Source organism: Sphingomonas sp., from assembly GCF_042091075.1.
Lineage (GTDB): Bacteria > Pseudomonadota > Alphaproteobacteria > Sphingomonadales > Sphingomonadaceae > Sphingomonas.
On the sequence record NZ_JBELIE010000002.1, the window covers coordinates 1 to 40,479 of the forward strand.

At 65.1% G+C, this 40,479-nt stretch carries 29 protein-coding genes, 1 tRNA gene and 1 pseudogene; 22 read left to right on the forward strand and 9 right to left on the reverse strand.

Annotation, left to right across the window (positions count from 1 at the left end; genetic code table 11):
* The first annotated feature begins 149 nt into the window (after window positions 1–149).
* From mreC to ACFDSW_RS00280, 7 genes are all read left to right on the forward strand, one after another.
* Entirely contained in the window at window positions 150–1,010 is an 861-nt protein-coding gene (mreC, locus tag ACFDSW_RS00250; RefSeq protein WP_375248263.1) for a rod shape-determining protein MreC, read from the forward strand.
* A complete protein-coding gene (locus ACFDSW_RS00255) occupies window positions 1,007–1,516 on the forward strand; it encodes a rod shape-determining protein MreD (protein ID WP_375248264.1) in 510 nt (169 codons plus the stop codon). The genes mreC and ACFDSW_RS00255 overlap by 4 nt, the downstream gene beginning before the upstream one ends.
* A 22-nt stretch (window positions 1,517–1,538) precedes the next feature.
* Window positions 1,539–3,647: a penicillin-binding protein 2 gene (mrdA, locus tag ACFDSW_RS00260; RefSeq protein WP_375248265.1), complete on the forward strand. Its 2,109-nt coding sequence runs from the start codon at window positions 1,539–1,541 to the stop codon at window positions 3,645–3,647.
* The gene (gene rodA / locus ACFDSW_RS00265; protein WP_375248266.1) at window positions 3,644–4,753 is read left to right on the forward strand and encodes a rod shape-determining protein RodA; all 1,110 of its coding nucleotides are present in this window, start codon (window positions 3,644–3,646) and stop codon (window positions 4,751–4,753) included. The genes mrdA and rodA overlap by 4 nt, the downstream gene beginning before the upstream one ends.
* A gap of 114 nt (window positions 4,754–4,867) precedes the next feature.
* Window positions 4,868–4,943 (forward strand) — tRNA-Lys (locus ACFDSW_RS00270).
* Window positions 4,944–5,330: 387 nt separating this feature from the next.
* Window positions 5,331–5,930, forward strand: a complete 600-nt coding sequence (locus ACFDSW_RS00275; protein WP_375248267.1) for a hypothetical protein — start codon at window positions 5,331–5,333, stop codon at window positions 5,928–5,930.
* Window positions 5,927–6,682, forward strand: coding sequence for a hypothetical protein (locus ACFDSW_RS00280; protein ID WP_375248268.1), 756 nt, complete (start codon window positions 5,927–5,929; stop codon window positions 6,680–6,682). Before ACFDSW_RS00275 ends, ACFDSW_RS00280 begins: the two co-directional genes overlap by 4 nt.
* Here ACFDSW_RS00280 and ACFDSW_RS00285 read toward each other — a convergent pair.
* Window positions 6,660–6,884, reverse strand: a complete 225-nt coding sequence (locus tag ACFDSW_RS00285; RefSeq protein ID WP_375248298.1) for a hypothetical protein — start codon at window positions 6,882–6,884, stop codon at window positions 6,660–6,662. The genes ACFDSW_RS00280 and ACFDSW_RS00285 overlap by 23 nt on opposite strands.
* Window positions 6,885–6,985: 101 nt before the next feature.
* Window positions 6,986–7,318 (reverse strand): Arm DNA-binding domain-containing protein, encoded by a 333-nt coding sequence (locus ACFDSW_RS00290; RefSeq protein ID WP_375248269.1) that lies wholly within the window; start codon window positions 7,316–7,318, stop codon window positions 6,986–6,988.
* 164 nt (window positions 7,319–7,482) lie between these two features.
* Here ACFDSW_RS00290 and ACFDSW_RS00295 point away from each other — a divergent pair, with 164 nt between their 5' ends.
* Window positions 7,483–9,042 (forward strand): globin-coupled sensor protein, encoded by a 1,560-nt coding sequence (locus ACFDSW_RS00295; protein WP_375248270.1) that lies wholly within the window; start codon window positions 7,483–7,485, stop codon window positions 9,040–9,042.
* A gap of 94 nt (window positions 9,043–9,136) precedes the next feature.
* Here the strand turns inward: ACFDSW_RS00295 and ACFDSW_RS00300 are convergent.
* A pseudogene (locus tag ACFDSW_RS00300) lies at window positions 9,137–9,614 on the reverse strand (transposase).
* 80 nt (window positions 9,615–9,694) lie between these two features.
* Window positions 9,695–11,668 carry a hypothetical protein gene (locus ACFDSW_RS00305; protein ID WP_375248271.1) on the reverse strand — a complete coding sequence of 658 codons (1,974 nt, stop codon included), beginning with the start codon at window positions 11,666–11,668 and terminating at the stop codon, window positions 9,695–9,697.
* 49 nt (window positions 11,669–11,717) lie between these two features.
* Here ACFDSW_RS00305 and ACFDSW_RS00310 point away from each other — a divergent pair, with 49 nt between their 5' ends.
* Window positions 11,718–12,161: a TlpA family protein disulfide reductase gene (locus tag ACFDSW_RS00310; RefSeq protein ID WP_375248272.1), complete on the forward strand. Its 444-nt coding sequence runs from the start codon at window positions 11,718–11,720 to the stop codon at window positions 12,159–12,161.
* A 247-nt stretch (window positions 12,162–12,408) separates the two neighbouring features.
* Here ACFDSW_RS00310 and ACFDSW_RS00315 read toward each other — a convergent pair whose 3' ends face one another.
* Window positions 12,409–13,935 carry a CehA/McbA family metallohydrolase gene (locus tag ACFDSW_RS00315; protein WP_375248273.1) on the reverse strand — a complete coding sequence of 509 codons (1,527 nt, stop codon included), beginning with the start codon at window positions 13,933–13,935 and terminating at the stop codon, window positions 12,409–12,411.
* 3 nt (window positions 13,936–13,938) lie between these two features.
* Entirely contained in the window at window positions 13,939–16,407 is a 2,469-nt protein-coding gene (locus ACFDSW_RS00320; RefSeq protein WP_375248274.1) for a TonB-dependent receptor, read from the reverse strand.
* Window positions 16,408–16,674: 267 nt separating this feature from the next.
* On the opposite strand from ACFDSW_RS00320, the gene ACFDSW_RS00325 reads away from it, so the two are divergent.
* From ACFDSW_RS00325 to ACFDSW_RS00335, 3 genes are all read left to right on the forward strand, one after another.
* A complete protein-coding gene (locus ACFDSW_RS00325; protein WP_375248275.1) occupies window positions 16,675–17,250 on the forward strand; it encodes an RNA polymerase sigma factor in 576 nt (191 codons plus the stop codon).
* Complete coding sequence (locus ACFDSW_RS00330; RefSeq protein WP_375248276.1) at window positions 17,217–18,176, forward strand: FecR domain-containing protein; 960 nt, start codon at window positions 17,217–17,219, stop codon at window positions 18,174–18,176. Before ACFDSW_RS00325 ends, ACFDSW_RS00330 begins: the two co-directional genes overlap by 34 nt.
* Window positions 18,177–18,312: 136 nt before the next feature.
* Window positions 18,313–21,045, forward strand: a complete 2,733-nt coding sequence (locus ACFDSW_RS00335) for a TonB-dependent receptor domain-containing protein (protein ID WP_375248277.1) — start codon at window positions 18,313–18,315, stop codon at window positions 21,043–21,045.
* Window positions 21,046–21,282: 237 nt separating this feature from the next.
* Here ACFDSW_RS00335 and ACFDSW_RS00340 read toward each other — a convergent pair whose 3' ends face one another.
* Both ACFDSW_RS00340 and ACFDSW_RS00345 read right to left on the reverse strand, forming a co-directional pair.
* Window positions 21,283–22,671, reverse strand: a complete 1,389-nt coding sequence (locus tag ACFDSW_RS00340) for a sulfatase (RefSeq protein WP_375248278.1) — start codon at window positions 22,669–22,671, stop codon at window positions 21,283–21,285.
* Window positions 22,672–22,775: 104 nt separating this feature from the next.
* Window positions 22,776–25,232 carry a TonB-dependent receptor gene (locus ACFDSW_RS00345; RefSeq protein WP_375248279.1) on the reverse strand — a complete coding sequence of 819 codons (2,457 nt, stop codon included), beginning with the start codon at window positions 25,230–25,232 and terminating at the stop codon, window positions 22,776–22,778.
* Window positions 25,233–25,637: 405 nt separating this feature from the next.
* Here ACFDSW_RS00345 and ACFDSW_RS00350 point away from each other — a divergent pair, with 405 nt between their 5' ends.
* The 3 genes from ACFDSW_RS00350 (at window position 25,638) to ACFDSW_RS00360 (ending at window position 28,089) form a co-directional block, all read left to right on the forward strand.
* Window positions 25,638–26,687 (forward strand): alpha/beta hydrolase, encoded by a 1,050-nt coding sequence (locus ACFDSW_RS00350; protein WP_375248280.1) that lies wholly within the window; start codon window positions 25,638–25,640, stop codon window positions 26,685–26,687.
* 193 nt (window positions 26,688–26,880) lie between these two features.
* Window positions 26,881–27,111 carry a hypothetical protein gene (locus ACFDSW_RS00355; RefSeq protein WP_375248281.1) on the forward strand — a complete coding sequence of 77 codons (231 nt, stop codon included), beginning with the start codon at window positions 26,881–26,883 and terminating at the stop codon, window positions 27,109–27,111.
* Between the two features lie 306 nt (window positions 27,112–27,417).
* Window positions 27,418–28,089, forward strand: a complete 672-nt coding sequence (locus ACFDSW_RS00360; RefSeq protein WP_375248282.1) for a response regulator transcription factor — start codon at window positions 27,418–27,420, stop codon at window positions 28,087–28,089.
* Here the strand turns inward: ACFDSW_RS00360 and ACFDSW_RS00365 are convergent.
* Window positions 28,052–28,474, reverse strand: coding sequence for a hypothetical protein (locus ACFDSW_RS00365; RefSeq protein WP_375248283.1), 423 nt, complete (start codon window positions 28,472–28,474; stop codon window positions 28,052–28,054). The two genes, ACFDSW_RS00360 and ACFDSW_RS00365, sit on opposite strands and share 38 nt — an antisense overlap.
* Here ACFDSW_RS00365 and ACFDSW_RS00370 point away from each other — a divergent pair.
* From ACFDSW_RS00370 to ACFDSW_RS00400, 7 genes are all read left to right on the forward strand, one after another.
* A complete protein-coding gene (locus tag ACFDSW_RS00370) occupies window positions 28,463–29,431 on the forward strand; it encodes a sensor histidine kinase (RefSeq protein WP_375248284.1) in 969 nt (322 codons plus the stop codon). The genes ACFDSW_RS00365 and ACFDSW_RS00370 overlap by 12 nt on opposite strands.
* A gap of 134 nt (window positions 29,432–29,565) precedes the next feature.
* Window positions 29,566–32,787 (forward strand): efflux RND transporter permease subunit, encoded by a 3,222-nt coding sequence (locus tag ACFDSW_RS00375; RefSeq protein WP_375248285.1) that lies wholly within the window; start codon window positions 29,566–29,568, stop codon window positions 32,785–32,787.
* Window positions 32,780–33,955 carry an efflux RND transporter periplasmic adaptor subunit gene (locus tag ACFDSW_RS00380; RefSeq protein WP_375248286.1) on the forward strand — a complete coding sequence of 392 codons (1,176 nt, stop codon included), beginning with the start codon at window positions 32,780–32,782 and terminating at the stop codon, window positions 33,953–33,955. Before ACFDSW_RS00375 ends, ACFDSW_RS00380 begins: the two co-directional genes overlap by 8 nt.
* A 16-nt stretch (window positions 33,956–33,971) precedes the next feature.
* Window positions 33,972–35,396 (forward strand): efflux transporter outer membrane subunit, encoded by a 1,425-nt coding sequence (locus ACFDSW_RS00385; RefSeq protein WP_375248287.1) that lies wholly within the window; start codon window positions 33,972–33,974, stop codon window positions 35,394–35,396.
* Between the two features lie 30 nt (window positions 35,397–35,426).
* Window positions 35,427–35,579, forward strand: coding sequence for a hypothetical protein (locus ACFDSW_RS00390; RefSeq protein WP_375248288.1), 153 nt, complete (start codon window positions 35,427–35,429; stop codon window positions 35,577–35,579).
* Between the two features lie 532 nt (window positions 35,580–36,111).
* Window positions 36,112–37,878 carry a ShlB/FhaC/HecB family hemolysin secretion/activation protein gene (locus tag ACFDSW_RS00395; RefSeq protein WP_375248289.1) on the forward strand — a complete coding sequence of 589 codons (1,767 nt, stop codon included), beginning with the start codon at window positions 36,112–36,114 and terminating at the stop codon, window positions 37,876–37,878.
* A gap of 23 nt (window positions 37,879–37,901) precedes the next feature.
* A partial coding sequence (locus ACFDSW_RS00400; protein WP_375248290.1) for a filamentous hemagglutinin N-terminal domain-containing protein occupies window positions 37,902–40,479 on the forward strand: 2,578 nt, incomplete at its 3' end.

Consider the following 40,479-nt stretch of genomic DNA (forward strand, 5'->3'; position numbering starts at 1 on the left):
TGATCTGCGTCGCGATCGGCACCGGACGCGCGCTGGAGGATCCGATGTTCCGCGCGGTGTTGCAGAACGGCTAACTCCGGGGGGAGAGGGCGGCAATGGCGCCGTCGCGGGATCGGCGCCCGGGATTTTCACGGCGCGCGCAATATGGTTTGTTTTTCACCTACATCCTCGGCATCGCAGGCGCGGTTGTCGGGGCGGTGTTGCTCGCGATCTCGACACTCAATCCCGCCGCTTTCGCGCTGTTCAGCGCGAGCGTGGCCGAGGTGACCGCGCCCGTCTCCACCGCGGCCGGTGCGGTGGTGCGCGCGATCGTGGCGGTCCCGGATACGATCGGCACCTATTTCCACGTCCATGGCGAGAACGAGCAGCTTCGCGCCCGGCTCGCCCGGTCGCGTGGTGCCCTTATTGCCGGGCGGCGCGCGCAGATCGAGAATGCCCGGCTGCGCGCGCTGCTGCAACTGCGGGACCGCCGGCCCGAGGTGGTCGCCACCGCGCGTATCGTCAGCACCAGCGCATCCAGCACGCGGCGTTACGGCCTGCTCAACGCCGGCGCATGGCAGGGCGTCGCCGATGGTCAGCCGGTCAGCGGCCCCGAGGGGCTGATCGGCCGCGTCCTGTATGTCGGGCCGAACACCGCGCGGGTGCTGCTGATCACCGACGCCGAAAGCGTGGTGCCGGTCGTGCGGCTGCGCGACAATCGCGCCGCGCTCGCGGCGGGACGCGGCGACAACATGATCGACATCCGCACGATCGATACCGCCGACGCGAAATTCCGACCCGGCGATGTCTTCGTCACCTCCGGCACCGGGGGGATCTTCATCCCCGGCGTGCCGGTCGCGCGCGTGCTGCGCGCCGGCACCGAGAGCGCACCCGCCCGCCCCTTCGCCCGCGCGGACGTGCTCGACGTGGCGATGGTGCATCGCGCCTTCATGCCCCCGCCGCCCCCTGCCCCCACGCCCCGGCCGACACCGTCACCGACCGCCCGCGCGACCGCCGATCCCGCGACGTGACGCTCCCCCCGCGCCGCCCGTTCGATGACCCGCTGCCCGCCGGCAGCGCGCGTCTGCTGCCATGGACCAGCGTGATGGCGGGATCGCTGGTCACGATCCTGCCATGGGGAGCGACCCTGCCGGTGCTGCCCCCGTTCGGCCTGTTGATGATGCTTTCATGGCGGCTGCTCGCACCGCTGTCGCTACGCAGCTGGGCGCCGTCGATGCTGGGTCTGTTCGACGATCTCGTCTCCGGCCAGCCGATTGGCAGCGCGATGATGCTGTGGACCGCGGTATTCTTCCTTGTCGAGGCCCTCGATGCCCGCTCCGGGGTGCGCGATTTCGTACAGAATTGGGCGATTGCGGCGGTGGCGATCGCCCTGTGTCTCGCGGGTGGCAGGCTGGTGGCAACGCCGCTCGGCGCGCACGTCGATAGCGTGCTATGGCTCCAGATCGTGATTTCCATCCTTCTGTTCCCGGCAACCGCGCGCCTGGTGGCGTGGATCGACCTGAAGCGGGTGGTGTAACGTGCCACGCGCGCCAAAGGTGATGACCCAGGCCTCCCAAGCGTACAGCTTCTCCCGCCGTGCCTGGTTGCTCAGCGCGGCGCAGGCCGGGGTCGGTGGGCTGCTCATCGGGCGGATGGGCTGGCTCGCCATCGCGCAGAACGAGCGGTACAATCTTCTATCCGAGAGCAATCGCGTCAACATGACGATGATCCCGCCGCGCCGTGGCTGGATCGTCGATCGTCATGGCCAGCCGATCGCCAGCAACCGAACCGATTTTCGCGTCGACATCATCCCCGATCGTCTCGACGACAAGGATCGCACGCTGGCGATCCTGCGCCAGTTGCTGTCGCTCGACGATGAGGCGATGGCGCGGATCGAGGCCGATCTGGCGAAGGCGGTCGGCTTCCGTCCGGTGAAGGTCGTCGAGAATATCGACTGGGAACATTTCGCGGCGGTGCAGGTGCGGCAGCCCGAGCTGCCCGGGGTCGCCCCCACCCGCGGCTTCGCGCGCCTCTATCCCGCCGGTGCAGCGGTGGCGCACCTCACCGGCTATGTCGGGGCAGCCACCGCCGAACAATATAAGAAGGATCGTGATCCACTCTACGTCACGCCCGGGTTCAAGCTCGGCAAGGACGGGCTGGAAAAAACGATGGAGCCGCTGCTGCGCGGCGTCGCGGGCGCGCGCCGGGTGGAGGTCACCGCGCGGGGCAGGCTGGTCAAGGAACTGGCCACCCGCCCCGACATACCGGGCCGGACGCTGCGCCTGACCATCGACGCGGGATTGCAGGAATATGCCGCGCGGCGGCTGGGCACCAATTCCGGCTCCGCAGTGGTGTTCGATTGCCTGACTGGGGAAATGCTGGCGATGGTCAGCATGCCGGCCTATGACCCCAACAGCTTTTCCGAAGGGATCAGCCATCTCGAATGGAAGATGCTGAGCGAGGACGATCACGTCCCCCTGATGAACAAGGTCACGCAAGGGCTGTATCCGCCGGGATCGACCGTCAAGCCGATGAACGGCCTTGCGCTGCTGGCCGCGGGGGTGAGCCCTGACGAGCGGGTTTATTGCTCGGGCGCGATGCGCGTCGGTACCGGCGTGTTCCATTGCCACAAACGCAACGGCCATGGCCCGCTCGATCTGAAGAACGCGATCATGCAAAGTTGCGACATCTATTTCTACGAAATGGTGCGTCGCGTCGGTTATGATAAGATCGCGCCGATTGCCCGTGCGCTGGGGCTCGGGCAGAAATTCGATCTGCCGTTCGTCACGCAACGTTACGGCACTGTCCCCGACAGCGCGTGGAAACGCCGCAAATACAATGCCGACTGGAAGGTGGCCGATTCCCTCAACGCCTCGATCGGTCAAGGCTATGTGCTCGCCAACCCCTTGCAATTGGCGGTCATGGCGGCCCGGATCGCCTCGGGCCGATCTCTGCATCCGACGATCATTCGCGATCCGTTCAAGCCGCAGGCGGACCCCCTGCCGATCGCGCCGGAGCATTTCGCGCTGATCCGCGAAGCGATGTATGGTGTGGTCAATACCGGCGGCACTGGCGGCGCGGCGCGGCTGCAGGTGCCCGGCGTCGGGCTCGCGGCGAAAACCGGCACCGCGCAGGTCCGCCGGATCACGATGGCGGAACGACGCATCGGCGTGCTGAAAAACGCGCAATTGCCGTTCAAGCTGCGTGACCACGCCTTGTTCGTGTGCTTTGCGCCCTATGACAATCCACGCTACGCTGCGGCGATCGTGCTGGAGCATAACGGCCATACCGTGCGCAATCTCGATACCCCGCTGATCGGGCGCGATATCATGACCTATCTGTTCGATCGCGATCGTGCGATGGCCAGCCTGGCGGAAGTCGAGCCGACCTGGGGCGGCGATATCCGGACCCGCATGGCGGCTCAGGAGGCCGCCTATCGCGCCGCGCACGCCACCCCACCGCCAGCCACCGGCGAGGATCTGGAAGAACAGGCCGCGACGCGCGCCGATGCGGTGCGCGCCGCCACCGATGCGTCGAATGCCTCTGTCGAGGCGATCGCCAGCGACATCAACAACGGCGCCGGCCCGGCGCGGACCGGATCGCCCGAGCCCGAAACCGATGCCGAGCGCCGCGCCGCGCCGCTCGATCGGGAGGCGCCGCCGCAATGAACGGCTTCGTCGTCCCCGCCCCGTTGGTGAGACTGCCGTGGCGCATGCTGCTGCTGGTGATCGCGATCGGCGGCTTCGGCCTCGTCGTGCTTTACTCCGCCGCCGGGGGCAGCCTGCGCCCGTGGGTGGCGCCACAGGGCATTCGCTTCGGCGTGTTCATCGTCGGCGCAATCGTCTTGTCGCGTGTGCCGCTCGATTGGTGGAAGCGCTACGCCTTCTGGATCTATGGCCTGTTCCTGATCCTGCTGGTGCTGGTGGAGATGCTCGGCGCGGTGCGCGGCGGCAGTCAGCGATGGCTCGGCTTCGGTCCGATCCGCATCCAGCCGTCGGAGATGATGAAGCTGGCGATCGTGCTGGCGGTCGCGCGCTTCTACGACATGCTGCCCGCGGCGGAGACGCGACGGTTTCAGGCGATCTGGCCGGCCTGCGTGCTGATCGGGCTGCCGGCCGCATTGGTCATGCTGCAGCCCGATCTGGGCACCGGACTGATGATCTGCGCCGGCGGGGCGACGGTAATGTTCCTCGCCGGGGTGCCGTTGCGGCTGTTCATCGGCGGCGCGCTGGGGCTTGCGGTCGCGGCCCCGCTGGCGATCAACTATCTGCTGCACGACTACCAGCGCCACCGCATCCTGATCTTCCTCGATCCGGAAAGCGATCCGCTCGGCACGGGCTATCACATCAGCCAGTCGAAGATCGCGATCGGCTCGGGCGGGCTGTTCGGCAAGGGCTTCATGAACGGCACGCAGAGCCACCTCGATTATCTGCCCGAGGGCCATACCGATTTCGTCTTCGCCACGATGGCGGAGGAATGGGGATTGCTCGGCGGCGCGTTCCTGATCGTCGCGTTCCTGCTGGTGATCCGCTGGGGCGTCAACGTCGGCGTCCGCGCCGAGGATCGTTTCGCCAAGCTCGCCGCGGCGGGGCTGGCGACGACGATCTTCTTCTATATGGCGATCAACCTGATGATGGTGATGGGGCTCGCGCCCGTCGTCGGCATCCCGCTGCCGCTGGTCAGCTTCGGCGGGTCGGCGCAGATGACGGTATTGATCTCGCTCGGCGTGTTGATGGGCATCGACCGATCGACCGCCGCCCGCCCCCGCTGGTAACCCGGCGGGACGCAAAAAAAATGCAAAAAGCGGTTGTCACGCCGCCATCACGTTGGTAGTGGCGCGCTTCCCAACGCGGACGGCCTTACCAGCCGCCCCTTCCCACCGGGAATTGGACGCATAGCTCAGTTGGTAGAGCAGCTGACTCTTAATCAGCGGGTCCTTGGTTCGAGCCCAAGTGCGTCCACCATACCTTCCTAGAAAATACAGCAAATTACGCCTTCGGGCGGCCGCTTCAAATGCTGCTTACATTTCCTCATAAGCAAATCGTAAGCAGCTCCACTGGCGTAAGCGGGCAGAGGCGCGCTATGCTCTTCCTGATCGCTGGAGCGCATGTGGGAGCCGGGTCGGGGTAGCAGTCAATCGTCAGGGCACAGTTGGCCCCAGAGCCAGCGTTTTTGCACGCGCGCGAATTTGCTCGATGCGCGGATCGGCAATTGATCCGATTCGACCTCATCTCCTTACGGATTGATAACGGAACTTCTCGACCCGCTTGCGCTTGAAGATGCTTGATTGCATGTTCTTGATCGCAAGCGCGCCAAGGGGCCATCGGCGCGAGGCTTTCTAGGGGGGTGTAGTGACCACGAAGCTTCATATCAACATTTCGCAGGGCATCATTGACGTCGAAGGTGACCCAGATCTCGTTCGCGCGATCTATGACGATTTCAAAGAACATCTACTTGACGCCGTGAAGCGGGTGCCTGCCGCGTCACCTACTTCCGTACCTGCATCAACTCCCACTGAAAATGGCGAAGGCGCTAACGAGGCATCGAACAAATCTAAGCCCAAGCGCCGCACCGTGGCCAAGAAAAAGGTCAATGGAGATGAGAACGCTAGCGGCGTGATTGCGGATTCGCCGAAGCTAGATAAAAACCTAGATACCTCGGGGCTGGGCGCGTTTTATGGCAGGTATGCGCCTAAAAACAATCCAGAGAAAATACTGATATTCCTCAAGTTCATGACCGAAGAACTGAAAATAGAAAGTCCTAATACGGATCAGGTTTACACCTGCTTCAAAGCTACAGGTGACAAAATCCCGAAAGCCTTTGCACAGGCGTTTTATGACACAAGCTCCAAAAACGGGTACATTGACTTCCGCACTCCAACGGAGTTGCCCATCACGATAGCGGGTGACAATCATTTCAATCATTCGTTGAAGAAAAAGGGCGCTGAATGACCACTGTGGTCAACCGCTTCTACAGCTCGATTGAGAACGCGCCCGGGCAGAGCCAAAGTGCGCTCACCGAACTATTCGTCTATTTCTTGACAGTCGAATCTGGGCAGGATACCGCGACGCCCAAACAGGTCGCGGAATGCTTTTCGGCATGCGACCTCGTTGTCCCCGGGAACGTGGGCGCGCGCCTCTCCGAGGGCCTCAAGAGCAAGCCGCCGAAATACATCAAGGCGAACGGAGGCTACAAGCTTCAACGACACATGCGTGAAGCATTGTCGAGAAAGCTAGGTGCGGAAACCGTGACCGCTCAAACAAGCGCCACCCTCCGGGGGCTGGAGCAGAAACTACCTGCTGGCGCTAACAAGGAATTCCTCGAAGAGGCCATCGACTGCTTTGAGATTGGCGCTAATCGTGCCGCCATCGTGATGACATCGATATTGACGATGGATCACTTGTTCGCTCACATCCTCGCGCATAAGCTGACGGATTTCAATGCTTCCTTGCTGAAAGATAAGGGCGTCAAAATTGATGCAGTCACTCAGAGAGATGACTTCACCGAAATGAAGGAGACGAAGTTCATTGAGCTATGTCGCGCGGCAGGCATCATTTCAAATGATGTTCGCAAAATCCTTGATCAGAAGCTCGGCACCCGAAACTCGTGCGCTCACCCGTCCGGAGTTACCGTAAACAGATCAAAGGTCATCGATTTCATTGAAGACCTAGTCGACAATGTCATTCTGAAATTACCGGCTTGAGGTCAGGAATCGTTGATGACAGCCAGAAGATGACGGTGGTAGAGAGGGCGACGGCAGAGAAGAAGGCGGTCAGGCAGCGATCGTAGCGGGTGGCAATGCGCCGCCAGTCCTTGAGGCGGCCGAACATGATCTCGATGCGGCTGCGGTGCCGGTAACTCTGGCGAACGAAGCGGAGTTCGACCGGTGGTTCAATCAGATCCATGTGCCGGAAGTGTCAGGTCTCCCCGGTGTCGCCGCGGTGCGGCGCTTCACCACCGCGGCACAATTGCTACCGCTGACGTGGCTGCGTTTCGGAACGCGGCTCTATATGAGCTCGATGACGTCAACCTCGCACTTCAGCGTGGCGATCCACTGATCGTGATGCTTGCCGTTCTTCCAAGCCTTCCGGCGTTCCTCATGGACCATCTCAGCAACCTTGCGAACGGTCGGAATGACCTGCCAGTCCTGCTTCCGCTCGACGACCGGGTCGATGCCCTGCGCGATCTTCTTACGGATCGAGAGCCCTGCCTCGCGAGCATCAACCAGGGAAACGGCTGTCAGCGTGCCTAGGCCGATGTCCCTGCGCCGCCCCGCCCAGATTGCACTCGGAACAGCCACCGGCCAGCCGCACCGCGGACGCTGGTCGATCCATCGCACGCACTGGCCGCAGCATGGCGATCGTTGGGGGGGGTGCGGCAGCGGCGGTCGCGGTCGGTGACGACTAGCCGGGGTTCTGACGGCGGCGGGAAGTGCCGGAAACTTGCCGTTAATTGTGATGGGATAGATCGGGCGAATAGAGACGGTCGGAGGGGGGTACTGAGGTGGCTATACGGTCGAACGAAGCGCAGTCGAACGACACGCTCGACGCGAAGCTTGCGCTCTTCAACTATTCTCGATCCAGCTATCGCAGCTTTCCGGCCATCAAGCGTGCCATCGAACGTCACGCTCCCGCCGCCCTGAGGCAATTGTACGCGCATATCCGCGCAACGCCGCGCGCCGCCGCCTATTTCTCGTCGCAGGGTGCGATGGCGCAGGCCGAAGACAAGCAGCTCCAACATTGGCGCGAACTGTTCTCGCGTCCCGTCGACGAAGCCTATGTCGTCCGTGCCGAACGGATCGGCACGATTCACGCCCGCATCGGCCTCGACCCCACCTGGTACATCAGCGGCTACGCCCGCGTGCTGGAGATCATCCTGCCGCGCATGCTGTCCTGGTCGATCCTGCGTCCCGGTTCGGCCAGGGCCGCGACCGAGCTGGTCAAGGCGTCGCTGCTCGACATGGACATCGCGCTGGGCACCTATTTCAAGGCCGAGCAGGAACGCCGCAACGCCGTGATCGCGCAAGTCAGCACGGTGTGCGAGCGGATGGCACAGGGCGACTTCACCGCCCGCCTCGACGCGCTGCCCGCCGAATATCAGGCACTGGGCACCAGCATCGAAACGATGCTCGCCCGCATGTCGGGTACGCTCGCCGAGGTTGCCGAGGCGACGCATCAGATCAACAACGGCGCCGACGATATCCGCCGCGCGTCCGACGACCTGTCGCAACGCACCGAACAACAGGCCGCGAGCCTTGAGGAAACCGCCGCCGCGATGGACGAGATCACCTCGACGGTGCGCGAGGCGGCCGCCAATGCGATCGAAGCCAATGGCGTCGTCGAACAGGTTTGCAGCGAAGCGCAGCAGTCGGGCGACGTCGTCTCCCGTGCGGTTGAGGCGATGAGCGGCATCGAACGCGCATCGAACGAGATTTCGGAAATCATCAGCGTCATCGACGGTATCGCCTTCCAGACCAACCTGCTTGCGCTCAACGCCGGGGTCGAGGCGGCACGCGCCGGCGACGCGGGCAAGGGCTTCGCTGTCGTCGCCTCCGAAGTGCGCGCCCTCGCGCAGCGCTCGGCGGAAGCGGCCAAAGACGTCAAGACGCGCATCAACGCCAGTTCCGAACAGGTCGACGTCGGCGTCGAGCTGGTCAGCGAAACGGGTCAGGCGCTGCAGCGGATCATCGGCCGCTTCGCGCAGGTCAGCGATCTCGTGTCGCGCATCGCCCGCTCGTCCGAACAGCAGGCGACCGGGCTGCAGCAGGTCAACGCTGCGGTCAGCGAGATGGACGGCGTAACCCAGCAGAACGCCGCGATGGTTGAACAGGCCACCGCCGCCGCCCGCTCTTTGTCGGCGGAGGCGGACAATCTCGCCCGCCAGGTCGCCCGCTTTACCTTCGATACGGACGCCGCAAGCGGGCACGCCGCACCGGCCGCACCGCCGGCTCCGGTGGTCCACCGCCTTCAGCAGCAGGCGGCCGACGCTGGTCGCCGCATCGCTGCCCAGTCGCGCCGCAAAGGCGGTTCTGCCGTTGCCGTCGACGAATGGTCGGAATTCTAAGCCCGATCGCCGGAGAAACACGTATCCTGTCCACTTCCGCCGTCACCCTCGCGCTTCCCGCCGCACTCGATAACCTGGGGTCAGGTCGCGTCGATCACAGCCAGAAGATGACGGTGGCGGCGAGAGTGAGGGTGGAAAAGAAGGCGGTGGCGCAGCGATTGTAGCGGATGGCAACACCGCGCCAATCCTTGAGGCGACAGAACATGATCTCGATGCGGCTTCGTTGCGGATAACGCCACTTGTCGTATCTGACCGGCTCGTTGGGTGATCGCCGGCCCGGGATGCAAAAGGCTGGATGCCGTGCGGTGCGCCTTCATGCAGGTAGCGTCGGCCATCACCGTTTTCGGCTAGGCACCTGCCGCCGACAGCCCCTCCATCATGCGCGTGAACATGCCTGCCTTACCCCAGCGCTTTCATCGATTGTAGAGCGTCTTGTGCGGACCGCAGGCGCCGGGTGCGTCTCGCCAGCGCAGCCCGTTCTTGCTAACGAACACGATACCGCTCAGCACCCGCCGGTCATTCACACGCGGCTTGGCGCGGCTTTTCGGAAAGAACGGTCGCAGCCGCTCCATCTGCTCGTCCGGCAGCCAGAACAGGGGCTCATTCCGCTATCCTTGGAGCAGCGTCAAGCAGGGCCGATCCGAGACCACGATCAATTATCTTTGGGAATGACGAAACTGGTAGCGCGGCGGTTTGCGCTGCACGCCATCGAACTTCCCGGCCTGAAACTCACGTCATATTGCAGACCCTTGGCTATTCCGGCGGCAGCATCCACGAATATAAGCGGCGGATAGGCAATGGTCGGCCTGACGTTCGTCGTCTTGCCGTCGGTCATTATGTCATATTCCGTCAGCACCCAGCCTTCAAACCCCATTCTCGCTGCATCAGTGGGATAATCAACGCTGCTCACATTCGAGCGCTTGAGCGTTGGGGGAACTCCCAAAAGCCCACACTGCTTATCGGCGAGACCCGTCCGACCGTAATAATCCTGCGCGAGTGCGCTGTTGCCTCTCTCAGCGGCCTTGCCAGCCAGATCGAGCCATGCAAGCTGCCGCAACGGATGATGCGGCGGCAGGCGATCATCCTGCGCGACCTTTTCCAGCAGCAGGGGCGCTTCCTTCAGTTTCGTGGTTCTCCAACCGCGAGCGGCTTGCAGACGGAGTGTATCAGCCGCAAGCGCATCATTCGATATGGCCGGGTCATCGGAAAGCATAACAAGCGCACGAAGGGCGCTGCTTGTACGCTTGCCAACTGTTGAGAATGCCTGCCTTACGATCCGCAACCAATTGACAACCTCCTGCGGCACCCGCGTTTTCGAGGCCAGTGCCAGCGCCTCATCGGCCATCGCCATGCGCTTCTGCCTTGAAACCGGCTCCATATATGCCAGCCAACCCAACACCGCGATCCGGGCGGCATCGTTCGACGGCCTGCTGCTATCATCGATATAGTGGTGGAGCGTTTTGCGCAGGTTCGCATTGCTCATGTCGGGCGTGGCTGTCGAAGGAAGATAAGCCACCGCCCATGACAAGAACCGCTCCCTGAGCGGTCCCGTTACGCCGGGACCGTCACTCAGCACGTTGCTGCATCGCAATTCAACACGGGTAAGAACCCGATAAAAGGGAGGGATCGCAGCGATGTCCTCCGGCTTCCAATACCACTCGCTCACGGCTTTACCAAAGGCGGCGGCGACATCCGGCCCGCCCCGCGAGTAGACAGTCCGGGCGGAAGACACACTCCCATCGTCGGCGATGCCGAACTCCACGACAGCGACATCTTCGGGACGAATCCCCGTCTCCACCCCGCACAGGGGTGGATTCATTGACACCGCTCTTGCGAACGGGGACTTTCCAATGCGGCCCGCGCCGGTATAGGCCAGATACCGTCGGGCATCATCCTTCTTGCCAACCAACATCGCGGCAATTGCAAGGTCACCGCGCAATGCCACTTCGCTCAGCGTTGCTTTATTGGTCAGCCCTCCGCTCAAAGAAAGCGCGGTATTCAGTTCCTTATAGGCCCCCTCCGCATTGCCTTGATTTAGTAGTGTTCGGGCGTGAAGGGTATGAAAAGTGGCCAGGGAGTCCTTGTTCGGCTTTGCAGTCGCCGAGATGATTTTCACGCCTTCATCGGCATAACTTAATGCCTCGGCGTCTTGATCGAACGCGGTCGCCTTGGCCAGTTTGGTCAGGACATTGAGACGATATTCTCCCATCGACCGTGCCAGAGCATTCTTGTAGCTGTTGGTTGCCCCAGCATAATCATATCGCCGGAATGCCTCATCGCCCAGCGCCGTCCAGCCATTGGAAATGTCGATGTCAAAGCTGGCTCCGGCTTTGTCCAATATTTTCAGACCGGCTTGTAATGCAGATTCGTCGGCATCCGCACGCCACAGGCTGATCGCGCAAATGCCCTTGCGAACTGCTATGGCAGCCGCAGGCAACGACCCCGCTTTAACCCTGTTGCTGCGCTCCAAAGCCTCAAATTTCGGTATCGCGCTCTCGCACTTGCCTGCCGAGGCGTCAGAGGAGGCGTCATCGAAATCCTGCTGAATTGTCCGGGGTCCGGATGGCGGGCTATCGGCGACGGCCGACGCCGTAGCGGCAAGCATCAATGTCAGGATCAAATTCACAACCACCCCCGCCTTGCCCTTGATGCGCTCAAAATATTACTATGGCCGCATGTTTCGCCTGTCCATCACCGCAGCGATATTTGCCGCAGCTATTACATCCGGTTCGGGACATGCCGAAACGCAGGCCACTCCCGCGAACAATGGGGCGGCCCATCGTACGATCCTGATGTTCGGCGCCAGCTGGTGCGCCCCATGTATTGCAGAACTGCGTAACATCGTTGCGCTCGCTTCCGGTGCCAGCCCGGATCGAATAATGGTCGTATGGACCGATCGCGGCATCAGACGCTATAAGCTGACACTACCTGGCAACGTCGAAATCGCGTCGGGAGAGGAAGTGCAACAGATAGCACACCAATATGCCTCCGGCATAACAGGGTTGCCGTATAGCGTGATGATCGATGGCGAACGACGCCAATGTGCGGAGTGGAGGTTCGGCCTCACAGCCGAGGCGATCAGGCAGATGCGCTCGACGTGTGCCGTCGGTGCCAACTGATCAACAGCTCGCTATTGCCCCTAGCGAATGGGAATCTGTAAGCCCGCTCAGGCGCGCGGAGCCGTCGCAAGATCCATGAAGGCCCACGGCTCTTTAGAAACCTAGCGGTTTTTGCGAACCGGGATTTTCTCACAAGGAATGGAGCAATCCAAAGGGCTCAGGTCAGGATGATCCGCTCACACTGCCGATTGCGGGCAGACTGTACGCATGCGTCTTTTCGTGCGCAGCCCGCCGCGCTGCCGCCTCTTCACTTCTGTGCCAGATAGATTGGATTGCCGATGAGGAGCAGGCATCCCTGTCGATCCCGCACCTCTGCACGGAACCAGTGCGGGCGACCGTCGGCACGCCAATGCCAGGGCGAAGGCGGGCGGGCGTCGTCGAAGGCGGTGCGGAACGGTTCCTCGGCATTGCCGTCGATGACCAGTTGCACGATCCCCTGCGCCACCCCGCTGATCGCAGCGGAGAAGATGATTGTCTCGCCTGCATGCGCCGATAACGTTTGCCCCATAGCGGCGCGTTGCCCTCCTGCGACGGCCTCAAGGTCCAGCAAGCGGTCGCGCGTACCCTCGACATCGATGAACACACGGCCGGAGCGAACGCCATCAAGGAACCCGTGCACCGACAGGGCCTGCATGTAGACGACGGTGGTGGGGCTGCCGACCGAACCCGCTTCGGCCGCAGGACGGTCGGCCTCGTGGCTGTCGCTTCCGCCAACGCCCGTGACGTGACGGCCGGCGTTCAACAGCCGGTCCCACACCGCGAAGCCCTGCAGCGCCCCGTCGGCCGCACGGGTTTCCCGCATCGTGCCGCCATTGACGACCTCAATGGCGTCGACGGCGCTATCCGGCGGATCCCCGACGCGCCACCCGCAGCCCATGCAGACCTCGCCCGAAGGCAAGCCGGGATGATTGATCGAGACGATGCCCCCCATGCGATGGACGGGGTCGATCCACTTGCGCGCCTGGCTCCAGGTTGGGCCCGTCATGCGGAAATCCAGAAAGTCTGTGGGCCCGAAGACGTTGGCATGGCCCCAGAAGGTGGTGATTTCACGCGCTGGGATCAGCAGCATCTTGTCAAACGCGCCCTGCAGTTCGCGGAGCGCGTTATAGTGCGCGGTGGTGTTGTGATCGCTGAGCGCGATGAAATCGAGCCTGCGCGCCGCTGCGGCCTCTACGGTACGGTAGACGGGGCATGGAATGCTCGCGCCCGACTGGGCCTTGCACCGCCCGTCGCTTTCGCCGCTATGCATGTGCAGGTCGCCGCGATACCAGCCGGCCGTGACCGAAATCGGCGCATCGGCAAATTCGGTTACGTTGGGCTGCCGCTCGATGAAGACCTGCGCTTCATAGGGTGCTTCGGCACCCTCGCGAATATTGGGCGCCCCGAGGATCAGGTTCCAGCGCCCGGCGGGCAGCGGACCGGGAAGATAGCCGGGCGTCGCATCTTCCGTACTCAGTGTCATGCTGCTGCGCGTCCCGCCGCTCCAGCCCCGGAAGCGCTGCGGATCGCGCAACCCGAGATCGATCACCGAGTGCTGCTCCTTGCCGGCATAGCGAAACCGGATCGTCAGACGCACCACACCGGCTGGCAGGTCGAACGGGAGTTCGGTGTAGCGTTCATGTGCGGCGCGCGTGAGCCTGCCCTCGATCACGCGCCAGGGCGCGCCCGATGTCGGATCCGACGGCGGCGTTTCCACCCGGCCGCCCTGCGCATGCGCAGGGGCGGCCAAGGCCGAAAGCAGGGCGAGCGCGGCGAACGCGGTACGCAGCGTCATCGCTCAGAACCTGTACATCAACGCGGCACGGAAATTCCGGCCGATCAGCGGACGCGCGATGAAGGTGTTCGCGCCCGCATCGCCGTTCTGAAGCTCGCCCGCGCGCGGATTGCCTTCCGTCAGGCCCAGCGAATTGTTCAGATTGTCGACATAGCCGTACAGTGACAACGCCTGCGACACATTGAACCGCGCGCTCAGATTGACGGTGGCATAGGCGGGCAGTCGCACCGAATTCGCGGTATCGACATAGCGCTTGCCTTCATATTCCCACGACGCCTGCAATCGCAGACGGTCGCCCAGCAAATTCAGGCCGGGCACGAAACGCAGGCTGACCGTCGGGATGCGGATAAGACGGTTGCCGTCGAAATCGAAACTCTTCCCGCTGGCATCGACATAGGTGAGCCCCTTGTACTTGGGGTCCTGCAACGTGGCGGTGCCGGACAGGTCGAACCAGCGCACGGGACGCAGCGTCCCTTCCAGTTCCAGGCCAAAGGTCTGCGTGTCGGCATAGCGCGCCTCGCTCACCGCGGGCCCGTTCAGGTCGAAACGATAGTTGGTGAACGAGACGTTGTTGTATTTGGTCCAGAAACCCGTGGCGTAGAGCGACACCAGCGCGCTCGCATATTTTACGCCCACCTCGCCCAGATCCATTGTCTGGATGATCGGCTTCGCCGTGGGGCTGGTGATATAATTGCCCAGGCTCGGCAGACGATTGGCCGAGGTGTAGCGGGCGAACAGGCCTGCGTCCCCGTTGAATTGATAGTCGACGCCCAGCGTCCACGTCGCGTGGCTGAAATTGTCGTCATAATTGGCGTAGACGCCACTGCCCGTGAGGATGGACGAGGTCGCGAACGTGCCGAGGTTGACGGTCTTCTTGAGCGCGACCGTGCCGCGCGCGCGCATCGTCTCCCAGCGCACGCCGCCGTCGATACGTATCCGCGGGGTCACCTGCCATTCGTCGGCGAGATAAAGCGCATGCGATGTCTGCTCGCCATGCGCGTCTTCCCACTCATAGCCATATCTGTAGATGCCGTGATCGGTAAACGTCCGCACGACGTTCCCCGCCCCGTCCACCGCGACGAGATCGATGAGCCGCGCGTTGTTCTGCACATCCAGCAGCGCGGTCGACGAATAGCGGCCGAACGTCTCGTCGATATGCGCGAAATAATAGCCGAAGGTGACGTCGTGTGTCGTCGAACCCATGTCGAACCGATGCGAGACGCGGGTGTCGCTCATGAATTCCTTCACCGGCAGCGTCAGCCCGCGCAGCCCGCCGACGATCGCCAGCCCGTTGCCGTTCTGGTTGACGGTGTCGAAACGCTGGCTCGGTGTCGTGGCATAGCGGAGCTGCAGCGCGGTCGCGCCGGGCGCCTGGCTGAGCAGCGCCGCCGACTGGGTCAGCAGGCTAGCCGCGCTCTGCAGCGTGTTGGGATAGACGCCGTTCCGCTGGGTCGTCGTGTCGTTGTAGCGGGAGGTGTTGGTGATCTTCCAGTCATCCCACGGCTCGAACGCGAACTTGCCGGTGACCTGGGTGCGCTTGACCTGCGTGCCGACGCTGTTGTCGAAATCATAGGTGCTGCCGTCGCCCATGATCATCTTCACGCGCTCGGTCTCGGGCCCGGCGACCGTGCCGTAATGGCCGTCGAACCCCGGTACCGCGCGGATCTTGCCGTCCGAATAGGTGCGCATCGGGATGCCGGTGTAGAAGCCGACGATGTCGTCCATATGCTTGACGTCGAGGCTGAAACTGCCGCGCTCCCAATCGCGCGACACCGTCGCGCGGAGCTGGCCACCATGATTGGCGGTGAAACCGGGATCGCGCACGCCGCCCTCGGAGCGGTAAAAGCCGCCGAGCGCCAGCTTCCATCCGCCGACTGGCGCGCCGACCCAGAAGTCCATGCGATACATGCTGTCCGCGCCGACCGTCGCCTTGACGATGCCGGATGCGGTATCGCCTACCTGACGCGGGATGAAGTTCACTGCGCCCGCGGGCGCGTTTGAATAGAAGAGCGAGGCAGGGCCGCCGCGAACCACCTCGATCCGCTCGATCGTCTCATCGAGGCGGAAAACCTGGTCGCCGTTCAAATAGCCGAGTGCGGGATCGTGCTGGACCGGAATGCCGTCCTCGAGCAGCTGGATCGAGCCATAACCGTCGACCGGCACGCCGCGCGCACGCACGTTGCCGCTCGCCTCGCCGCCCGATGCCTCGACCCAGAAGCCGGGGACGGATTTCAGCGCTTCGGTGACGCTGGTCGGCGCCTGGAGACGCAGCGCCTCTTCATCGATACGCGTCACCGAATAGCTCATCTCGGCCTTCGTCCGCTCGCCGGTGCCGGCACGCCCGGTAACGATGATCGCCTCGCCCGGCGCGGTGTCCGTCGCTGCTTCCGCCCGTTGATCCTGCGCCCAGGCCGGGACGGCCCCCACGCAGAGAAAAGCGAGCAGCGACGATGTGAGCAGCAATGGCTTCATGATGTTCCCCCTTGAGATTGTCGGCGCGCGGCATCCCCCGCCGCGCTGGATGCGCGACCGGCCGGCCCGCCGCGCGGGTGCGCGTCGGAGAATGCGTTGCAAGGTGCTTTCGCGGTGCAGACGGGGCAGGCTGCGCTTCCCGCTATCGCCGGCCGAAAATTATTTGTGCACCGCGAAAGGCAGGACCGTGTGGCCCGGTGTCAATTGCCTGTCACGCGCGGGCCTTAGGGACGCCCCACCGGTATTGGCGACGGGGCGCGACACGATATGGCATGGCTGCGCGACATCGACATCTGGTTCGCCGATCACGTATTCGCCCATCACCAGCGAACGCTCCGCTACGCACGGAGTCTGGTTCGCCAGTCCGACGAGGCCGAGGAACTCGTACAGGAAGCGTATGCGCGGCTGTTCGCGCTGGACGATTGGGGAACGATCGCCAACCCGCACGCCTTCACGATCCGGATCGTGCGGAACCTCGCGATCGAGCGGTTCCGCCGGGCGGGGGTGGTGCAGATCGCCCAGGGGGCGTTGCTCCAGGCGCTGGACGTCGCGGACCAGGACCCGACACCCGACGTAATAGCGATGGACCGATCGGAGCTTCAGCATGTCGCTCGCGTGCTGCAGGAAATGCCGCCGCGGATGCGCGAGGCGATGACGTTACGAAGAATCGAAGGCTTGCCGCCGGCCCAAGTAGCGGAGAGAATGAATATCTCCGTCTCCACGGTGGAGACACATCTGGTAAAAGCCCTTCGCCTATTGATGCAACGGCTGAACCGAACGGAAGCACGGGCGAAGACGGAGCACGCATCTTGGGAGACGAAGGACAGGCTGGAGCGGAACTGACGGCGCAGGCGATCGACTGGCTGGTGGCGCTCGATTGCGGCACTGCCGACAAGCAGGCATTCACTGCCTGGCGCGACGCAGACCCCCGGCATGCTTCGGTCTTCGCGCAGGTTGCCGCAACGTGGCGACGCACCGCCGATCCGCGGCTTTCCGTTCTACTCGATACGGCCGAGCCCATGTCGTCGGTGGTCGAGCCTGCTCCCTCGCGCCAGGTGTCGCGCCGTGCGGTGGCCGCGGGCGCGGCAGCGATGCTGAGCATTGGCGGCGCTGGTGCTTTCCTGGCCTGGCCACGTCGAAGCTACGCCGCGACAGCGGTGGGCGAGCGGCGAACCCTGCGTCTGCCGGATGGCAGTCTGGCGATGCTCAACACCGACACGCAAGTGGCATGGCGGTTCGCCGGCGACCGGGAACTATGGGTCGAGCAAGGCGAAGCGGCGCTGCTGGTGCGCGCGGCGGCGAAGCCGTTCCGCCTCTACAGCGATCCGATCGATGCGCAGGTGAGCGATGGCAGGTTCAACCTGCGGATCGCTCCGGAAGGCGGGCAGCTGCTCGTTGTCGCGGGTAGCGCCACGGCAACCTATCGCGGCGCGCCGGCCAAGACGATCGCCGCCGGCAGTGCCCTGACCCTCGCCGATGGCGCGGCGCGCATCAGCCGCTGGTCGCCCGACGCGCTCGCCGCCGCGACTGCTTGGGAGCAGGGCAGGATCGTGTTCAACGGCATGCCGCTGGACCGCGCTATCGCCGAATTCAACCGCTACCTCACCGAGAAGATGGTGCTGCGACAGGCCGATCTCGCCACGACACGCTTGGGCGGCGCGTTCCAGATCGACGACCCAGACAGCTTCCTGCTCGCGTTGCGCGAAGGCTTTGCGATCGATCACCGCCGCACAGGCGATCGAATCGAGCTGTTCCGCCGCACCGACTGACGGCCACGCACCCCGCCACGCTGTATGACACGAAGCTGTCGCCTACCGCCGTCACGGACGCTTCATGCGTCCGAGCCGGAGCCTGCTTCCTATCCGCGTGTCCTTTCATGCCTGCCCGCTGATATGCGGCGCGGCCATGGCGGTGGCCGCACCCGTGCAGGCCGCGCAGGCATCGCCCGAACTGTTCTTCGACATCCCGGCGCAAAGCCTCGCGACCGCGCTCGACCGTTTCGCTCGGCAGGCGGGTGTGCAGATCCTCTATCCGTACCGCCTCGCCGCCCCCCGTCATAGCGCCGGCGTCCGCGGTAGGATGACTGCCCGCGAGGCGCTCTACCGATTGCTACGCAACAGCGGCCTTGAAATCGCACGCCTGTCCGAGCGCGTTGTCGTCCTGCGCTCGGCGCCGGCCGCGCGGAGCACCCGAACCAGTCCCAAGCCGCCGCCGCCCCGAACCCAGCGAGTGGCGCCCCCGGCACCGCCCCCGCAACCCGAAGACCTGGTGATAACCGGGCGCGCTGCCGGCACGCCGCTGCGAGACACGGCGCTCAGCTATGCGGTCACGCGGATCGACGCGGAGACGCTGGCGCGTGCTGGACCGCAATCCACCGCTGACCTGTTCACCCAGATCCCCGGATTCTGGGTCGAGTCCACCGGCGGCGAGGCGAGTAACAACGTCCGCTCGCGCGGGATCCCCACCGACGGCTACTCATCGGTCGCGCTGCTAGAAGACGGCCTGCCGATCCAATATGACGGCGGCCTGGGCTATCTCAACACCGACCAGGTGTTCCGCGCCGACTCGACGATTGCAAGGGTGGAGGCGGTCCGCGGCGGCCCGTCTGCGGTATTCATGCCCAACGCGCCGGGCGGCAGCGTCAATTTCCTCACGCGCTCAGGCCTGCATGCGCCGGGTGCGACGCTTTCCTCCACGGTCGGAAGCTTCGGCTACCAGCGGATCGACGGCTTCGTCGGCACCGCGGTAGCGCCACATCTCGGTGTATCGGTCGGTGGCTTCTATCGCCGCGACGACGGGCTGCGCGATCCGGGCTACCCGGCTGATCGCGGCGGCCAGATTCGTGGTGCGATCGAGTATGACGACGGGATCACGCGCTTGTCGTTCAACGCCAAGCACCTCGACGATCGCGTCATCCTCTACCTGCCGGTGCCGCTCCAACTCGCTGGCGACGGCACCATCCGCGGCGTCCCGGGCTTCGATCCGCTGTTCGACACGCTTGCCGGGCCGCAGGCAGTGCACGTCCCCATGAAGACTGCGACCGGCCTGAGTGACTTCGATCTTTCCGAAGGCACACACAGCCGTGTTACCTTCTACACGCTCACCGCCCGGCATGCGTTGGGCGGCCGGCGTACGCTGGAAACCAGGGCGCGCCTGCGCACCGGAAGCACGTTGCGCAATGGGCTGTTTCCGATCGGCCGGCCGATGCCCAGCGCCGCGTATCTCGACAGCGTCCGCACGCAGCTGGTGTCTGCCTTTCCCGGCACCGCCACGACGCAGATCCGCTACACCGGCAGCGGCGCGCCGTTGCTTCCGGATAGCAATGGCAATGGCCTGGTCATGAGCGCAAACCTGCTTTCGGTGCGGATGCCGATGACGGAAATCATCACCGATACCCGTCTGACGCAGCGCTTTGATGCCTTGGGCAGACACGAAGCGGCGGTTGGTCTCAGCTTCGATCATATGCGGCTTGGGTTCGATCGGAGGATGGGCACGGTGTTGCTGAACGTGCGCGGCCAAGCGCAACGCCTGGACGTCCTCGCACTCGACGAGACGGGACGGCGGATTGGCGCCCTCACCGATAACGGCTTCGTTCGCTACGGCTCGCTGTTCGATCATGTCGACCTGCGCGCATCGAACGTCGCGATCTATGGGGCGGACGAATGGACTCTGGCGCCGCACTGGCGGATCGATCTGGGCCTGCGCTGGGAGAAGACGCGCATCCGCGGCGGTGTCGAAGGCACGACGGCGATCGATCTCGGCGATCCGGCAACGCTGGCAGACGACGCGGTGCTGACCGGCACTGGCGCGACCACGGCGATTGATCGCCGCTTCTCGGGCGTAAGTTGGACTGCCGGCGTAAACTTCAACCCCGCGCGCCCCTTCGGCATGTTCGCGCGCCTGTCGCGGATCGCCCGGCTGCCGAGCGCAACCGATTTCAACGCCAACCCGAACCGGACCGACGAAGCGGCGGTTCCGATCACCATGGCCGAGGCGGGGTTGATGCTGCGGCACCGCCACTGGAACCTGTCCGCCGTGGCATTTCGGACGCATTTCACGCGGCTGCCGTTCACCGACTATCGCTTCGACCCCGCGTCATATACCTATGTCGAGCGGACCTCGGTAGCCGATACGGCGACGATGGGCCTGGAGGTGGACGGCCATGCCGATCTGGTGGGACCGCTACACCTGGATGTCCAGGCGACGCTGCAGCAGCCGCGCTACCGCAACTTCCGTTATGTCGATCTGGTGGGCGGCACGCCGGTCACGCACGACGTGACCGGCAATCAACTCATCCGCGTGCCGAAGCTCGCAATACGCGCAACGCCGAGCCTCGTACTGTTTGGCGGCGGTCTTCGTCTCGCATCGGACATCGTGCACTATTCCGAGCGCTTCGCGGATATCGCCAACACACAGCGCCTGCCGCCCTTCTCGCTCCTCAACCTGCACCTGGATGCGCGTCTGTCCGAAAGGCTGAGGTTCACCGCACAGGTGACGAATGTCACCAACACACTCGGGTTGACCGAAGGCAACCCGAGAGCCGGCTCCTTCAATTCGGGCGACCGGGGTACAGGCTATTTCTTCGCCCGGCCCGAATTCGGCCGGGCTCTACGCGTGACGATCATCGCTATCCATTAGTGCCATTTGGCTTGGAAAGGGCCGCAGCTGAACGCAGGCCACGCCCACAAGCTGCGGGGCTTTTCTGCCGTTCCGAATTCGGACGCCGACGGGAAGCCCTTTGCGGAGATCCGACACCGCTCGCTTTCATTGCCAATTTCAAGTTCGGGGCAATCCAAGTGAACGACCGTACCGACCCTTGCACGTGCGACCGACGCCACGGGGAAGGAGGCGAAGAACAGGACCTGGTATGAAAGTTCAGGCCTCGAGCCACGGATCATTCGTGGCGCGGCGCATCGCCTGAAGTCGTTCCGCGAGCTGTGCCTTTACCGCGGCAAGTTCGGGCGCACCCGCAAGGTTGACGCATTCGCCGGGATCGCGGGTGAGGTCGTAGAGTTCCTCGGCTGGACGGTGCCGATAGGCCGTCTGGGTGCGCTGCCCGAGGCGGATCGAGGGATCGGCGGCGATGGCCCGCCAACTCGGCGACCCTGCGACATCGCTGGCGATCGGATAGTCGAGCGGATGCGCCAGGTTGAGGATATAATTGTGCGTCCGGGTGCGGATCGCACGCATCGGATAATATTGATTGATCTCGTGGAAATCGTGGCTGGCGAAAACGGCGTCGCGCGCCGGATCGCCGCCCCCTCCGAGGATAGACATGAGCGAACGCCCCGACATCGGCGGCGCCACCGGGGCCGCGACCCCGGTCCAGTCGAGGATCGTCGGTGCGATGTCGACCCAGCTCACCATGGCATCGTTGACTGCCGGCGCGACGCCCGGCGCGCGGACGATGAGCGGCAGGTGCAACCCGGGATCGTACAGGTTGGTCTTGGCGCCGGGAAAGGGCCGCCCATTGTCGCTGAGGAAGAGGACGAGCGTATCGTCGGCCCTGCCCATCGCCGCCAGGTCATCGAGCAGCATGCCGACGCCCGCATCCAGCCGGCTGAGCGATTCATAATATTGCGCCAGATCGCCGCGAATTGCGGGCAGATCCGGCAGATGCGACGGGATCGGCACGCGGCGCGGATCGTACTGCGTCGGCTTCACTCCGGGCCAGACCCGATCGTTGCCATAGGTCACCGGCGCGCGGTGCGGATCGCTATAGCCGATCGTGACGAAGAACGGCCGGTCGTCGTGCGACCGAATGAAGCTTGCAGCGGCGATCGCCAGCTCGCGCACGTCGCGGATACCCGATCGTTCGGGCACCAGTTCCTCTTCGTAGGGGAAGGCTGCGTCGGGGCCGACATGCTTCTTGCCGACGAGCGCAGTGGCGTAACCGGCGCGGCGCAGCATCGCGGGCAGCGTCTCGATCCCGTTGAGCAGCGACTGGTGATGCACGTCGTGCTGGAGGCCGTACATGCCGTTCTGATGCGTGTAGAGGCCCGTGTTGATGACCGCGCGACTGGGGCTGCATGAAGAGACCGCGGCATAGCCCTGCGTGAACCGCGTCCCCTCGCGCGCCAGCCGGTCGATCCGCGGCGTCTTGATCGGCACGCCGTAGCAGCCCGCGTCGAGCCCCTGATCGTCCGAGATCAGCAGCAGGACGTTGCGCCGCCGGCCCGGCGGTGCATCCGCTGCGACCGCCGGGGCCGTCGACAACGCGGCGGTGCCCATGATGCCCTTCAGGACGCCGCGTCGATCGACCATGATATCACTCCTGGGCAACGGCAGCGCCATGCTGCCATCGCCGGATAAGGACCCTCCGGATCAGGGTTCGGGACGACATCGGCGATCCGGAGGGTGACGCCGTTCTAGAAGCTCACCGCGGCGCTGAACCGGAACGAGCGTCCCAGGATCGGTCGAGCGAGGATCGGTCCGGTCCCCTGCGAGCCGATGATACGAGGATTGCCCTCGGTCAGCCCGATCTCGTTGGTCAGATTGTTGCCGGTGACCTGAAGACGGACGTGGTCGAAGACGTCCACCGACACGCCCGCGTCGAGCTGGTAGAAGTGCGGCAGCAGCTGGTTGTTCTCCGGATCGGAGAAGCGGTCGCCGGTATATTGCAACGTGGCGAACAGCGCGGGACGCACCGATCCAATCGGCACCTCATACGCCGGTGTCACGCGCCAACCCCACCGCGGCTGCCGCTGGACGCGGTTGCCCGTATTGTCGATCAGGCCACCGTTGGTGAAGAAGCCCCGGTAGGTCGCGTCGAGGTACGTGCCCGACGCGTTCAGGCTGAACCCGCGGAACGGGCGCAGCGTGCCTTCCAGCTCGACGCCGGTCGCTTTCGCGCCGCCGGTCGCGCTGGAGGGGACGTTGTTGATGATCTGCGTCGTCGCCAACCCATCAAACGTGTTGTGGAAGCCGGTGGCGTACAGGCTGACCCACGGCAGGGAAACCTTGAGCCCGCCCTCGTACGTATCGACCTGTGCGACGATCGTCAGCCCTTCGCGCAGATTGTCGAACGCGGGGAAGCTGTTACCGCGACTGTAGCGAGCGAACACGCCCACCGCCCGCGTGAAGTCATAGTTCACACCGGCAGTCCACGACCACTTCGAGTCGCCATAGTCTATCTGTCGCGATCCACCGATCACCGCGATGGCATTGTCATATAGCGTGTTGGGGTTGCCATCGAGGTTGACCGTACCCGCGGCTGGCGTGCGGATCGTGCCACTAACCTCATGCCGCTGCCAGCGGAGGCCTCCGTCAATGCGCAGTTCCGGCGTGATCTGCAGTTCGTCGACGGCGTAGAGCGCATAGTCGTTGCCCTCGTAACCAGCGTTGACGAGGAAGGTCGGGCCGCCGGTGAAGCCGCGCAGCGTCGCGGCGCGACTACCGTTCAGCGTCATATCGACCACACGCGCATTCGGTGTGGCGGTCAGCAGGATCTGGTTGCCGAGCGACCAGTTATCGCGCGTCGTATAATTGGCATAATAGAAGCCGCCGGTCAGTTTGTTGGATCCGGCGGTCCATTCGAGCGCGCTGTCGCTGACGAACGAGGAGATCTTTTTGCGCACCTCCCAGATGCCCGCGCGCATCAGCGGCGTGCTTGCGCCGGTCGCCACCGCGCCGCCGCCGTTGGTGTAGGTAAGGCCAGTGACGGTCGATCCCGCGCCACCCAGCGTTACCGCCAGGGTCGACGCCGCGGTCGGTGCGTCGGCAGGTACCAGCCCGACGGTATCGGCGCTGCCGCCCAGGTAGCTCAACCGCTCGCGTACGCGCAGCCCGCTGGCGACTTCGTAATCGAAGGTTATGCCCGTGTTGATGACGTCGGCACCGCGACCTTCGGCAAGGTCGACCCGGCGGCCGACGAGATTGGTCGTCACCCGCGTTTCCGGCCCTGCGAGCGTCCCCGTACCGGCATCGAAGCCGGGATATGCGGTGATCGAACTGCCGTTCTGCACGATCGGGATCGGCAGCAGCCACTGGCCGTGATCGTTCAGATAGCGGGCATAGATCTCGACCGAACCCTTGTTGTCGTCGAAATCGTGATGGATGTTGGCGGTGATCTGCCCGCCCTTTTCGGCGCGATAACGTGGATCGCGGATGCCGTTGCCCTGCGCGTAATAGCCGCCAACCATGAAGCTGGTGTTGCCGCCGAGCGGCCCCGAAACCCAGGCATCGCCGCGAACCTCGTCATAATCGGTATACGAGAATTTCGCGAAGCCCTTGAACGTGTCACCGCCGATGCGGGGGACGACGTTGACCGTCAGACCGGGCTGGCCGTTGGAGAACAGCGAACCCGTCCCCCCGCGCACCGCCTCTACCCGCTGCACCGTCTCATCGAGGCGGATCAACTGCGAATTCTCGAGGAACGACAGCGTCGAAGGCGGGAAGATCGGGACGCCGCCCAGCTGGAAGGTGACGAATTGCGCGTCGCCACCCGAGGGGTAGCCGCGCACGAAGATGTTCGCGCCGTTCTGCCCACCCGAGCTTTCCGCCATGACGCCCGGCACGGTGCGCAGCAGGTCTGCGGTGCTATTCGGCGCGGCGCGTTCGATCGCGTCGTTGCTGAGCGTGGTGACGGCGAACGCCGCATCCTGCCGCCGCGTACCGCCGCCAGCGGTGCCGACGACGATGATATCCTCACCCGCCTGCGCATCCGCATCGACGATGCCGGCATCAGGCTGGGCGCGTTGCGCGGCGCTGGTCGTGGCGACCGGCGCTTCGACCGGGCCCGTTTGCGCCTGCGCCGGACCAGCGATCATCAGCGCCATCGGTGCGGCGGTGATAAGCAAGCGGGCATGCTTCGGAATAGTGTTCACGAATGTCCTCCCCACGACGTTCCGGTAGATTCGGAAGCGCTTCATTGACAATTCGTTTGTGACCGAATTTGCCAATCCTCAACGGAATTTCGCACGTGGCGCGCAAGTTGTTTCCGAGTGTTACGGATTTGCATCGCTTGCCCACATCAGCCAGATTGCCGCCGTCCAAGGAAACGCGGCCCCGCCGCTTGGCCCACCAGGCGTCGGATCGAACACCTCATGAAAGCCGGAGCGGGTGATCAATGCCACCTCATCGTCATGGACCCGCTTCGCCGCGACCTGCCCCGCACTCGGGATCGCTCCGGTCCTGACGCATGCCTGTCGGAGCTATATCGAGGTACCCGAGAGCAACGCCGCCTTCACAACCATGGCGCGGTTCCCGCGCCGGCACCCGGAGATCACTTTATGACACGTTGGCTGATCCCGCTCGCCCTGCTCGCCACACCGGCGGTCGCGCAGGGCCCGGTCAAGCAGGTGCCGGGCTTCACGCTGCCGCCCTCCAACCAGTTGAGCGAGGCCGCGCGTGAAGTGCTGACGCGCATGGATCAGGCGTCCGCACCCGATTCGATCAAGGGAGACGTCGCGAAACAGCGCGCCTTCTACGACAAATGGAACGACGATCGCCTGGCCGAGATGCGCCGGCATTTCCGCACGAAGATCCGTCACGCCACGATCGGCGGCGTCGGGGTCGACAGCGTCGAACCGGAGAACGGCGTCTTGCCGGCCAATGCGGGCCGGGTGCTCATCAATGTTCATGGCGGCGCGTTCATGTGGGGCTCCGGCAGCGGCGCGCTGGTCGAAGCGATCCCAATCGCCGCGACGATGCGCATCCGCGTCGTGACGGTGGATTATCGCCTCGCCCCGGAGCATCGTTACCCCGCCGCGTCCGAGGACGTCACCGCCGTCTATCGAGAACTTCTCAAGCGATACAGACCGGAGAATATCGGGATCTATGGCTGCTCCGCCGGCGGCATCATCACGGCGCAGTCGGTGGCGTGGATCGCCAGCAAAGGCCTGCCCCGCCCGGGCGCGATCGGCACCTTTTGCGGCACCGGGGCAGCCTATAGCGGCGATAGTCCCTATCTCGCCCCCGCGCTGGCCGGCAATGCGCCGCCGGCGATACCCGCGCTGCCCGCCACATTGCCGGCAAGCTACATGAATGGCGTGCCGGCGACCGATCCGCTCGCCTATCCGCTGTCCTCGGACGCGCAGGTCAAGGCGATGCCACCGACGCTGCTGTTGGCGGGCGGACGCGATTTCGCGGTCAGTGCGCTGACGCTCGCACACCGCCGGCTCGCCGCCGCCGGAGTGGCAAGCGAATTGCAGTTGTTCGATGGCCTGCCCCACGCCTTCTTCATGTGGCCGGACATGCCCGAATCCGACGAAGCGTTCGCAACGATCGCACGCTTCTTCGACGCGCATCTCGGTCGCCATCCGATGGGCGGTACGCCCTAGGCCTTGCCCGGCGAGAAGGATATCCGCCGGTCGGCGCTCTCGATGACCTGGCCGAACGGCACCGCGATGAACGCCAAGGCCTACGGCTGGGCCCTGCTGACACGGATCGCGAGCCCAATCGCTCATAACCACCCCCGTCGCCCCTTCCGCCTTGGTGGCGCGATCTGAAGGATCGGTCGTCAACACATCGGCGATGGCACGGATTTTCGGGCTGCTCGAAACCGGCAGCCGCTCAAAAAGCCTTCTCGAAAAAGGAGTTGAGCGCTTCCCGATCGCGACGCTCGAATTCCGGGTCGGCGTTCTAGGTGGGATTGCGCGATGTGGTCGTCATTCTTTCCGCAAGCTGTTCACCAGGCTTCCTCGTCTATCGTCACTGCCCACGCCAACTTTTTCCGAGGCCATCTTGGGCGCGTTGCGACCGTGATGCGTATGATGGAGGTAGGCGTGACGGCCGGGTTCATAGCAGGGCGTCGCGTCGGCCATGGGCGCCGCGACGTCGAAACAGTCGTTGCCCGCATCGCTCTTGTTCTGCCCGGCTAGCGCAGGGGCGGCGATCAAACCAAGCGGAAGCACGATCGTCCAGAAGCGGCGGCAGCGCATTTGAAGCCTCTAAACCAGGTCTGTGAGATACCCCCTCTCGCGCCAAAGGCCGTGCCTGCCGAATTAAATGAATTTCACCTGCGGCGATGCGCCTTGGCCGCGATCAGGGTGTACGGTTATGCCGCGACGCATGGCAGATATTCTGGTGATCGAGGACGACGACGCCACCGCTGCGGCCATCATGGCCGAATTGGAGCGGCACGGCCATGTCGCCAGCCGCGCCGCAGACGGCGATAGCGGGCTGGACCTCGCCACCCGTGAGGCTTTCGATGCGATCACGCTGGACCGGATGCTGCCCGGACTGGACGGCCTGACCCTGGTCGCGCGTCTGCGGGAACGGCATATCGCCATCCCGGTGCTGATGCTGAGCGCATTGAGCGATGTCGATGAGCGGATCGCGGGTCTGCGGGCCGGCGGCGACGATTATCTGACCAAGCCGTTCGATTTCACCGAAATGGCGATGCGGGTCGAAGTGCTGCTCCGGCGGCGCGAGCAGGCCGAGGCCGTGGTAATCCGCGGCGGCGGGATCGAATGCGATCTGGTCCGGCGCACGGTCAGGGTGGATGGCGAACCGGTCCGGCTGCTCCACATGGAATTCCGGCTGCTCGAATTCCTGATGCGCAACCAGGGCGAGGTGATGACCCGGCGGATTATCTTCGAGCGGGTTTGGGGATATTATTTCGATCCGGGCGCCAACCTTATCAGCGTCCATATCGCCCGGCTGCGCAAGAAAATCCATCGAACAGACCGACCGTCTCCGATCCTTACGGTGAAGGGAGAGGGATATCTTTTCGAGGGCTGACGAGCCGCTGCGCTGGCGCGACATCATCGGGATCAGCACGTTCCGCCTCTCGGTCATGCTCGGGGCGGTGTTCGTCGTCGGACTGATCGCGATGCTGGGCGTTGTCTATGCCGCCACCGCCCGTGACTTGACGGCGCGCAGCGACCGCATCCTGCACGCCGCCGCGCAAAGCCTGCTGCAGGTGCCGGCGGACGAATTGCCCGACCGCGTGCGATCCGAACTGCAGCGCGATCAGGCCGGTTTCAACTATCTGTCCCTGATCGCCGCCGACGGCACCCTGGTCGTCGGCAATGTCCGCCTGTCGGGCGCTCTTACCCCCGGCCACCCGATCGACATCGAAAACGGATCGCGTGGCCCCTTCCGCCTGATCGCGTTGCGCACCCACGATGGCGAGACACTGCTGGTCGGGCGCGACATCAGCCTGCTGCGCGACCTGCGCCATACCATCCTGGAAACCCTGATCGTCAGCGGCCTGCTGACCCTGCTTTGCGTCGCGACGGCGGCCATCTGGTTCAGCCGGGCGCCGCTCCGCCGGGTGCGCGCCCTGCAGCGGGCCAGCCGGGAGATCGCAGCGGGCGATTTTTCCGTTCGAATGCCGATCGCCGGGCGACATGACGAGCTGGATCAGTTCGCGACGACGGTCAACGCGACGGTCGAGGAGGTCGGCCGCGTCGTCGCCCAGGTAAAGGGCGCGACCGATGGCATCGCCCATGATCTGCGCACCCCCCTCACCCGCGTGCGGGCGACCCTGAACGCCTTGCGCCACCACCCCCATGACGCGGCCGATGTGACGGCGGGGATACGACAGGCGACGGGCGATTTGGATTTGGTGCTCGAGCGGTTCGCCGCCCTGCTGCGCATCTCCGAGTTGGAAGCGGGGCGCCGCCGCGCCGGGTTCCGCACGATCGACCTGGGCATTCTAATCACCCAGGTCGCCGACCTCTACGAACCGCTGGCCGAGGATCGCGACATCACCTTGTCGGTCGCCACCCGACGATGCCCGGTGGAAGGCGATGACAAGCTGTTGTTCGAGGCACTGAGCAACCTGCTCGACAATGCGATCAAGTTTGGAAAGCCCGGTGGTCGGGTTTCGATGGCCATGATCGAAGACGCAGGCGGTCGAGCGATTGAGGTTCGTGACGACGGCCCCGGCATCGCAGCCGACGAACGCGATGCGGTATTGCGCCGGTTTCACCGGGGACAGGGGGCGCAAGGCATAGCGGGCAGCGGCCTGGGCCTCAGCCTGGTCGTGGCGATCCTGCATCTGCACGGCTTTCGCCTGGACCTGTCGGATGCCGCGCCGGGCCTGTGCGTGCGAATTTCGTTGCCGCAGCGAGAGTGAAATTCATTTAATTCGCCTGTGCCCGCAAATGGCGCGATGAGCCGCCGTCGGCGACGCGCTGCGGGTTCCCCACCCCCCGTTGATCCCCGCGCCGTCGCCGACACCGCCCATCCCTGACGGTCACCGGGACGCCCATGCTTCAGCTCGTCAAGCTCGCCCTCAGCAAACCCTACACCTTCGTCGTGCTCGCGATCCTGATCGTGCTGGGGGGCGGGATCGCGGCGGTTGAAACGCCGACCGACATCTTCCCCGACATCCGCATTCCCGTCATCGCCGCCGTATGGACCTATCGCGGCCTGCCGCCGCGCGACATGTCGGGGCGCGTCATCTATTATTACGAGCGCTCGCTGTCCTCGACGGTCGGCGACATCGACCATATCGAAAGCCAGTCGCTGTCGGGCGTCGGCATCGTGAAGATCTTCTTCCGCCCCGGCGTCGATATCCGCACCGCCACCGCGCAGGTGACGTCCGCATCACAGACCGTGCTGAAGCAGATGCCACCGGGCATTACGCCACCGCTGATCCTGAACTACAATGCCTCGACCGTGCCGATCCTTCAGCTCGCGCTTTCCGGCAGGGGGCTGTCCGAACAGAAGATCTACGACCTGGGTCAGAACATGATCCGCCCCGCGCTGGCGTCGGTGCAGGGCGCGGCGATCCCCTCGCCCTATGGCGGCAAGGAACGCCAGATCCAGATCGACCTGGACCCCGCCGCGCTCCAGGCCCATCGCCTGTCGGCGACCGACGTCGCGAACGCGCTGGCGCAGCAGAACCAGATCGTGCCCGCCGGGACCGCGAAGATCGGCCAGTATGAATATAACCTGCGCCTGAACAACAGCCCCAACGCGATCGATGAACTGAACGACCTGCCGATCAAGACGATCGGCGGGACGACGGTACTGATACGCGACGTCGCGCATGTCCGCGACGGATCGCCGCCGCAGCGCAACGAGGTGCGGGTGGACGGTGCCCGCTCGGTCCTGATGACCGTGCTGAAGAGCGGTTCGGCCTCGACGATCGCCATCGTCGATCAGGTCAAGGCGCTGATGCCCGGGCTGGAGGCGACGTTACCGCCGGGGCTGAGCGTCAAGCCGCTGTCCGACCAGTCAGTATTCGTGAAGGCGGCGGTATCCGGGGTGATGCGCGAAGGCGCGATCGCCGCCGCGCTGACCAGTCTGATGATCCTGCTGTTCCTGGGTTCGTGGCGCTCCACGATCATCATCGCCGCCTCGATCCCGCTCGCCATTCTCGCCGCCATCGCCGGGCTGGCGCTGGCCGGGCAGACGCTCAACATCATGACGCTGGGCGGGCTGGCGCTGGCGGTCGGTATCCTGGTCGACGACGCGACCGTCACCATCGAGAACATCAACTGGCATCTGGAACAGGGCAAATCGGTGCGCGAGGCGATCATGGACGGGGCACGGCAAATCGTCGGCCCCGCCTTCGTCTCGCTGCTATGCATCTGCATCGCTTTCGTACCAATGTTCTTCCTGCCGGGTGTCGCGGGCTTCCTGTTCGCACCCATGGCGATGGCGGTGGTGTTCGCGATGATCGCCTCGTTCATCCTGTCACGCACGTTGGTGCCGACCATCGGGAATTACCTGTTGCGTGATCACGCCGGGCAGCACACCGCCGAAGTGATGGCGGCGCATGACGCGCAGGCCGGACGCCCGGAGAGCCGCAATCCGCTGCGCCGGTTTCAGCATGGCTTCGAACGCCGGTTCGAGGCGGTCCGCAGCTATTACACCGGCCTCCTGGCCTTCGCGCTCGCCCGGCGCCGGCCGTTCGTTATCGCCTTCATGATCGTGGTGCTGGTGTCGTTTGGGCTAGTGCCGATGCTGGGCCGCAACTTCTTCCCGGCAGTCGACGCCGGACAGATCAGCCTCCACGTCCGCGCGCCCGTCGGCACCCGGATCGAGGAGACGGCGGCGCTGTTCGATCATATCGAGAACCGCATCCGTCAGGTCATTCCCGCCGACCAGCTCGACACCATCGTCGACAATATCGGCCTGCCGGTCAGCGGCATCAATCGCGCCTATTCCAACACCGGTGGCGTGGGTCCGCAGGACGGCGACATCCTGGTCACGCTGAAGGAAGGACACCACCCGACCGCCGGCTTCGTCAAGACGCTACGCGAACAATTGCCGCAGGATTTTCCCGGCTCGTCCTTTGCGTTCCTGCCCGCCGACATCGTCAGCCAGATCCTGAACTTCGGTTCGCCCGCGCCGATCGACGTACAGGTTGCCGGGTCCGACACCAGGGGCAACGAGGCTTACGCCCGGATGCTCGTCGCCAGGCTGTCGAAAATCCCCGGATTGGCGGATGTCCGCCTGCAACAGGCATCCAATTATCCCGAATATGCGGTCACTGTGGATCGCGCGCAGGCCAGCCGCCTGGGCATCACCGAAAACGACGTGACCCGCAGCCTGTCGGTCAATCTGGCCGGCAGCTCGCAAGTCGCACCGACCTTCTGGCTCAACCCCAAGAATGGCGTGTCCTATCCGATCGTGGTGCAGTCACCGCAATATCGCGCCAGCACCATCGAGCAGCTCGACAATCTGCCAATTACCGGCACCGCGTCCGGCAGCTTCCAGACGCTTCAGGCGCTCGGCACGCTGCACCGCGAACCCAGCCCCGCGCTGGTCTCGCATTATGCGGTGCAGCCGGTGTTCGACGTCTATGCGACGCCACAGGGTCGCGATCTCGGTGCGGTCGCCGCCGATATCGACCGGCTACTGGCCCAGACCAAAAGCCAGTTGCCCAAGGGCGCGAGCGTGGCGATGCGCGGACAGGTGGAGACGATGAACACCGCCTTCACCGGCCTGATCCTCGGCCTCGCGGGCGCGGTCATCCTGATCTATCTGTTGATCGTCGTGAACTTCCAGAGCTGGATCGATCCGCTGGTGATCGTGTCCGCCCTGCCCGCCGCGCTCGCCGGGATCGTGTGGATGCTGTTCGCGACCTACACGCCGCTCAGTGTACCCGCCCTCACCGGGGCCATCATGTGCATGGGCGTGGCGACCGCGAACAGCGTGCTGGTGGTCAGCTTCGCCCGGGAGCGGCTGGCGGCCTGCGGTGATGCGATCCAGGCCGCCATGGAGGCCGGAGCCACCCGCTTCCGCCCGGTGCTGATGACCGCCCTGTCGATGATGATCGGCATGGCGCCGATGGCACTCGGTCTGGGCGAAGGCGGCGAGCAGAATGCGCCGCTCGGCCGGGCCGTCATCGGCGGCCTGCTCTGCGCCACGCTTGCCACGCTGGTCTTCGTTCCCGTCGTCTTCGCCATCGCGCACCGCCGCCAGAAGGCGACCACGCCCACTCCCCCTATGCCCATCGGAGAAGCCATCCATGCATGACGCCGCCCCGGCCCCCGCTGTGTCGGCCGACACGCCCGCGCCCAAGGGCCTGAAGATCGCGGGCATCGCCGCCGTCGTGCTGGCGATCGGCACCATCGGCGTGGGCACCATGATCCGCAGCCATGACGTCGCGGCGGCGGCCAATTGGTCTACGGCCAACGCCATTCCGACCGTCCACCTCGTCCCCGTCAAGGGCGGCGCGGCGAGCGAAGCGCTCGAGCTGCCCGCCACGCTGGAGGCGTGGGAAGCCGCACGGTTGTTCCCCCGCGTCAGCGGCTATGTCCGCAGCTGGTCGCAGGACATCGGCGCCCATGTCGCGGCCGGGCAAGCGCTGGGCGTCATCGACACACCGGAACTCGACCAGCAGATCGGCCAGGCGCGTGCCGCGCTTGCCAGTGCCGTCGCGCATGAGAAGCTGGCACGCAGTACGGCGGCACGCTGGAGCGACCTGCTGACCAGCTCGTCGGTGTCCAAACAGGAAGTCGATGAGAAAAACGGCGACCTCGCCGTCAAGATGGCTGGTGTCGCCGAGGCGCGCGCCGCGCTGTCGCGGCTGGAGGCGATGAAACGCTATGCCGTCGTCCGCGCGCCCTTTGCCGGGGTCGTGACCGCGCGCAGTGCGGAAGTCGGCGATCTCGTCGGCCCCGGTGCGGCGGCTCAGGCGCCGATGTTCGGCGTCGCCGACACCCACCGCATCCGCCTCTATGTCAACGTGCCGCAATCGCTGTCGGCCACGATCAAGCCAGGCATGACCGCGACGCTGACCGTCCCCGCCTTTCCGGGCCGTCAGTTCACCGCCACGGTCGCGGGCCTGTCGAGCGCCGTCGATCCGCAATCCGGTGCGTTCCGTGTCCAGTTGCTCGCCGACAATCCCGATGGCCTGTTGAAGCCCGGCGGCTACGCACAGACACGCTTCGATCTGTCCGGACAAGCAAACGCGGCGGTGGTGCCATCCAGCGCCATCCTGTTCGGCGCGGGCGGGGCTCAGGTCGCCACGGTCGATCCACGCGGGCATATCGTGATGCATCAGGTCCATATCGGGCAGGACGACGGCCCGACCGTGCAGATCCTGTCGGGCATCAAACCCGGTGCGCAGATCGTCGACAACCCGCCGGACTCGCTGGCGCAGGGCGAGCTGGTCCGCGTGGGGCAGCATAGTCATGGCTAAGCCCCTCTCCCGCCTGATGGCATCCCGCGGGCTCGCGGGGGCCATGCTGCCGCTGGTGGGCGGATGCTCGATGGCCCCCGCCTATCATCCGCCGGTCATGCCCGCCCCCATCGCGTTCAAGGAGATGCCGACCGTCGGGGACCCGGTATGGAAGCCGGTCGATGCAGCGACCACCGCCGTGCCCGCTGCCTGGTGGATCGGCTTCGGCGATCCGCTGCTCGACCAATTGGAGGCGCGGATCGATAGCGACAATCCGACACTTGCGGGCGCGTTGGCACGCTATGACATGGCCCGCGCCTCCCTGGCAGGCGCACGTTCGGGACTGTTCCCGCATGCGGAGCTGACGCCAAGCCTCTTTCGCAACAGGCAGTCGAGCGAGCGTCCCCTGCGCGGTAGCACCCAGCCGGATCTATACACCGCCGCCACGCTGGGGGGCGACATATCGTATGAAGCCGACCTGTGGGGGCGTGTGCGCAATTCCGTTGCCTCCGGCCATGCTCTCGCCGAAGCGAGCCGCGACGATCTGGCGGCCGTCAAGCTCGCCTTGCAGGGGCAGTTGGCCACCGACTTCGTGCGCTTGCGGGGGCAGGACCTGCAGCTTGCGCTTCTCGACCAAACGATTGACGCCTTCGCCAAGGCCGACAGCCTGACCCGCAACCGCTTTCGCGGCGGCATCGCGACGGGCATGGATGTCGGCCGGGCCGGGGCGCTGCTGGGCGAGGCGCGCGCGCAATATGCTGCGTTGCAGGCGGATCGCGCCGTGACCGAACATGCGATCGCCACCTTGGTCGGGCAGCCCGCCTCCGTCTTCTCGATCCCGCGCCGCGATACGCCGCTCACCCTGCCGGTCATTCCGGTCGGCGTTCCCTCGACATTGCTCGCCAGACGCCCCGATGTCGCGGCGGCGGAGCGTCGCATGGCGGCGGCCAATGCGCGGATCGGCGTCGCCAGGGCCGCCTTCTTTCCGCATATCACTCTGGGTGGCAGCGGCGGGTTTCAGAGCACCGCACTGGCAAGGTTGATCGCTGCCCCCAACATCTTCTGGGCCATCGGACCGGGTGCGATCCTCAACCTGTTCGATGGCGGCAAACGCCGCGCCGATGTCGCCGCGGCGCGTGCGGACTGGGATGCCGCCTCCGCCGACTATCGCGCCCGCGCCCTGGCGGCATTCCAGGACGTCGAAGATTCCCTCGCCACGCTCCGTCATCTCGACGAAGCCAAGGTCGCGCAGGACCAGGCTGTCGCATCCGCCACCAGCACCAGCCAGATCGCGCTGGATCGCTACATCAAAGGTGCCGCGACCTATCTCGACGTGGCGACCGCCCAGCAAAGCCTTCTTCGCGACCAACAAGACGCGCTGGCATTGCAGACCCAACGCCTTACCGCCGACGCCGCTCTAGCCCGCGCACTGGGAGGGCACGCGCCCTCCGTCCCTCAATAACGGCGAGGGAAGCTCGTCCGATCTTTTGCCGTGTTTCCGGGCTGGCGCTTGCGGGGGCGGCGATACGCCGCCTGGTACAAGGCGGTCGAGAAACCCAAACTGACGGATGCGCAGTTCCATGACCAGGAAGACTTTACGATCAACCTGACCGGGTTCCGCCAGCGTTTCGGCGCACCGAAGTAACGCGCCCTCATACGATCCAGGCGGCGCGGGCATGATGCATGCTGATGTATGTGCTTGCGCTCGCCTGGAGGACTTCTTTCCCCTCCGGGATCGCCGCCTTTTTCTGCGCTGCGGCTGAACCAAGTCCCTGACGGGTCGAGAAACGATCGACACGGCGGCGCGGCGCAGGCGCGCCAGTGTGACAACCTACCCCACAAATTGCGGCTATTCCGAGTTCCGCGGATCGCGCCACGGCGCCCCCCCCCCCCCGATCGCCTGTAGTCGTGGCTCACGCCGTCTGCGGGGCGGGCGACGCCTGTGCCAAGTGATGCTGCGGCGCCTGCGCGACAGCTCTGAGGCTCGCTCCGCCGATGCCGTTCGAACCGATCCGGCGCGCGAGGCTCGTTGAACAACGAACTTCATGCTGCCCTCACAGCAAACCTCAAAATGGGTAATCTCGCCAAGAACGTAAACAAACCGGGCGTGCCGGTTAATTCAATCTTAGCGGCGCCGACAATAGTAGCTCAGCAACCGCGACATTGGATATTTCATCTTGCAACTGCAACACGTTGGCTCGTCCTCCTTGCGGGGGGCGCTGTTTCTGCTCGTCACCACGAGCGCGCTGGCATGCGCACCCGCCGCGTTCGCACAATCGGTGCCGAACGCCGGTACCCTATTGAACGAACAGCGGACGACACCCAGGCCGCCGCGCCCTCCGGCGGAGGAGCCCGCGCCGACGCTGGCGATCGAGGGCAAGCCAAAGGGAACCGCGATCGGCTCGGTTTCGATGACGATACGTACCATCGCGCTGACCGGCGATCGCGACCTCATCGCGGCGGAACGACTGGAGGCGATGGTCCAGCCGGCGATCGGCCGCACGCTCGATCATGCAGGGTTGCAGGCGATCGCCGACGACATCACGCGCACGCTGCGGCAGCGCGGCTATGCGCTGGCCTATGCCTATCTTCCGCGACAGGATGTCACCGACGGCGCGCTGACCATCACCGTCGTCGCCGGCCGGCTGGAACAGCAGGGCGGCGGGGTCACCGTCACCGGGCGCACGCGCATCCCGGCGCGTCGCCTGGCCGCCATCGTCGACACCGCACGCGAAGGCGACGCGCCGCTGCGATCCGCGCCTCTGGAACGCGCCGTGCTGCTGGTCAACGACCTGCCCGGCATCACCGCCAGTGCGACACTGCGCCCCGGCGCCACGGCCGGCACCAGCCACATCGATGTCCAGGCGAACGAGGCCAGCCTGATCGGCATCGATCTGTCGGTCGACAATTATGGCAGCCCCAGCACCGGCAGCACACGCGTGGGCGGCGGCGTTCGCCTCGTCGATCCGCTGCACATCGGCGATCAACTGATCGGCGCGGTGCGGGTGACGTCGGGATCGACGCTCGGCAATGTGGTGTACGCACTGCCGCTGACACCGTCGGGCCTTAGCCTGACGCTTTCCGGAAGCTATCTCGACTATCGCGTGAACCAGGCGCAATTCCGGGCGCTGGATCTGACCGGCTCGGCGGCGTCGCTGTCCGCGCAACTCGCTTATCCGATCGTCCGCAGCCGCCGGTCGAACCTGTACGCAGCGCTCGCCTTCGAACACCTCGTGCTGAAAGATGACGTGCGCGGCGTGTCGATCAGCGACCGCCGCGTCGACGACGTGACACTGAACCTGTCGGCAACGCTGATCGACGCGATCGGCGCGGGCGGCATCACCGATGCCGGCGTGACGATGACCGTCGGCACGGTCGACCTGTCGCGCAATCGCGATCAGTGGCTGGTCGACCGGCTCACCGCCCGGATCGACGGCACCTACGCCAGGGCCAACGGGCATCTCGCCCGCGAGCAGATGCTCGATCGCGACCAGCATTGGTCGCTGTTCGCAAGCATGACCGGTCAGATCGCCAGCGACAATCTCGACAGCTCGCAGAAATTCCTCAGCGGCGGGCCATCGGGAGTACGTGGCTATGCCGTCGGCGACGGGATCGGCGATCAGGGGTTGCTCGGCACACTGGAAGTGCGGCGGTCGCTGGCCGTCCGCCCGCTGCGCGCCAATGTGCAGTTGCTCGGCTTCGTCGATGGTGCGGGTGTGTGGGCCGACCGGCACCCCTGGTCCAACCCGGGGTTCGCGGCCAGCGACGACAGTCGCGGGCTCTATGCCGCCGGCATCGGATTGAACGCTTCCGGCTCGCAATGGTCGCTGCGCACCGCGCTGGCACGACGCATCGGCGGCGATTCCTCCCAGAACGCCTTGCTGGTCGGCACCGTCGACCGGTCCGACTGGCGCGCCTGGTGCCAGGCCGCCTTCCGTTTTTAACGCACTCTTCTGCTGGATCGATCATGTCGCGCATCACCAATAGCTTTCTGTCCCGCCGCCGCCTGCTGACCGGTGCCAGTCGCACGGCACTGCTTCCCGGCGTGGTCGCCTCGCTGCTGACGCTCGCGCTCCCCGGCGCGGCGTGGGCACAAAGTGCCGCGCTGCCGACCGGCGGCACGATCGTCCAGGGCACCGGCACGATCGCCACGACGGCGAACCGGATGGACATCCATCAGGGCAGCGCGACGATCGTCACCAACTGGACGGGGTTTGACATCGGCGCCGACGCCAGCGTCGTCTTCCATCAACCCGACGCCTCCAGCCTCGCGATCAATCGCGTCACCGGCGGCGGCGCCAGCCAGATCCTCGGCCATCTGTCCGCCAACGGCCAGATATGGTTGCTCAATCCGCGCGGTATCCTGTTCGGCAAGGGCGCGGCGGTCGATGTCGGTGGCCTCGTCGCCTCGTCGCTCAACCTGTCCGATGCGGATGCGGCGGCGCGGCGGCTGCGGCTGACCGGGGGCACCGGCGCAGGCGCGATCACCAACGAAGGGCAGATCGCCACCGCCCGCGGCGGCGTGGTCGCGCTGATCGGACCGGCGGTGACGAACAGCGGCTCGATCACCAGCCCGGGCGGCAGCACCGTGCTGGCCGCGGGCGACGCCGTGTCGCTCGATTTCGCCGGCGACGGCCTCGTCAGTTATCGTGTCGAGCGCGGGGTTGCGGACGCGCTCGTCAGCAATCGCGGCGTGATCGGCGCCGCCGGCGGCATGGTCGTCCTCACCGCGCGCGGTGCGGATGCGGTGACCGCGGGCGTGGTCAACAACAGCGGCGAGATACGCGCAACCGCGCTCGTCTCGCGCGCCGGCCGGATCGTCCTCGATGGCGATACCGCCGGTGGCAATACGAACGTGTCTGGCACGATCGATGCCAGTTCCAGCTTCGCCAATGGCGGGATCGTCACCGTGACGGGCGGCGCGGTGGCGCTGACGGGGGCCACCATCGACGCGAGCGGCGCGACCGGGGGCGGCACCGTCTCGATCGGCGGTGGGCGCCATGGCGAGGATAGCGCGATCAGCAATGCGCTGTCGCTGACCGTCGATGATGCGAGCGTGTTGCGCGCCGATGCGGTCGGGAGCGGCAACGGTGGCACGATCACCGCCTGGTCCGACGGGTCGACGCGGTTTGCCGGCACGATCTTCGCCCGCGGTGGCCGCGACGGCGGCGATGGCGGCCAGATCGAGGTTTCCGGCAAACAGGAGCTTTATTATGCCGGCGTCGCCAATGCGCTGGCGCCGAACGGGCGAACGGGCGACCTGCTGCTCGATCCGACCAACATCACGATCGAAGGCGGTGCCGGCACCAGCGGCAACTGGTCATCCGGCACCGGCGACGTGACCGTCTACGCCGCCACGCTGGAGGCGCAGACCGCCAACGTGCTGTTGGAGGCGACGCGCTACATCACGTTCAACGACCTGAACAACAATGGCGGCGACGGCGATATCGTCATGCAGCGCAACGTCAGCTTCCGCGCCGAGACGATGAACGCGCTGTCGGGCACACCCAACGACCGACGCGCGTCGATCCGTTTTTCCAACTCCAACAACACGCTGAAAGTTTCGGGCACCGGCAGCATCTACATGAACGGCGGCGGGGGCGGCAGCGGATATGGCACGATTGGCGATCGGCCGGACTCGGGTTCGACCTACATCACGCCCGGCACCGGTACATTCAACCTGATCGCAGGCGATGCCGGCGATGTTGGCGACAATCCGGCGATCACCGCGCTGCCTGACCATAATGTCGGTACGATCGGCAACGGCACGCCCGGCGCCGGCAGCATCACGCTGCTGGGCGCGGACGGCATCCTGATCTCGGGCAACATTACGACGCACGGCGGCTATGTGCGGATTTCCGGCGACTCGGACGTCGGTGGTGGTGGCGCCATCCAGCTGACCAAGAACATCACCACCAACGGCGGCAACCTGTACGTCTATTTCGGCAATAGCGCGGCCGAGAATTTCGCCGAGATCGGTGGCGAGGTGCGGCTGGGCACGGGCCGGCTGGTGTTCGGCGACGAGGTCAATGCGGCGACCAACTTCCGCAACAACCTGGGCGCGTCGAGCGGCGTCAAGCGGCTGAGCGGACTGCTCGAGCTGTCCGGCAACGTCAATTTCTCGACCCCGCTGACGATGCTGGGGGGCGCGAACATCCGCACCGATGGCGACATCAACTTCACCAGCACGGTCAATTTCAACACCGGCAACGAATCGCTGACGCTGCGCGCAACGAATATCAGCTTCGCCGGCGCGACGTTGCAAAACGCCTCGACCGCGAGCCTGGTGCTCGAGCCTTATGATCCCGCGACCAACATCAATCTCGACGGCAATGACGGCATTGTCCCCGCCAACAGCTTCACCAAGCTCAGCGGGATACGCGATCTGACGATCGGGCGCCTCGATGGAACCGGGACGACGACGATCAGCAGCAGCGGCTTCGCCTTCGGCGCATCGCGGCAGTTGACGCTGCTCAACGGTGCCATCCAGGTCGACGGGTTGCTTCAGAATACCAATGCGACCGGCACGATCGTGGCGCAGGCGG

Excerpts from the sequence above, each read along its gene's own strand:
- ACFDSW_RS00350 (WP_375248280.1), top strand. The coding sequence starts at position 25,638 with ATGACACGTTGGCTGATCCCGCTCGCCCTGCTCGCCACACCGGCGGTC.
- ACFDSW_RS00315 (WP_375248273.1), bottom strand. The coding sequence starts at position 13,935 with ATGACGCTGCGTACCGCGTTCGCCGCGCTCGCCCTGCTTTCGGCCTTG.
- ACFDSW_RS00360 (WP_375248282.1), top strand. The coding sequence starts at position 27,418 with ATGGCAGATATTCTGGTGATCGAGGACGACGACGCCACCGCTGCGGCC.
- ACFDSW_RS00355 (WP_375248281.1), top strand. The coding sequence starts at position 26,881 with ATGGCACGGATTTTCGGGCTGCTCGAAACCGGCAGCCGCTCAAAAAGC.
- rodA (WP_375248266.1), top strand. The coding sequence starts at position 3,644 with ATGAACGGCTTCGTCGTCCCCGCCCCGTTGGTGAGACTGCCGTGGCGC.
- ACFDSW_RS00325 (WP_375248275.1), top strand. The coding sequence starts at position 16,675 with ATGGCATGGCTGCGCGACATCGACATCTGGTTCGCCGATCACGTATTC.
- ACFDSW_RS00340 (WP_375248278.1), bottom strand. The coding sequence starts at position 22,671 with ATGGTCGATCGACGCGGCGTCCTGAAGGGCATCATGGGCACCGCCGCG.
- ACFDSW_RS00380 (WP_375248286.1), top strand. The coding sequence starts at position 32,780 with ATGCATGACGCCGCCCCGGCCCCCGCTGTGTCGGCCGACACGCCCGCG.
- ACFDSW_RS00385 (WP_375248287.1), top strand. The coding sequence starts at position 33,972 with ATGGCATCCCGCGGGCTCGCGGGGGCCATGCTGCCGCTGGTGGGCGGA.
- ACFDSW_RS00310 (WP_375248272.1), top strand. The coding sequence starts at position 11,718 with ATGTTTCGCCTGTCCATCACCGCAGCGATATTTGCCGCAGCTATTACA.
- ACFDSW_RS00280 (WP_375248268.1), top strand. The coding sequence starts at position 5,927 with ATGACCACTGTGGTCAACCGCTTCTACAGCTCGATTGAGAACGCGCCC.
- ACFDSW_RS00335 (WP_375248277.1), top strand. The coding sequence starts at position 18,313 with ATGGCGGTGGCCGCACCCGTGCAGGCCGCGCAGGCATCGCCCGAACTG.
- ACFDSW_RS00375 (WP_375248285.1), top strand. The coding sequence starts at position 29,566 with ATGCTTCAGCTCGTCAAGCTCGCCCTCAGCAAACCCTACACCTTCGTC.
- mrdA (WP_375248265.1), top strand. The coding sequence starts at position 1,539 with ATGACCCAGGCCTCCCAAGCGTACAGCTTCTCCCGCCGTGCCTGGTTG.
- ACFDSW_RS00285 (WP_375248298.1), bottom strand. The coding sequence starts at position 6,884 with ATGGATCTGATTGAACCACCGGTCGAACTCCGCTTCGTTCGCCAGAGT.
- ACFDSW_RS00320 (WP_375248274.1), bottom strand. The coding sequence starts at position 16,407 with ATGAAGCCATTGCTGCTCACATCGTCGCTGCTCGCTTTTCTCTGCGTG.